54 protein-coding genes, 17 tRNA genes, 1 rRNA gene and 1 other annotated feature (1 of these 73 only partly in view) are annotated in these 57,537 nt (G+C 45.5%); of the genes, 55 read left to right on the top strand and 17 right to left on the bottom strand.

The annotated features are described in order from the left end of the window. The 18 genes from BK126_RS23515 to BK126_RS23600 form a co-directional block, all read left to right on the top strand. Window positions 1-227, top strand: a 23S ribosomal RNA gene (locus BK126_RS23515); the annotation flags it as partial. Between the two features lie 83 nt (window positions 228-310). Then, window positions 311-386: transfer RNA gene (locus BK126_RS23520), tRNA-Asn, on the top strand. Window position 387: 1 nt separating this feature from the next. Continuing rightward, window positions 388-479, top strand: a tRNA-Ser gene (locus BK126_RS23525). A gap of 16 nt (window positions 480-495) precedes the next feature. Continuing rightward, window positions 496-567, top strand: a tRNA-Glu gene (locus BK126_RS23530). Between the two features lie 23 nt (window positions 568-590). Then, window positions 591-663, top strand: a tRNA-Val gene (locus BK126_RS23535). 10 nt (window positions 664-673) lie between these two features. Continuing rightward, window positions 674-747: transfer RNA gene (locus BK126_RS23540), tRNA-Met, on the top strand. An 11-nt stretch (window positions 748-758) separates the two neighbouring features. After that, window positions 759-835: transfer RNA gene (locus BK126_RS23545), tRNA-Asp, on the top strand. Between the two features lie 23 nt (window positions 836-858). Then, window positions 859-934: transfer RNA gene (locus tag BK126_RS23550), tRNA-Phe, on the top strand. Between the two features lie 13 nt (window positions 935-947). Further along, window positions 948-1,023, top strand: a tRNA-Thr gene (locus BK126_RS23555). Between the two features lie 11 nt (window positions 1,024-1,034). Continuing rightward, window positions 1,035-1,120 (top strand) — tRNA-Tyr (locus BK126_RS23560). Window positions 1,121-1,127: 7 nt separating this feature from the next. After that, window positions 1,128-1,201, top strand: a tRNA-Trp gene (locus BK126_RS23565). A 21-nt stretch (window positions 1,202-1,222) separates the two neighbouring features. Next, a tRNA-His gene (locus tag BK126_RS23570) sits at window positions 1,223-1,298 on the top strand. A gap of 12 nt (window positions 1,299-1,310) precedes the next feature. After that, window positions 1,311-1,385 (top strand) — tRNA-Gln (locus BK126_RS23575). Between the two features lie 8 nt (window positions 1,386-1,393). Beyond that, window positions 1,394-1,468: transfer RNA gene (locus tag BK126_RS23580), tRNA-Gly, on the top strand. A 6-nt stretch (window positions 1,469-1,474) separates the two neighbouring features. Further along, a tRNA-Cys gene (locus BK126_RS23585) sits at window positions 1,475-1,548 on the top strand. Between the two features lie 8 nt (window positions 1,549-1,556). Beyond that, window positions 1,557-1,642 (top strand) — tRNA-Leu (locus BK126_RS23590). Between the two features lie 13 nt (window positions 1,643-1,655). Next, window positions 1,656-1,729, top strand: a tRNA-Arg gene (locus tag BK126_RS23595). Between the two features lie 14 nt (window positions 1,730-1,743). Continuing rightward, window positions 1,744-1,823, top strand: a tRNA-Leu gene (locus BK126_RS23600). A gap of 78 nt (window positions 1,824-1,901) precedes the next feature. On the opposite strand, the gene BK126_RS23605 is transcribed toward BK126_RS23600, so the two are convergent. The 3 genes from BK126_RS23605 to BK126_RS23615 form a co-directional block, all read right to left on the bottom strand. Then, entirely contained in the window at window positions 1,902-2,678 is a 777-nt protein-coding gene (locus tag BK126_RS23605) for an ABC transporter permease subunit (protein WP_256703021.1), read from the bottom strand. Between the two features lie 185 nt (window positions 2,679-2,863). Next, window positions 2,864-3,775, bottom strand: a complete 912-nt coding sequence (locus BK126_RS23610) for an ABC transporter permease subunit (RefSeq protein ID WP_076314970.1) — start codon at window positions 3,773-3,775, stop codon at window positions 2,864-2,866. 123 nt (window positions 3,776-3,898) lie between these two features. Then, window positions 3,899-6,193: a helix-turn-helix domain-containing protein gene (locus tag BK126_RS23615; protein WP_076314971.1), complete on the bottom strand. Its 2,295-nt coding sequence runs from the start codon at window positions 6,191-6,193 to the stop codon at window positions 3,899-3,901. Between the two features lie 85 nt (window positions 6,194-6,278). On the opposite strand from BK126_RS23615, the gene BK126_RS23620 reads away from it, so the two are divergent. The 11 genes from BK126_RS23620 to BK126_RS23670 all read left to right on the top strand — a co-directional run bounded on the left by BK126_RS23620 (window position 6,279) and on the right by BK126_RS23670 (window position 16,603). Further along, window positions 6,279-7,799 (top strand): extracellular solute-binding protein, encoded by a 1,521-nt coding sequence (locus BK126_RS23620; protein ID WP_256703022.1) that lies wholly within the window; start codon window positions 6,279-6,281, stop codon window positions 7,797-7,799. 230 nt (window positions 7,800-8,029) lie between these two features. Continuing rightward, complete coding sequence (locus BK126_RS23625) at window positions 8,030-9,568, top strand: extracellular solute-binding protein (RefSeq protein WP_076314972.1); 1,539 nt, start codon at window positions 8,030-8,032, stop codon at window positions 9,566-9,568. Window positions 9,569-9,687: 119 nt separating this feature from the next. Continuing rightward, complete coding sequence (locus BK126_RS23630; RefSeq protein WP_076314973.1) at window positions 9,688-10,635, top strand: ABC transporter permease; 948 nt, start codon at window positions 9,688-9,690, stop codon at window positions 10,633-10,635. A gap of 22 nt (window positions 10,636-10,657) precedes the next feature. After that, window positions 10,658-11,533 carry a carbohydrate ABC transporter permease gene (locus tag BK126_RS23635; protein WP_076314974.1) on the top strand — a complete coding sequence of 292 codons (876 nt, stop codon included), beginning with the start codon at window positions 10,658-10,660 and terminating at the stop codon, window positions 11,531-11,533. Between the two features lie 286 nt (window positions 11,534-11,819). Then, a complete protein-coding gene (locus BK126_RS23640; protein WP_076314975.1) occupies window positions 11,820-12,143 on the top strand; it encodes a hypothetical protein in 324 nt (107 codons plus the stop codon). 37 nt (window positions 12,144-12,180) lie between these two features. Continuing rightward, window positions 12,181-12,852 carry a PspA/IM30 family protein gene (locus tag BK126_RS23645; protein ID WP_076314976.1) on the top strand — a complete coding sequence of 224 codons (672 nt, stop codon included), beginning with the start codon at window positions 12,181-12,183 and terminating at the stop codon, window positions 12,850-12,852. 4 nt (window positions 12,853-12,856) lie between these two features. Then, window positions 12,857-13,315 (top strand): PspC domain-containing protein, encoded by a 459-nt coding sequence (locus BK126_RS23650; RefSeq protein ID WP_076314977.1) that lies wholly within the window; start codon window positions 12,857-12,859, stop codon window positions 13,313-13,315. A 1-nt stretch (window position 13,316) separates the two neighbouring features. Beyond that, on the top strand, window positions 13,317-14,012 hold the full coding sequence (locus tag BK126_RS23655) for a PspA/IM30 family protein (RefSeq protein WP_076314978.1): 696 nt from the start codon (window positions 13,317-13,319) through the stop codon (window positions 14,010-14,012). A gap of 200 nt (window positions 14,013-14,212) precedes the next feature. Next, on the top strand, window positions 14,213-14,860 hold the full coding sequence (liaF, locus tag BK126_RS23660) for a cell wall-active antibiotics response protein LiaF (RefSeq protein WP_076314979.1): 648 nt from the start codon (window positions 14,213-14,215) through the stop codon (window positions 14,858-14,860). Between the two features lie 26 nt (window positions 14,861-14,886). After that, window positions 14,887-15,939: a sensor histidine kinase gene (locus BK126_RS23665; protein WP_076314980.1), complete on the top strand. Its 1,053-nt coding sequence runs from the start codon at window positions 14,887-14,889 to the stop codon at window positions 15,937-15,939. Between the two features lie 19 nt (window positions 15,940-15,958). After that, the gene (locus BK126_RS23670) at window positions 15,959-16,603 is read left to right on the top strand and encodes a response regulator (RefSeq protein ID WP_047913634.1); all 645 of its coding nucleotides are present in this window, start codon (window positions 15,959-15,961) and stop codon (window positions 16,601-16,603) included. A 105-nt stretch (window positions 16,604-16,708) separates the two neighbouring features. Here the strand turns inward: BK126_RS23670 and BK126_RS23675 are convergent, their stop codons facing one another. Continuing rightward, window positions 16,709-17,041, bottom strand: coding sequence for a hypothetical protein (locus BK126_RS23675; RefSeq protein ID WP_076314981.1), 333 nt, complete (start codon window positions 17,039-17,041; stop codon window positions 16,709-16,711). Between the two features lie 306 nt (window positions 17,042-17,347). Between BK126_RS23675 and zwf (BK126_RS23680) the strand changes: the two genes are divergently transcribed. Together zwf (BK126_RS23680) and BK126_RS23685 are read left to right on the top strand one after the other, a co-directional pair. After that, window positions 17,348-18,910, top strand: coding sequence for a glucose-6-phosphate dehydrogenase (gene zwf / locus BK126_RS23680; RefSeq protein ID WP_076314982.1), 1,563 nt, complete (start codon window positions 17,348-17,350; stop codon window positions 18,908-18,910). A gap of 256 nt (window positions 18,911-19,166) precedes the next feature. Beyond that, on the top strand, window positions 19,167-20,747 hold the full coding sequence (locus BK126_RS23685) for a peptide chain release factor 3 (protein WP_076315158.1): 1,581 nt from the start codon (window positions 19,167-19,169) through the stop codon (window positions 20,745-20,747). Window positions 20,748-20,854: 107 nt separating this feature from the next. On the opposite strand, the gene sspI is transcribed toward BK126_RS23685, so the two are convergent. Beyond that, window positions 20,855-21,088: a small acid-soluble spore protein SspI gene (gene sspI, locus BK126_RS23690; RefSeq protein ID WP_047913513.1), complete on the bottom strand. Its 234-nt coding sequence runs from the start codon at window positions 21,086-21,088 to the stop codon at window positions 20,855-20,857. A 189-nt stretch (window positions 21,089-21,277) separates the two neighbouring features. Between sspI and BK126_RS23695 the strand changes: the two genes are divergently transcribed. The 5 genes from BK126_RS23695 (at window position 21,278) to BK126_RS23715 (ending at window position 25,591) form a co-directional block, all read left to right on the top strand. After that, entirely contained in the window at window positions 21,278-21,940 is a 663-nt protein-coding gene (locus BK126_RS23695; protein ID WP_076314983.1) for a potassium channel family protein, read from the top strand. A gap of 17 nt (window positions 21,941-21,957) precedes the next feature. Continuing rightward, the gene (locus BK126_RS23700; protein WP_076314984.1) at window positions 21,958-22,752 is read left to right on the top strand and encodes a TrmH family RNA methyltransferase; all 795 of its coding nucleotides are present in this window, start codon (window positions 21,958-21,960) and stop codon (window positions 22,750-22,752) included. A gap of 95 nt (window positions 22,753-22,847) precedes the next feature. Continuing rightward, complete coding sequence (locus BK126_RS23705) at window positions 22,848-23,366, top strand: NUDIX hydrolase (protein WP_076314985.1); 519 nt, start codon at window positions 22,848-22,850, stop codon at window positions 23,364-23,366. A gap of 204 nt (window positions 23,367-23,570) precedes the next feature. Further along, a complete protein-coding gene (locus tag BK126_RS23710; RefSeq protein WP_256703023.1) occupies window positions 23,571-24,458 on the top strand; it encodes a DUF1002 domain-containing protein in 888 nt (295 codons plus the stop codon). Window positions 24,459-24,670: 212 nt separating this feature from the next. Beyond that, the gene (locus tag BK126_RS23715) at window positions 24,671-25,591 is read left to right on the top strand and encodes a hypothetical protein (RefSeq protein WP_076314986.1); all 921 of its coding nucleotides are present in this window, start codon (window positions 24,671-24,673) and stop codon (window positions 25,589-25,591) included. 177 nt (window positions 25,592-25,768) lie between these two features. Here BK126_RS23715 and BK126_RS23720 read toward each other — a convergent pair whose 3' ends face one another. Beyond that, a complete protein-coding gene (locus tag BK126_RS23720) occupies window positions 25,769-26,095 on the bottom strand; it encodes a winged helix-turn-helix transcriptional regulator (RefSeq protein WP_076314987.1) in 327 nt (108 codons plus the stop codon). Between the two features lie 364 nt (window positions 26,096-26,459). Between BK126_RS23720 and zwf (BK126_RS23725) the strand changes: the two genes are divergently transcribed. The 3 genes from zwf (BK126_RS23725) (at window position 26,460) to yunB (ending at window position 29,964) form a co-directional block, all read left to right on the top strand. Next, window positions 26,460-27,914 (top strand): glucose-6-phosphate dehydrogenase, encoded by a 1,455-nt coding sequence (gene zwf / locus BK126_RS23725; RefSeq protein ID WP_076314988.1) that lies wholly within the window; start codon window positions 26,460-26,462, stop codon window positions 27,912-27,914. Between the two features lie 89 nt (window positions 27,915-28,003). Further along, window positions 28,004-28,897, top strand: coding sequence for a phosphogluconate dehydrogenase (NAD(+)-dependent, decarboxylating) (gene gnd / locus BK126_RS23730; protein ID WP_076314989.1), 894 nt, complete (start codon window positions 28,004-28,006; stop codon window positions 28,895-28,897). 221 nt (window positions 28,898-29,118) lie between these two features. Then, entirely contained in the window at window positions 29,119-29,964 is an 846-nt protein-coding gene (gene yunB / locus BK126_RS23735) for a sporulation protein YunB (RefSeq protein WP_076314990.1), read from the top strand. 69 nt (window positions 29,965-30,033) lie between these two features. On the opposite strand, the gene BK126_RS23740 is transcribed toward yunB, so the two are convergent. After that, entirely contained in the window at window positions 30,034-31,089 is a 1,056-nt protein-coding gene (locus BK126_RS23740; protein ID WP_256209885.1) for a M23 family metallopeptidase, read from the bottom strand. Between the two features lie 197 nt (window positions 31,090-31,286). Here BK126_RS23740 and lipA point away from each other — a divergent pair, with 197 nt between their 5' ends. Both lipA and BK126_RS23750 read left to right on the top strand, forming a co-directional pair. Further along, window positions 31,287-32,174 (top strand): lipoyl synthase, encoded by an 888-nt coding sequence (gene lipA / locus BK126_RS23745; RefSeq protein WP_076314991.1) that lies wholly within the window; start codon window positions 31,287-31,289, stop codon window positions 32,172-32,174. A gap of 54 nt (window positions 32,175-32,228) precedes the next feature. Continuing rightward, the gene (locus tag BK126_RS23750; RefSeq protein WP_076314992.1) at window positions 32,229-32,690 is read left to right on the top strand and encodes a YutD family protein; all 462 of its coding nucleotides are present in this window, start codon (window positions 32,229-32,231) and stop codon (window positions 32,688-32,690) included. A gap of 16 nt (window positions 32,691-32,706) precedes the next feature. Here the strand turns inward: BK126_RS23750 and BK126_RS23755 are convergent, their stop codons facing one another. Then, window positions 32,707-33,510 carry an NAD kinase gene (locus BK126_RS23755; protein WP_047913524.1) on the bottom strand — a complete coding sequence of 268 codons (804 nt, stop codon included), beginning with the start codon at window positions 33,508-33,510 and terminating at the stop codon, window positions 32,707-32,709. A gap of 85 nt (window positions 33,511-33,595) precedes the next feature. Beyond that, entirely contained in the window at window positions 33,596-34,834 is a 1,239-nt protein-coding gene (gene ylbJ, locus BK126_RS23760) for a sporulation integral membrane protein YlbJ (protein ID WP_076314993.1), read from the bottom strand. Between the two features lie 505 nt (window positions 34,835-35,339). Between ylbJ and BK126_RS23765 the strand changes: the two genes are divergently transcribed. Further along, complete coding sequence (locus BK126_RS23765; protein ID WP_076314994.1) at window positions 35,340-35,723, top strand: globin domain-containing protein; 384 nt, start codon at window positions 35,340-35,342, stop codon at window positions 35,721-35,723. Window positions 35,724-35,818: 95 nt separating this feature from the next. On the opposite strand, the gene BK126_RS23770 is transcribed toward BK126_RS23765, so the two are convergent. Next, entirely contained in the window at window positions 35,819-36,052 is a 234-nt protein-coding gene (locus tag BK126_RS23770) for a hypothetical protein (protein ID WP_076314995.1), read from the bottom strand. Then, on the bottom strand, window positions 36,049-36,246 hold the full coding sequence (locus tag BK126_RS23775) for a YycC family protein (RefSeq protein WP_076314996.1): 198 nt from the start codon (window positions 36,244-36,246) through the stop codon (window positions 36,049-36,051). The genes BK126_RS23770 and BK126_RS23775 overlap by 4 nt, the downstream gene beginning before the upstream one ends. Window positions 36,247-36,390: 144 nt before the next feature. On the opposite strand from BK126_RS23775, the gene BK126_RS23780 reads away from it, so the two are divergent. Both BK126_RS23780 and BK126_RS23785 read left to right on the top strand, forming a co-directional pair. Further along, window positions 36,391-38,190 carry a M3 family oligoendopeptidase gene (locus BK126_RS23780; protein WP_076314997.1) on the top strand — a complete coding sequence of 600 codons (1,800 nt, stop codon included), beginning with the start codon at window positions 36,391-36,393 and terminating at the stop codon, window positions 38,188-38,190. A 274-nt stretch (window positions 38,191-38,464) separates the two neighbouring features. Then, on the top strand, window positions 38,465-38,860 hold the full coding sequence (locus BK126_RS23785; protein WP_076314998.1) for an O-methyltransferase: 396 nt from the start codon (window positions 38,465-38,467) through the stop codon (window positions 38,858-38,860). A gap of 190 nt (window positions 38,861-39,050) precedes the next feature. Here BK126_RS23785 and BK126_RS23790 read toward each other — a convergent pair whose 3' ends face one another. Together BK126_RS23790 and BK126_RS23795 are read right to left on the bottom strand one after the other, a co-directional pair. After that, window positions 39,051-39,266 (bottom strand): alpha/beta-type small acid-soluble spore protein, encoded by a 216-nt coding sequence (locus BK126_RS23790; RefSeq protein ID WP_047913531.1) that lies wholly within the window; start codon window positions 39,264-39,266, stop codon window positions 39,051-39,053. Window positions 39,267-39,469: 203 nt separating this feature from the next. Then, entirely contained in the window at window positions 39,470-40,447 is a 978-nt protein-coding gene (locus BK126_RS23795; protein ID WP_076314999.1) for an aldose 1-epimerase, read from the bottom strand. A 236-nt stretch (window positions 40,448-40,683) separates the two neighbouring features. Then, window positions 40,684-40,913, top strand: a binding site (T-box leader). A 67-nt stretch (window positions 40,914-40,980) separates the two neighbouring features. Here BK126_RS23795 and trpS point away from each other — a divergent pair. Continuing rightward, a complete protein-coding gene (trpS, locus tag BK126_RS23800; RefSeq protein WP_076315000.1) occupies window positions 40,981-41,961 on the top strand; it encodes a tryptophan--tRNA ligase in 981 nt (326 codons plus the stop codon). Between the two features lie 36 nt (window positions 41,962-41,997). Here the strand turns inward: trpS and BK126_RS29540 are convergent, their stop codons facing one another. Next, complete coding sequence (locus tag BK126_RS29540) at window positions 41,998-42,168, bottom strand: hypothetical protein (RefSeq protein ID WP_177178821.1); 171 nt, start codon at window positions 42,166-42,168, stop codon at window positions 41,998-42,000. 131 nt (window positions 42,169-42,299) lie between these two features. Between BK126_RS29540 and BK126_RS23805 the strand changes: the two genes are divergently transcribed. Next, window positions 42,300-42,515 carry an alpha/beta-type small acid-soluble spore protein gene (locus tag BK126_RS23805; RefSeq protein ID WP_076315001.1) on the top strand — a complete coding sequence of 72 codons (216 nt, stop codon included), beginning with the start codon at window positions 42,300-42,302 and terminating at the stop codon, window positions 42,513-42,515. Window positions 42,516-42,670: 155 nt separating this feature from the next. On the opposite strand, the gene BK126_RS23810 is transcribed toward BK126_RS23805, so the two are convergent. After that, window positions 42,671-43,657, bottom strand: a complete 987-nt coding sequence (locus BK126_RS23810) for a metal-dependent hydrolase (RefSeq protein WP_076315002.1) — start codon at window positions 43,655-43,657, stop codon at window positions 42,671-42,673. A gap of 266 nt (window positions 43,658-43,923) precedes the next feature. Between BK126_RS23810 and cyoE the strand changes: the two genes are divergently transcribed. Both cyoE and BK126_RS23820 read left to right on the top strand, forming a co-directional pair. Next, window positions 43,924-44,856, top strand: coding sequence for a heme o synthase (gene cyoE / locus BK126_RS23815; protein WP_076315003.1), 933 nt, complete (start codon window positions 43,924-43,926; stop codon window positions 44,854-44,856). A 174-nt stretch (window positions 44,857-45,030) separates the two neighbouring features. Next, on the top strand, window positions 45,031-45,648 hold the full coding sequence (locus BK126_RS23820; protein ID WP_076315004.1) for an SCO family protein: 618 nt from the start codon (window positions 45,031-45,033) through the stop codon (window positions 45,646-45,648). 12 nt (window positions 45,649-45,660) lie between these two features. Here BK126_RS23820 and BK126_RS23825 read toward each other — a convergent pair whose 3' ends face one another. Together BK126_RS23825 and BK126_RS23830 are read right to left on the bottom strand one after the other, a co-directional pair. Further along, on the bottom strand, window positions 45,661-46,002 hold the full coding sequence (locus tag BK126_RS23825) for a toprim domain-containing protein (RefSeq protein ID WP_076315005.1): 342 nt from the start codon (window positions 46,000-46,002) through the stop codon (window positions 45,661-45,663). 140 nt (window positions 46,003-46,142) lie between these two features. Next, on the bottom strand, window positions 46,143-47,303 hold the full coding sequence (locus BK126_RS23830; protein ID WP_076315006.1) for an MFS transporter: 1,161 nt from the start codon (window positions 47,301-47,303) through the stop codon (window positions 46,143-46,145). A gap of 251 nt (window positions 47,304-47,554) precedes the next feature. Here BK126_RS23830 and BK126_RS23835 point away from each other — a divergent pair, with 251 nt between their 5' ends. The 7 genes from BK126_RS23835 to BK126_RS23865 form a co-directional block, all read left to right on the top strand. Beyond that, window positions 47,555-47,989 carry a hypothetical protein gene (locus BK126_RS23835; protein ID WP_076315007.1) on the top strand — a complete coding sequence of 145 codons (435 nt, stop codon included), beginning with the start codon at window positions 47,555-47,557 and terminating at the stop codon, window positions 47,987-47,989. Between the two features lie 49 nt (window positions 47,990-48,038). Continuing rightward, window positions 48,039-49,178: a transglutaminase domain-containing protein gene (locus BK126_RS23840; protein ID WP_076315008.1), complete on the top strand. Its 1,140-nt coding sequence runs from the start codon at window positions 48,039-48,041 to the stop codon at window positions 49,176-49,178. Window positions 49,179-49,226: 48 nt separating this feature from the next. Further along, the gene (locus BK126_RS23845) at window positions 49,227-51,281 is read left to right on the top strand and encodes a peptidoglycan D,D-transpeptidase FtsI family protein (RefSeq protein WP_076315009.1); all 2,055 of its coding nucleotides are present in this window, start codon (window positions 49,227-49,229) and stop codon (window positions 51,279-51,281) included. Window positions 51,282-51,438: 157 nt separating this feature from the next. Beyond that, the gene (locus BK126_RS23850) at window positions 51,439-53,475 is read left to right on the top strand and encodes a peptidoglycan D,D-transpeptidase FtsI family protein (RefSeq protein ID WP_076315010.1); all 2,037 of its coding nucleotides are present in this window, start codon (window positions 51,439-51,441) and stop codon (window positions 53,473-53,475) included. 152 nt (window positions 53,476-53,627) lie between these two features. Next, on the top strand, window positions 53,628-55,643 hold the full coding sequence (locus BK126_RS23855; RefSeq protein ID WP_076315011.1) for a peptidoglycan D,D-transpeptidase FtsI family protein: 2,016 nt from the start codon (window positions 53,628-53,630) through the stop codon (window positions 55,641-55,643). Window positions 55,644-55,956: 313 nt separating this feature from the next. Next, the gene (locus tag BK126_RS23860) at window positions 55,957-56,928 is read left to right on the top strand and encodes a metal ABC transporter solute-binding protein, Zn/Mn family (protein WP_081872709.1); all 972 of its coding nucleotides are present in this window, start codon (window positions 55,957-55,959) and stop codon (window positions 56,926-56,928) included. Window positions 56,929-56,982: 54 nt separating this feature from the next. After that, window positions 56,983-57,537 carry the 5' portion of a metal ABC transporter ATP-binding protein gene (locus tag BK126_RS23865; protein WP_076315012.1) on the top strand. It continues 252 nt past the right edge of the window, so 555 of the gene's 807 nt are visible here — the first part of the coding sequence; it begins with the start codon at window positions 56,983-56,985; its stop codon lies beyond the right edge, outside the window.

The raw sequence follows: 57,537 nt of genomic DNA on the forward strand, positions 1-57,537 counted from the left end.
ACCGGGATGGACGTACCGCTGGTGTACCAGTTGTTCCGCCAGGAGCACCGCTGGGTAGCTATGTACGGACGGGATAAGCGCTGAAAGCATCTAAGCGTGAAGCCCCCCTCAAGATGAGATTTCCCAACTAGTAAGACCCCTTGAAGACGACGAGGTAGATAGGCTGGGGGTGGAAGTGCAGCAATGCATGGAGCTGACCAGTACTAATCGGTCGAGGGCTTATCCAAAAAATACCCCAACAACGGGGAAAAGCAATAAATCGCACATTGTTTCGTATCTAGTTTTGAAGGAACAATCATATGTTCTTTATTCCCTGATAGCTCAGTTGGTAGAGCACTCGACTGTTAATCGAGTTGTCACAGGTTCGAGTCCTGTTCGGGGAGCCATGGAGAGGTGTCCGAGTTGGCCGAAGGAGCACGATTGGAAATCGTGTAGGCGCCAAAAGCGTCTCGAGGGTTCGAATCCCTCTCTCTCCGCCACTATTTTTATAAGCAAGGCCCGTTGGTCAAGGGGTTAAGACACCTCCCTTTCACGGAGGTAACAGGGGTTCGAATCCCCTACGGGTCATTTTCTTTAATTACTTACATAATGGAGACTTAGCTCAGCTGGGAGAGCATCTGCCTTACAAGCAGAGGGTCGGGGGTTCGATCCCCTCAGTCTCCATTCTTAATATCGCGGGGTGGAGCAGCTCGGTAGCTCGTCGGGCTCATAACCCGAAGGTCGCAGGTTCAAATCCTGCCCCCGCAATTGAATTACATGGAACTGTGGTGTAGAGGCCTAACATGCCTGCCTGTCACGCAGGAGATCGCGGGTTCGAATCCCGTCAGTTCCGCCATTTGAATTATTATGATATAATATGGCTCGGTAGCTCAGTCGGTAGAGCAGAGGACTGAAAATCCTCGTGTCGGCGGTTCGATTCCGTCCCGAGCCACCATTTAACACCTTGTGCCGGTGTAGCTCAACTGGTAGAGCAACTGACTTGTAATCAGTAGGTTGGGGGTTCAAGTCCTCTCGCCGGCACCACAGTTTCATATGGAGGATTAGCGAAGTGGCCAAACGCATCAGACTGTAAATCTGCTCCCGTAAGGGTTCGGTGGTTCGAATCCATCATCCTCCACCAGTTTCATAGGGGCATAGTTTAAAGGTAGAACAGCGGTCTCCAAAACCGTTAGTGTGGGTTCAATTCCTGCTGCCCCTGCCAAATTACCTTTTAATTTATATGGCGGTCGTGGCGAAGGGGTTAACGCACCGGATTGTGGCTCCGGCATTCGTGGGTTCAAGTCCCATCGATCGCCCCATTTATATTTTATTGGGGATTAGCCAAGCGGTAAGGCAACGGACTTTGACTCCGTCACGCATAGGTTCGAATCCTATATCCCCAGCCATTTTTTACGCGGACGTGGCTCAGCGGTAGAGCATCGCCTTGCCAAGGCGAGGGTCGCGGGTTCGATTCCCGTCGTCCGCTCCATAATAAGGCGCCATAGCCAAGTGGTAAGGCACAGCTCTGCAAAAGCTTTATCCCCAGTTCGAATCTGGGTGGCGCCTCCATTTCTTAAGCGGGAGTGGCGGAATCGGCAGACGCACAGGACTTAAAATCCTGCGGTAGGTGACTATCGTACCAGTTCAAGTCTGGTCTTCCGCATGTTAGATAATATGTGCCCTTAGCTCAGCTGGATAGAGCGTTTGACTACGAATCAAAAGGTCAGGAGTTCGAATCTCTTAGGGCACGCTTTAATTAAATAAGCCGGTGTGGCGGAATTGGCAGACGCGCGCGACTCAAAATCGTGAGGGAAACCGTGGGGGTTCGAGTCCCTTCACCGGCATCGTAAAAGAGGAACATTACAGTAGTAATGTTCCTCTTTTTTGTATTGGACAAACTGGATATCAAGGAAGATTGCCTGCTATATACGCGTAGATTGATAATGGCGTCGCAATCCTTCACCAAGCAGATTAAAGGTGACGATGGTGAACATCATGGCAAATGCTGGGTAAAAGACAAAACCAAATTGGCTTCGAAAAATTTCGTGACGGTGACTTGCAAGAAGAGCTGCCCAATTTAAGCCGGTTTGGACAAATTCGTTAGTATAATAGTCGACCTCTCTCCATTCATGTGAAAGAAAGATACTGATAATAGATAACTGTCCTATAAGAAGCATGACTTTGCCTAAATCAATGCAGAAATTAACGATCAACTCTAGTAACAGTGCAGGTATGTAATAGTTCTTCACTAGAGTTCTAGAGCTTAGTCCTAACGCAATCCCAGCTTCCATATAACTTTCCCTGGACAATTGATTAGCCTGTTGTTGAATTGTATAGGCAACACGGCCCGCTTCCACGACAGCAAGAATGAGAATGGACCATAACAGGCGGAGATCAGTAAAGAGAAGAAAAGGAATAGCTAGTAGTAAGGCTGTTGCAAAAACAGGTGGCAAGAAAGAAAAACATTGATTCAATGCGTTAATTACATGGTGAAAGAATCCTTTCTTTTTGCATGATAATAGTCCAAGTGGGATTGCGATTATATAGCGAATTAAAGTAATTATGATAACAATGAATATGGTTTCTTTGGCTGCAATCACAATCTTACTTAAATTATCGACTCCTTTTTTGTCAGTTCCGATCCAATTCTTCTCGGATGCTTCGAACGCAGGAAGTTCAAGCTTATTAAATGCATCCATACGGTATCTCTCCTGGCTCAAATTCTTATCTATAAATGGAAGGTGAGGGCCAATAAACATCACAAATAGAAGCAAGCCTAACAATATACTACCGATTAACAAGGGAATATTCTTTCGCAATCTGCTCACCTCAAACTCTAACTATCTATGTAACTTAAATATTAAATCTCATATTTTCTTATGTATTATTGACGATCGAAATATCGGCGAGCCGCAGCAGCGATCCATTGAACCAATAAAAATAGCAGCATGAAGTAAAGCACAATATAGATAATGACGCCAGGTTCATAATTGTTTCCGGTTCCAACTTGAGTATCGTAATCAAGAGCTTGGGATAAGCGGTACGCTGCCCCAGGGTAACTTCTATAGATTTCGACCATTAGCAGATTTGAAAGAATGAATACGAGCATCCCTGGAAGATGGGTTAAGATTGTAATAATACCATTAGCTAACATATGTTTACACAGTATGACCCACTCGCGAAGTCCCTTAGCCCTGGCTAATTTGATGTATAATTTATTTTCTTGTGAGGTTAAGGAAGCGGAGGTAAGTCGTGCAATCTGGACAATCGGATAGATGGATACTAGTAAGGAAGGGATGATAAAGCCCTGCCATCCATCGGTTGCAAAGAAACGAATAAAGGGAACATTTTTGATAATAAACCATTGGATAAGTAAAATAAGGAAAAAATCGGGGATGGCATTGATGATCCAGGTTGTCCAATTGCCGAGCAAGTTCAATCTGGTTTTGGAGAGACGGTAATCCATAACTCCTTTTAAAATCCCAAAGATCAAGCCAATTAACAATGCTGTCACAATCACCAGCAGGCTTCTGCCCATTGCTTTTAATGCCTCTGATTCTGAAGAATGGCCAGAATATCTCGATTCCCCCAAGCTTCCGTTCTCGATCGCTGTTTTGAAAAATTCACTAACATGGGCTGTATACTGACTTAGAGTAAGAGAGGGCTCCTCAGCTACGATCTTATAATCCTGAATACTTAGTTCAAGCTGACGAGGAATTAGAACAACAGAAACGATAAGACAGAAGGCAAGGATGCTTACAATCGAAGATTTTAGCATTTGATACTTAAGATTCATATCTACCTCCAATAGATTTCAAAGTATACATCTAGTAGTATCACAATTTACCTGTTTTTGTCTATATTAAGCATCTACTGTAAAGAATCTAGCACTAGTAGACGACTATCCGTCTCCTTAGCGCTAGATTGCTTTTCTGTCTTCACGATATTGTCCGGGTGTGACGCCCTCTAATTTTCGGAAAGAGCGAATGAAGTTTTGTGAATTGTTGTACCTTAGTTTGGTTGCGATGTCCTTGATGGACATATCGGACGTTGTCAGCCATTTTTTTGCCATACTAAAACGATAATTGGTCAAGTATTCGCTGAAAGAGCAGCCCGTTTCTTTACGAAAAACACTGCTGAGATAGTTGGCATTGTAGTGAAGTCGATGGGCGCATTCCTCTAACGTTAGATCTGTATCATAATAATTCTGTACAAGGTCAATGATCTTCTCAGAAATATGATGATATTGAGTATTTTGGCGATTACGGAATACACCAACGATAGGAAGAATGAGCTTGAACCAGAACCAATTACGGATCTCATCAACGGTGTCCAGCTTCAGAATATCTTCAAAGACAGAGCGCTTCTCATGATAGATATGATGTACGCTAATTCCAGACTCTTGCATCATCAGCAGAAGATTATTAAGCAGCCGAGTAATTGGTATTTGATATTCATGGGGAAGGAGCTCAAGGTCGAAGATACAGTTAAGCAGTTGATCAAAAGTGTCCCGAGCCTTTCGTTCATCGGCCAGCTTGATCGCCTCTATCAGCTCATTCTCCAGCTGTGCAGGATAAGACAGGTTCACGTAGTGCTTACCATCATTAAGATCCTGATATTGGATAACGATGCCTTTACCGAGCTTAATTCGGTGTCTGAGTGCTTCCAGCCCCTCCCGATATGCCATGGAAATACCATGAAAAGATTCCACAGGTAAGCTGATCCCGATGCTCACTGATAGATCAAGAACCTGATCAATATGGTTTTGAACATCCTCTGTTAAGGAGTAGAGATAAGCATTAAATACGGTATCATCCGTTTCTTCACCGCCAACCAGCAGAACGATCGTATGGTCTATTATGACTGGAGTGAGACGTTCTTTCTGTGAGACAAGCTCTTCCAGCATATTTTGCACGGCAAACAATAGCAGCTCAAGGTCTTTTTTCTCATATCGGGTTTGCTCTGTAAAATCAATCTGAATGGTCAGGACAGCCATCGTGCGCCATTCGTTCATTTGTTTGCCATAACCATACTGCTCGAGTTTGTGAAGGAGCTCATTTGATTTGAACTGGCCTGTGAATACTTTGGTTAGATAGAAGGTTCTAACCTGCTGGATGTGCTGATGCAGCTCCTTTTCAAGCCTTGACTTCGACTGGAATAAGTCCGACACTTCAGCCCCGATATGCTCAAATTCGTTACGATCTGGTCTAAGCCCTAGCTCATTCAGTAATCTACGGATAGGTGAATAAATGCGTCTTGATCCAAGAAAGGCCATTCCAACGGAAATAAGCAGCAGAGCCAGACACATCAGTAGAGTGTAGGTTCCAATTTGTGAAGATTTTTGAGTAAGACTCTGGATGGAGGTTGCCGATAAATAGGTCCAGTCATTAAGCTCGGAACGATAATAAGATACCGCATAATCTTGACCTGACAATTCGGTTGTAAACTGTCCTGACGGCTGCTCGAGCTTGCCTTCGGCATGGAGTCCGCTCTCAGATAAGGGCTTCCCGATCAGTTCCTGATCATAATGGAACAGGATACGTTCATTGGCATCTAAGATGATAATGTCTTCCGTTGAATCACCGTCCTTTTGAATAAAGTCCTTTAGCTCACAGGAGGGGATATTGGCGATCGCAAGACCGGATTTCTCAATTCCGGTGGCGGGCAGCTTTTTAACTAGGCTGATATTGTACTGGCAGTTGGCACCGTTCGCATTCTCCTCACTATAAAACCACTTCGACGGAGTAAGAGTCCAGCCTGAATTCTCCTTCATATTTTGGAGACCTTGAATCTCGTCGGCCAGGGGGTAATCATTGAAACGGTAGAGACCTGAGTTTTTGATCATCCAGTTTTGGTCGAAATTGATAAGTACAACATCATCGAGCTTGGTTTCAAAAGACTGCATGTTTCGGACTTCGGTGCGGAGATCATTATAGGTTTTGAAATCGGTTACAAAAAGTGGGCTTTGAAGAGCGTTTTTAAGCACACTGGAGCTGACTACCTGATTAAGAGTGTGGTTGACAGTCACAAGCTTTTGTTCTAAATTGGAATTAATTTGCAAAATAAGCTGCATCTTACTGCTGTTGACGTTCCGCTGTATCTCCTGAGTAGAGGTAACATAAGCAAATACACCGATGAAAATGACAGGAATCGTGCTCAGCAGGAGGACGAAGATCGTTATTTTGCTTAAAAAGCTCAAAGCGTTCCAGCGCATGGACATCACCTGTCTCGATTAGTAATTGAGGCTTCTTATTGATTATGCCTATAAATGGAAAATTCGGCAAGGGGGATGGGCGGTTATGATGGTTCTTTTTAAGCGAGTAGCATGGGGGAGACGCATAATTGCGGCCGGGGCAGGTCTATTGTCCATGATGATCGTTACCGCCTGTAATAGTGGTGCCCTTAAGGCAGAACTGCAAGTACCAGCAGAGGAGAAGCTTCCAATATCGATGATGGTCCCGCTTCATTTTCCCCATCCGCCGAGTGATGAAATCATGGATCGAATTGAGCAGCTTACTCATACGGAGCTGGAGATCAATTGGATCACAGACGGTATATACACAGATAAGCTGAACACGGCACTCACGACCAATTCCATGAAGAAAGTAACCTTTGTGAAGCATATTGATTATCCCTTTATCAAAAATGCGATACGAACGGATGCATTCTGGGAAATCGGCTCCTATATCGAAGAATTTCCGAATCTCCGATATCTGGATTCCGGTATACTTGAGCAGACGGCGGTGGATGGACGTATTTACGGATTATACACAGAGAGACCCTCTTCAAGACAAGGCGTCATCATTCGAGAAGATTGGCTTGATCGGCTAGGGCTCGAAACACCGAAAACATTAGACCAGCTGTACGAGGTTATGAGAGCGTTTACTTTTTCTGATCCGGACGGAAATGGCTTGCATGATACGATTGGATTAGCAGATCGCAACGACCTCACCTATGGGGCTTTCAAGACACTGTCTTCTTATTTTGGAACACCGAATAACTGGCTGGTTAAAGGAAACACTTTAATCCCTGAGTTTGAGACCCAGGCCTACATGGACACGATGAACTTCATGAAGAAGCTCGTTAAGGAGAAGCTGATCAATCAGGACTTTGCTGTCACTAGCAAGGATGTACAGAGAGATATGATCATTACAGGTAAAGCTGGTGTGTATATTGGAAGCATGACAGATGTGCAGCGTTTGTATGATGAGACTAAGGTACTGAATCCAGATGCAAGATTCACACTTTCGAATCGAATACAGGGACCGGCGGGATATAAAGTGTGGTCTATTCCAAATTATAACGGTGTTTTTTTATTTTCGAAGAAGGCCATAGAAACAGAGGCGGAGCTGAAAAAGATCCTAGGCTTTTTTGACAGAACGATGGATGAGGATGTTGCCAATTTGATGCGCTATGGTATTGAAGGCATACACTACACGGTTCAGGATGGAAAGGTGCTTCTGGATGAAGGAACGTCCATTCTGCGGGTTAACGAAGTAAATCCGTTGTACACATTAATGATTGCGGATCTCAGCAACCCCAATGTGATGCCAATTGCCAAGCAGGAAGCATTAACTGCATTAGCAGAGGAATTAAGCATGGATAATGAGAAATTCCTAGTTCAGGACCCGACGCTCCATCTGGAGTCCGATACGTATGCTGAAAAAAATGTGGAATTGGAAACATTGATATCCGATGCAACCTATCATTATATTTTGGGAAATCTTGATCAAGAAGGTTTCGCCCGCGAGATTGAGCGATGGAAGCAACTGGGCGGAGAGGATATTATTCAAGAATATACTGCTGCTTATTTCAAGTGAATAGAGGAATTTGCACCGTCCAATGGTGATTCGCAGGAATCACACACATTGGGCGTTTTTTTTTGATCTAGTAAAGCGGAAATAAAGATGATAATCAGGATAATCATTTGATTAGATGTCGCACGGAGTAAGGCGATATGGGCAAATGATTGTATTCGTACTCTGTTTTTAAAATGTAATGTGAGAGTGCAAGCAAGTTATCCATCAACTTAATGGAGGTCATGACAAATATGAAAAAAAGAACATTCGCCATGCTCAGTCTATTAACGTCATTCAGTATGGTCCTATCTGCCTGTGGGGACGGAGGAGAGAGCAGCTCAGGTAATTCCAGCGAACCTGGGGCGTCACAAGGCGGGGAGAAAGCATCCAGTCAACCGGCAGAGATTACGATTATGCTTCCTCTAAATACAGCCGAAACCCCACCGGATACGATTAAAAATGAAGTGGAGAAGCTGACAAATACGAAGCTGACGTATCAATTTTTTCCGGCGGACACATACGAAGAGAAATTAAATACCTCCTTTGCGACAGGCTCACTGCCGGATGTAACTTACTTGAAGAATCAGGCCACCTTCATTCAAATGAAGGAAGCCATTCGTGACGGACAGTTCTGGGAAATAGGACCTTACTTAAGCGAATTTGAAAACTTAAATAAACTGAAGCCGCTCATTCTTGAGAACACAAAGGTGGATGGAAAACTTTATTCACTATATATCGGTAGGCCACTAGCAAGGCAGGGACTCATCTATCGTAAGGATTGGGCAGATAAGCTGGGCATTGAAGCACCAACCAATGTGGATGAATTCTACACTATGTTGAAAGCGTTTAAAGAGCAGGATCCGGACGGAGATGGACAGGACAATACAATTGGACTGACGGACCGAAATGACCTGGTATATGGCGCATTCAAGACCGTTGCTTCCTGGTACAAGGTTCCGAATAACTGGGGGGAGAAGGACGGACAGCTCCAGCCGGATTTCACTTTTCCTGAGTATATGGAAACCCTCGATTTCTTCAAGAAGCTTCATCAAGAAGGGTTAATCAATCAGGATTTTGCGGCTACGAGTAAAACGGATCAGGTTAACTTGTTCACGAGCGGCAAGGCAGGAGCTTATGTCGGGGCAATGTCGGATATTAATTCCCTGCACAAGGATCTGATCAAGAATGCGCCGGATGCTGTACTGGATGTGGAGAGCATGATTGCTGGACCTACAGGAGAAGCGTCAACCTGGGCAATTCCTGGATATAACAATGTCATTCTGTTCCCAACTTCCGCGATCAAGGATGAAGCAGAGCTGAAGCAGGTGCTAGCCTTCTTTGACAAGATGATGACTCCTGAAGTGGCCAATCTGATGTACTGGGGGCAGGAGGGCGTACATTATACCGTTGAGGACGGTAAGGCCAAAGCGTCGGAGGATCAGGAAAAAACCGAACGTGAAGTGAAGGGTTACAAAGACAGTGTTATCGGGGAACCAGAAACCAATGGAATGTACGAAGGGTATCATGATCTGCCAGGCAGAATCCATGCAGAAGAGCTGACGGTAGCGAACGAGGAGATTGCCGTTCATGATCCTACTGCAGCGCTTGATTCTGAGACTTATACAACCAAAGGTGTTGAGCTGCAGACGATCATTACGGATGCGACTTACAAATATATTTATGGAACCTTAGATCAAGCAGGATTTGAAGCTGCTGTAGCGCAGTGGAAGAAGCAGGGCGGGGAGCAGATTATTCAAGAATTTAACGAAGCATACGCAGCCAAAAAGTAACGATACGGTTCTTTGAGTTAGTAGTTATCAAAGCCTAAGTAACACCAAAACATCCGAATAATGTTACATCCAGACGTTTCTAGTGCCGCCGGACATACCGGATAGAAAGGGAGAGAGCCATGCAGGAAATCGCCGTTCCATCTGCAACAACGCGTAAAAAGGAGAGCAGGCTGCGTAAAAGAATTTGGAAAAATAAATGGATTTACGTCATGCTGCTCCCAGGTATTCTCTATTTTATGATCTTTAAATATTTACCGATGTATGGACTTGTCATTTCATTCCAGGACTATAAGCCGTTCAAGGGGATACTTGGCAGCGAATGGGTAGGATTTGAGCACTTTGCCCGATTGTTCAATGAGCCGGATTTTCTAAACATACTCACGAATACACTCATCCTGTTCGGGTTAAATCTGCTCTTCTACTTTCCAGTGCCGATCATTCTTGCCCTTATGCTGAACGAGGTGAGGAACTCCTTCTTCAAGAAGACATTCCAAACCCTCGTGTATCTGCCGCATTTCATGTCCTGGGTTATTATCGTGTCGATTGGCTATGTCATGCTGACGATGGACGGCGGGATTGTGAATGAGCTGCTCGTATTTTTTGGCTTCGAGAAAATCAATTTCTTGCTCAGCACAGAGTGGTTCAGGCCAACGTATATCATTCAGGTAATCTGGCGTGAGGCAGGCTGGGGAACGATCGTTTACCTTGCTGCCATTGCCTCTGTTGACCCTCAGCTATATGAAGCGGCGAGAATGGACGGAGCGAATCGGCTGCGTCAAATATGGCATATCACCCTTCCTGCCATTCGCAGTGTCATCATTATTCTGCTCATTCTAAAGATCGGTGATGTGCTGGAGCTTGGCTTCGAGCATGTATATCTCCTGCTGAACTCGATGAACCGGGAGGTTGCAGAGATTATTGATACTTATGTCTATACTGCTGCGATGAAGCAGGGGCAATTCAGCTATAGTACAGCGATTGGCTTCTTTAAATCCTTTGTCGGATTGATTCTTGTCATGATTGCCAATAAGCTGGCCAAAAAAATGGGTGAAGAGGGCGTTTACTAATCTCGTCGGGAGGAGAGAGAAAATGGTTGAAGACAGAACGCTGGGCGGAAAAATGTTCTCGTATGTGAACTTTATTCTGCTTGCTGTCATAGCACTGGTTACTGTATTGCCATTTGTGCATGTGGTTGCTGGTTCATTCACGACAAGTGCTGAGATGGCAGCCAAGAAGTTTGTGCTCATCCCGACAGATTGGAGTCTGGATGCCTACAAGTTTATATTCTCAACAAATACGATCTTTCGAGCGATGCTGGTATCGATTGGGGTTACCGTCATTGGCACATTGTTCAGCATGCTGATTACATCATTGATGGCATATGGACTCTCCAGACGGGATCTGGATGGACGCAAGGTTATCATGTTTATGGTCGTTTTTACAATGCTGTTCAGCGGAGGCATGATTCCTACGTTTCTCGTTGTGAAGGAGCTTGGATTAATTGATACGTATGCGGCACTGATCCTGCCAAGCGCCATAAGTGCCTTTAATATGATCATTCTTAAAAATTTCTTTCAGAACATTCCGGAGGGCTTGGAGGAATCGGCGAAGATCGACGGATCGAATGATTTTGGAATTCTGTTCCGTATCGTGCTTCCGCTGTCCATGCCGGCCATTGCAACCATCTCACTGTTCTATGCGGTTACGTATTGGAATACCTATATGAGCGCCATCCTTTATTTAAATGAGAGTAAAATGTGGCCAATCCAGGTGTTGCTGCGTCAAATCGTGGTACTCGCAAGCGGTATGGACTACAGCTCAGAGCTGGATTCCTCCGTTCCACCGCCCGACCAGGCAGTGAAGATGGCGGTAATTGTGGTAGCAACACTGCCGATCCTGCTGGTTTATCCATTCTTGCAGAAGCATTTCGCGAAGGGTGCGATGCTGGGTTCAATTAAGGGCTGAGCCAGCTGTTCGAAATTTTGGTTATCAAAATGTGAGTCATTCCGCTCCTCTTCACCAGAGGGGCGGTTTTTGTATTGTATTTTATGCTTACGATAATGTCTGTACTTATAAGGTCTTGGCTCATCCCCGACCAGAGTCTAGGTTAAAAAACCGTCCCCGGTCCGTTTTGAAAAGAAGTAAATTCTCCTAAAATAAAGTCATAAGGAACACGAAGTAAAAACAAGAAACAAAACACGAAGCAAATCGTAAAGAAGAAAGACAAACAAGAAGGCGGTGATAACAACATATGAGATACAGTAAAGGTAAAAGCTTAGCGATCATCCTGATCGTCGTGGGAGCCTTGATGCTATTCGGAGGGTTTCTTCCCTTCCTTGGAGCAGTGACTAGAGAAATTATGGGTTATCTGGTTCCAATCGCGATGATCGCTCTTGGATACTACGGTGTCAAGAGAGGAAACACCTTAATCGGTTACATCATTCTAGTCATTGGTGTGCTGGTTCTGATCAGCAAGCTGGCATGGTTAATCGGACCCCTCATTGCAATCGGGTTGATCGTATTTGGGATTTACATGCTGAAGGACAAAAGCAATCACAGCAGCAGACGTTACTAATTAAATTTAACAGTTGGAAAGGGAGGTCAGATCAAGAATGGGCGTATTTCGTCGAATGCGGGATATCACCGCAGCCACCATTAATGAACATCTGGAACAAAGTCAAGATCCTGTCAAGCTGATCGATCAATTTCTAATGGATACACGAAATGAGATTGGAGAGGTTGAGAAGCTTCACCAGCAATATTCGAGACATACCAGACAATTAAAGCAGCAGGTAGATGAGGCTTCAGCCATGATTGCGAAGAGAGAAGAGCAGGCTCTGCTGGCACTCAAGGCAGAGGAAGATCATCTGGCCAAGCTGGCATTGCAGGAAAAAATGCTCTACGAAGAAAAGTACAAACAATATATCGAACTGTACGATCAAAGCAGAGATGCACTGACAGAGCTTGAGGAGCAGTTAGACCATCTGAAGACTGAATATCAAGCAGTGTACAGCAAGCGTCAATATTACTATGCAAGAATGCAGACGATACAGCTGCAGCAGCGTATGAATGAACGCTCTGGCCAATATGGCGGAAGACATGTTCCGGGAATGTTCAATCGTCTCGAGGACCGGGTGTCGGATCTTGAGTACGAGGCGAGAAGTCTTCGGGATCTGCGCCGCGGCGAGCAGACAAGAGAATCCAGCCAGTATTCCGTATCGGATCTCTTGGAACGAGAGATGGCGAAGCTCAAGAAGAAGCTGGAAAACGGAGGAAAGGAGTAATTAGATGAGTAAATTATATCGATCAAGACGCGACAAGATGGTAACCGGGCTACTCGGCGGGCTATCCGAAACACTCGGCATAGACTCCACACTAGCAAGACTGATATTCGTAGTCAGCATCTTTTTCACAGGCGGCGTAATGATCTTCCTCTACTTCATTGCTGCGCTTGTTATACCTAAGGAATATATACCACCTTATGACCCTTATGGTCCAGGGCCGGGTCCAGGTGCAGGTGGATATTATGGAAAAGGCAATGAATATGCGAACCAAGGCGGGTTTGCTTCTTATAGAGAACCGCAGAGAGACCGATTCAGCGGCAATCGTTATCAGAGTTCAAACGCTTATGAGCCCAAACAGGATGATCTCGACTCCATGATGGGTGATATTGAGAAAAAGGCATTAAAGAAAGAAGTAGAAGAGCTGCGCCAAAAACTATCGAAGTATGAGAAGGGAGATTTATAAAATGGGAGTATTTAAAAGAATTAAAGATATGACAAAAGCATCGGTGAATGAAGTTCTGGACAAAGTAGAAGATCCGATTGTAATGCTGAACCAATATATTCGTGATATGGAAGCAGAAATTCGTGAGGCAGAAGTTACTGTCGCGAAGCAAATGGCGAATGAGCGCCGGATGAAGCATCGTTTGGAAGAAGCGGAACGTCTTGGTGTACAGCGTGAATCGCAGGCTGAGGCAGCACTTGTTAACGGGCAGGAGGAAGTCGCACGCAAGCTTCTTGAAGAGAAGATCTACTATGATCAAAAGGCAGAGGAGTATAAGAACTTCCATGTGGAAGCAGAGACTCAAGCAAAAGAGCTTGTGCAGCAGCTTCATGACATGAAGGATGAGTTCTACAAAATGCGTAACAAACGCAATGAGCTAGTATCCCGTGCACAAATGGCCAAAGCCAAAAAGCAAATGAACCAAATCAACAGTGTTCACACGATCGAAAGCGGCAATGCATCTCTTGGATTCCATCGTATGGAAGAGAAAATTATGCAGCTTGAAGCGGAAGCAGATGTCATGCGTGCTCCATACCGAAGCAGCTACACGAATAATCCGGTAGAAACGGAGAAACAATTCAAAGTAAATGAGCAGCTGGAAGCATTGAAGAGCAAGCTGAACGGCAAAGCCTCTTCTGAAGATGCGCCTAAAGAATAAGCTATTCAAGTCAGCATGAAGTTATGATAGAATCAAGCAGTGGTTTAAACTAGGTTGAATAGAGCCATACGGGAGCGATATTGTTCCGTATGGCCTTTTTTAAGATCATAGGCCGGCTTTAATGGCAGTAGTGCGATTCGAATTTATCCAAATACATATCGGCCAGTGTGGTCGAAAATTGACATGAGGGGGTGCGACAGATGAGTAACAAAAAGCAGTTTTTTGCAATACTGGCGATAGGGATCGGTCTGCTGATGCTGCTTGGAGATTTTATCAGCTTCTTTACGATTGTCGCACTTCTCTTATTGATTTATGGTTACTTCAAATTCCAATCGGGCAATGCCAAAAAAGGACGCACATATCTGGGAGTCGGCGCAGCCATTCTCATTCTTGATAATTTGATCTTTGTTGTCGGTGTAACCCTGATTTCACTTGGCGTGTTCTATTGGAAGGGGCGTAAAGTCCAGCCGAGAGAAGGCTACATCATCAATCAAAATTTTATGTCCAATTTTGCTTGGGATGAGGAGCCATGGATGCTCAGAAACACATCGATCTGGCATGTCATCGGTGAAGTGGATGCTGACTTATCGCTGGCTATTCCGGAGACGAAGGAGACCGTTGTTTATCTGCAGGGAGTGATGGGAGATATTGATTTATCGATCCCAGAGGATTATGGTGTAGAGATCGAAGCATTTATACTACTAGGCAAGCAGCAGTTCGGGAATGATCAAAAAGGCGGAGCAATGAATCGGCTTGTTTATCGGACTCCGGGCTATGAGAACAGTGAATATAAAGTGAAGTTTGTCATTTCCTATTTAATTGGCGACCTAAACGTACGATTAACGTAATACTCAACAGGAGGGAGGACTCCCTTATGCAATCCAATAAAACAAAAAATATGGTCACGCGTAGTATGGGACAGAGCATATTGCTTGCACTGGTGCTAGGCTTGGTTACCTTTTATATATTTTACTCCTATGGATACTTAATGCCGTTTGATGAGTGGGATCATTGGTTTCAGGCTGGAGCCACCCTTGTATTACTGTTGATTGGACTCGGTGCGATTTATGGGTTCTTCCAAATGTACAGAACCAAGGTGCAACTAGAGAGACTGCGGGAAACCTTACTGCAATGGGAGAAAGGAAGCGTAACGAGGGCTGTGCCGGAGCTTGGTTATGATGAAGTCGGACGAATTGGAGAACAGTTGGGCCGGATCAGCAAGAAGTGGGAGGAGCAGGTCACCTCGCTTCAGCGCCTCTCCACGCATAATGCTCAGTTAGCTGAACAAGCAAGAGTGTCTGCCATTGTAGAAGAAAGGCAGCGTTTAGCCAGAGAGCTGCATGATGCTGTGTCCCAGCAGCTATTCGCCATATCCATGACAGCTACAGCGGTAGGACGTACGCTGGAGAAGGATTTTGACAGAGCACAGCGACAGGTGGCGTTGATCGAGGAAATGGCTTCTGTTGCCCAATCGGAGATGAGGGCATTGCTGCTGCATTTGCGTCCCGTATATCTGGAGGGCAAGCATCTTGAACAAGGACTTAAGGAACTTGTGAGAGAGCTTCAGTCCAAGGTGCCGATGGAAATTTCGCTTGAGATGGATGAAGGCATTCAGCTGGTAAAAGGGATAGAGAATCATCTATTTCGTATTATTCAGGAAGCCATGTCCAATGCCCTTCGGCATTCCAAGGCGGAAAGGATCGAGATTCGAATTCAACGCAAGGATAAAGCCATTCGGGTCATTATCCGGGATGATGGCGAGGGCTTTGAATTGGATGACAAGAAGCAGGCTTCGTACGGGTTGTCCAATATGCAGGAGCGTGTAAATGAAATTGGCGGCTCGATCGTATGGATTACGGCTCCAGGCAAAGGAACCCGAATCGAAATAACGGTGCCGGTCATGGAGGAAGAAAGCGAGGGAGCATAGTATTATGGAAGATGAAAGTATGGAAGTTGCCATTAAGGTTCTGCTGGTCGATGACCATGAGATGGTGCGGATTGGGCTGGCGGCTGTGCTGGATACCGAGGATGGGATCGAGGTTGTTGGTGAAGCAGGGAGCGGAGAGGAAGGCATTCGTCTTGCTCAGGAGTACCATCCCGATGTCGTTCTAATGGATCTGGTGATGGAAGGAATGGATGGGATTGAAACGACCAAGCAGCTGTTAAAGATGCAGCCAGAATGCAAGGTTATCGTACTTACCAGCTATCTGGATGATGAGAAGATGTATCCCGTCATTGAAGCTGGAGCATTTAGCTACTTACTTAAAACTTCACGCGCTTCCGAGATTGCGGATGCGATCCGCGCTGCTGCCCGCGGTCAGTCTGTTCTAGAGTCTCAGGTAGCCTCCAAGATGATGAACCGCTTCCGCCAGCCGCAAGAGCAGGCCAAGGCACATGAAGGCCTCACTGAACGTGAGATGGATGTTCTAAGACTGCTCGCACAAGGCAAATCGAATCAGGATATTGCGGACACATTGATTATCGGGATAAAAACGGTAAAGTTTCATGTGACGAACATTCTCGCGAAGCTGGGAGTCGATGATCGTACGCAAGCGGCGATTTACGCTTATAAGAATGGTCTGGCTGAGTGACAAGGACAATTCTCAAATTTGAATTTATATAACTGTGCAGCACAATGTAAGGCCCCGAGACTCTGGATAGATGAGCCGGGGCCTTCTATTACTTTATAGAAAGAATTAGATGAGGAAGAGCAAAGCGAGGAACGAGAGACCGAGAGCCCAATCGTAGCCATAGCCGCCGTAAGGATAGAAGCCTTTAACTACGGCCTGCTGCTTTAACTTTTTCTGTTTTTTCTTCGGCTGCTCTGCTTGTTTGCTCTCGAGTACACTCGATTTGTAAGCTCGGCAGGATCTATATTTGCCTTTGCGTTCATCGGCAAGAAAAATATGGGTTCCATTACAGCTGTGAAGTCTGCCGACAAACCGTCTTCCGTCTTTCATGACAGCACAGACCATTTTTCCACAATGCTGGCCTATGTTTTCCGGGGTTAACGGACGTACAGGATACATATCATTCACCTCGTTTGTAATTTAATAGAGAGAAAGAAAGTATTGCAGTGCTTAGACCTTCATTCTGTCTAACTTATAAGTATTCTCTTGAAGCTGAACAGGTATAGACCTTTAACCAAGCCCTGTATGATAGATGAGCAATTATTTGAAAAGCCGGTTATAAGAATAAGAGAATACCTATAATAGTAGGAGATGAGGATTTCAAGGCATAGCTTCGCAAGTTCAGTTGTGCTAAAATGTCAGCAACATCCAGGTAACACTATTTAGTTCAAAAAATAAAACTATTCGATAGGGAAAGAAGGAGCTATGGCGAACATTCAAAAGGTTGAAACAATGCAGGCATCGAGTGCGGTATTTTTCATTTTTGGAGCTACGGGCGATCTCGCCCGGCGCAAGCTTTTTCCTGCGATTTATAGTCTTTACCGGGAAGGTAAGCTGTCAGATCACTTTGCAGTTATTGGTCTGGCAAGACGTCAGCGGACGCGTGAGGAGTTCAGAGAAGATGTGCTGTCCTCAATAAAGGAGTTTTGTCGTTATAAGCCAAGCGATGGGAACCAAGAGGAATGGGCTGAGTTTGCACGGCATTTCGAATATAAGTCTTTAGATATTCATCATGTCGATGGGTTTCGTGAGCTTAATGCCTTCACAGAGGATGTGGAACATGAATTTTCCATTCCCGGTAATCGTCTGTTCTACCTCGCGCTGGCTCCTGAGCTGTTTGGAAGCGTGTCTTCCCATTTGAAAGAAGGGGGGCTGCTTGAAAGTACAGGCTGGCACAGGCTGGTCATTGAGAAGCCCTTCGGCTATGACTTGGGCTCGGCAGAGCAGCTGAATGAGCAAATTCGTGAAGTATTTCGCGAAGAAGAAATTTACCGGATCGATCATTATTTGGGCAAAGAAATGGTACAGAATATAGAGGTGATCCGTTTCGGCAATGCCTTTTTTGAGCCGTTATGGAATAACAAGCATATTTCCAATATTCAGATTACACTGGGTGAGACCGTCGGAGTTGAAGAGCGTGGAGGATACTATGACCAGGCCGGCGCCCTTCGTGATATGGGACAGAACCATATGTTGCAGATGCTCACAATGATTGCCATGGAGCCGCCAAGCCGGCTTGTGCCCGAGGATATCCGGGATGAGAAGGTGAAGGTGCTTCGTTCCTTACGTCCGTTTGCTTCAAGTGAGGATGTGAGCGCGAATGTCGTTCGTGGTCAATATACGGAAGGTGATGTGAAGGGGGTACATCTGCCCGGTTATCGCCAGGAGGATAAAGTAGATCCCAGTTCCAATACAGAAACGTATTTTGCGGCGAGGGTATTCGTCGATAACTTCCGATGGGCTGGAGTGCCCTTCTATATCCGAACCGGTAAGCGACTGCCTGTCAAAACGACAGAAGTGGTTGTGGAGTTCAAATCCATGCCGAACAATGTGTATCTTGGTCAAAAATATAAGCTCGAGCCGAACCTCCTTGTCATCCGTGTAAATCCGATGGAGGGTATTTATATCAAGATCAATGCCAAGAAGCCAGGCACAGATTCAGAGATTGAGCCGCTTGCCATGGATTTTTGCCAGAGCTGCATGATTGGAATTAACTCCCCGGAGGCTTATGAACGGCTCATTCATGATGCTGCAGAAGGAGACTCCACCTATTTTACAAGATGGGACGAAGTTGCAACGGCCTGGTCCTTCGTAGACCGTATTGCAGCGGTATGGCAAGAGCAGCCGGAGAGTCTGGCCTATTATCCTGCAGGCAGCTGGGGGCCGTCCGCAGCGGATAATCTGCTGGAGCAGGATGGACATCACTGGTGGCCGGTTAATGGACAGGATGAAGACAACGTGATCTGGATTAAGAACAATGAAGGATGAATAAACCGACTTCTTACATGAATCACATCGTGACATTTAATGGTGCAAAAGCAGAGGCCTCTCTCTAAATTAGGAGGACTCTGCTTTTTTAGGTGAGATAAAATATACAGGTAAAAATAAATAACAAATGTGGTACAATAGGAGAGTTGAGCCATTTAGACGGAAGGTCCTATGGCAAGATTACGACAGGCATGATGTTATACTTTGGAATATTACATTTTTGATGAATATATGAGTATGAGAGGGATTAATGAACATGAGCAAAACCACGAATATTTTGCAGGAGGAGGTCGACAAACGCCGGACGTTTGCGATCATCTCTCACCCGGATGCCGGGAAGACGACGTTGACTGAGAAGCTGCTGTTATTTGGGGGCGCCATTCGCCTGGCAGGTACAGTAAAGGCTCGGAAGGCAAGCAAGCATGCGACAAGTGACTGGATGGAAATTGAGAAGCAGCGGGGAATCTCTGTAACGTCCTCTGTGATGCAGTTTGATTATTTAGGTCATCGTATTAATATTCTGGATACACCGGGTCACCAGGACTTCAGTGAGGATACTTATCGCACACTGACTGCCGCAGATAGTGCCGTCATGTTGATTGACGTAGCGAAGGGTGTCGAGGCACAAACGATTAAATTGTTCCAGGTGTGTGCAAAGCGCGGAATACCGATCTTTACATTTATCAACAAGCTGGACCGTGAGGGACAAAGTCCGTTTGATCTAATGGAGGAGCTGGAGCGTGTTCTTGGTATCCGTTCGGTACCGATGAACTGGCCGATTGGTATGGGCCGGGAACTCTGCGGTGTATATGACCGGATGAAAAATCAGGTGGAGCTGTTCCAAGGTGATGATCATTCCAAGATTAATGTGCAAAAGGTCGACAGCTATGAGGATCCGGTGATTCGTGAGATGGCTGGTGAATTCTTGCATGACCAATTAAAGCAGGAGCTTGAGCTTCTCGATGTAGCGGGTGATCCGTTTGACCTGGAGAAGGTGCTGAAAGGGGAGCTTACCCCTGTATTTTTCGGTAGTGCAGTTAATAATTTTGGTGTTCAGACCTTCCTGGAGAACTTCCTGGAGCTGGCGCCGAAGCCGGAACCTCGCAAGAGCACGGAAGGTGTAGTTGAACCGACAAATGAGAAGTTCAGCGGCTATGTCTTCAAGATTCAGGCGAATATGAACCCGGCACACCGCGACCGTGTCGCATTCCTGAGAATTGTATCGGGTAAATTTGAACGAGGCATGAGCGTTAAGCATGTTCGTGTAGGCAAGGAGATTAAGCTCTCTCAGCCCCAGCAGTTTCTGGCTCAGGACCGGGACATTGTACAAGAGGCCTATCCAGGCGACATTATCGGTCTGTTCGATCCGGGAATTTTCCGAATTGGAGATTCCTTAAGCCAAGGCAGTGAAATTGTCTTTGACGAGCTTCCGACATTCTCACCGGAAATTTTCTCGAAGGTGACAGCAAAGAATGCCTTGAAGCACAAGCAGTATCAGAAAGGCATTGACCAGCTGACAGAGGAAGGGACGATTCAAGTGTTCCGTACAGCGAGCTTCGATGAGACGATTCTAGGAGTCGTTGGACAGCTTCAATTTGAAGTATTCGAGCATCGGATGAAGGCAGAGTATGGCGTTGAGGTACAGCTGCAGCGCATGCCGTATCAATTTGCCCGCTGGATTATTGACGACAAGATCGATCCAAGCAAATTCCGGATTAACTCTACCCTTGTGAAAGATAAGAAGGACAATTATGTGGTCCTCTTTGAGAATGAATATGCGATGAGAACGGCAATTGAGAAGAATCCGACAGCTAAATTCCTGGAGACTGCACCGTAAGGGTTGTAAGAGTTACAGGAATGCGGAGCACCACATACAAAAGAAATCCCTCCGTCCGATAATGGGCGGGGGATTTTTTGCAGTTCAAGGCTATGGATGGATCGATTCTAGGTTAAAGGAACGGGCTTAACCTTCTTCAGATGCTCTTGCAGTACCTGAATCAGTTCATCCTGCTTCCCTTTCGGCAAATCCTTCCAGATCATTTCAAACAGGGTTCCGAGTCCCGGCAGAGCTGCTTCGGGTCCATCAACGGATCCTTCAATCATCTCTCTGATATCCTTATCCGGCTTGCCATGTACCTTGTGAACGATCGCTTGGCGCAAATCCAGTACGATAGACATGTGTTTGTCCCTCCAAAAGTAGTCTTTTCCTGCCTATATACTGTTCCCTGAGCAGAGCGTATAAATTCAAGTTTTCCATTCATTGTGCTATACTACTTAGGATGAATTGGTTGAAAGCACTTATAATAATGAAGAACTACCTTATAGAATAATTCTCTAATACCTAAGATGATATGGAGGTACCCTATTATGGCCAAAAAACAATATGCCGTGATCGGCATGGGCCGCTTTGGATCGAGTGTTGCTTATGCACTTAGTGAAATGGGGTTTGACGTTCTGGCAATAGATCGGGACGAGCATAGAATACAAGACATATCCAATGTAGTGACACATGCGGTGTCAGCAGATTCCACGGATGAGGAGGCGCTCAGAGCGCTTGGCATTCGGAATTTTGATGTGGTGGTCGTTGCGATTGGTGAAGATATTCAGGCGAGCATATTAACGACGCTGATTCTGAAGGATATGGGTATCCAGTCTTTAATTGTGAAGGCTAAGTCGGAGCTTCATGGCAAGGTGTTGTCCAAGATTGGTGCGGATAAAGTCGTTTATCCGGAACGAGATATGGGAATGCGGGTCGCACATCATCTAGCGTCGCCAAATATTTTGGATTATATCGAGCTGTCAGAGGAATACAGTATTCTGGAAATGAAAGCATCGTCGAACATTATTGGACAAAATTTGTTACAGCTCAACATCCGTGCCCGTTATGGTTGTAATGTCATTGCTATCCGCAAAGGGACAGAGATGAATATTTCACCAGATGCAAGTGATCAAATACAGCCTGAGGATGTGCTTATTATTGTGGGTCACAAGGATGATCTGACCAAGCTAGAGCTTGCCTATTCAAGATAAAGAAGGATTGAAGACATATGGAAATCGTTTCGGTACATAATCCGAGAGTGAAGGAATGGGCGCAGCTGCTCGACAAGAAGTATCGAACCCGGCAGAATAAATACATGATTGAAGGCATTCATTTGGTTCAAGAGGCGTTAAGCTATGATGCTGATATCGAATGTATAGCTTATGATATGGACAAAGGAATACCGGGAGAGCTGACAGGCTATGCAGATTCACAAGGCCGTGTCGAATGGATACCGGTGTCTGCTGCAATCATTGAAAAGTGCACCGATACGGTGACACCGCAGCCGGTGTTTGCCATCGTTAGAAAAGATGCTGCCGGGTTGAGCGTATTCTTAGACAAAAAAGACAGCTTGATTATCGTGTTGGATCGGCTTCAGGATCCGGGCAATGTCGGTACAATTATCCGCAGTGCAGATGCAGCCGGGGCAGAGGGTGTGATCGTAGGGCGGGGGAGTGCAGATATATATAATCCCAAAACGATACGTTCCACGATGGGTTCATTTTTTCATTTGCCTGTCGTTGAAGCCGATCTGTCTGAAGTGCTACCAAGAGCCAAAGCAGAAGGAGTTACACTCGTCAGTACATCGCTGGCTGCGGAGAGCTCCTGCTATGATTATGATTTTAGAGGAGCAAAGTGGCTTGTCATTGGTAATGAAGGCAGCGGTGTCTCCGAGGAGGTAAGCCGTCTTGTGGATGATGCCATTATTATTCCAAGTCCCGGACAGGCAGAGTCACTGAATGCCGCAATGGCTGCTACCATACTTATGTTTGAAGCAATGAGGCAGCGGCATTACTCTGCATGATAACGGACTGGTGAATTAAATAGGACAGACATCGAGATGGCAGCGAAACCTTTGGTTTACAAAGGGGCGTTGCCATTTAATTTAGGAGAATACATATGAACTTGATAAGCCGTATTACAGATTATGACATTTTGGGTGAGCGTTCGGAACTTCTTCATTCCGTGTCCAGGTATGGGGCTAGAGGGGTGCTTGTCGATGAGAATTTCAATATTGCGATGATGCATATGACCAAACGGAGATTATATAAGCTGCCTGGCGGGGGAATCGAAGGGACAGAGACGCCGGAAGAAGCCTTTTTGCGTGAAGTAGAGGAAGAGACAGGCTATCGGGCAAAAATTACGCATCCGCTGGGCCGCATTGAAGAGCATAAGACCAAGAATCAGTTCCTGCAGTTATCCTACTGCTTCATTGCCAAATCAGTTGAGGAGAACACCGTGAAGCTAACAGCCAAGGAGAAGCAGCTCGGGTTGACGGTGATCTGGATGACAATGAATGAAGCTCTTACAGCAATGGACAGATCATTCAGGAATTGTCGGGAGTATTCGAGTAAATTTATGACTCTAAGAGATAAAACCATATTGGAGCAGGCTATTACCGTTCTAAGAGGCTTATAAAGGTTAAGAAAATATTAATATTCTGTTAAAAATTAAGGATCGAAACCATGGTATAATGCTCGCAAATCCATTTAAAGGGAGGTTAATTCAATTTCATCGCTTAAATGAGTTATGAAATTGATGGAGTGAGGGTCACAGGATAATGGTTAATTCATAATATGGAAATGTTTAAAATATTGGAAACGGCTATGGATGAGGAGAGACATGATGGTGAAATTGCGCAAACTGACGGCAATTCTATTAATACCTGCACTTATTTTGCTAAGTATGTATATGGCCCCCGCTGCTTCTGCGGATGCGGTAGAGGGGGATATTATTGTTATACTCGGGGAGGATTTGACTGCGGCACAGAAGGAACAAGTGCTAGCCGATCTGGATGCCCCTGCAGATGCGATGACAATTCAGGTGACAAATGAAGAAGAACATAAATATCTGGGTAGTCATATGTCTAAGGCACAAATCGGAAGCAAGGCGCTAAGTTCCGCTAAAATTGTAATCGGCAAGCCCGGAAGCGGCGTGTCAGCAACTTCCAATCACATTAACTGGGTAACCAACGATATGTACCTTAATGCGATGATCACAGCGGGTGTTAAGGATGCTCATGTTAGTATTACCGCACCATTTGATGTATCAGGTACAGCTGCACTGACAGGGATTATTAAAGCATATGAAACAACGACAGATACCCAAATCCCGGAGGAGCAGAAGCAGGTTGCTAACGAGGAGATCGTAAAGACCGCACAATTATCCGATTCCATCGGAGCGGAAGAAACGACGACGCTGATGACGAACATCAAAGAGGAACTCGCGCAAAATCAGCCTGAGACGAGAGAAGAAATGCAAACTATGATTGTTAATATTGCAAATAATCTTAATATCACGATTCCGGAAGCTCAGCTGAATGGATTAGTCGATCTGTTTATGAACATGAAGGATGCGAATATTAATTGGAATGCAGTAGGAGATCAGCTGGAGCAAGCCAAACAGCAGTTCACTGATTTTATAGAGTCAGAGCAGGGACAAGGCATTCTGGCAGCGATTAAAGACTTTTTTGTAGGACTGATCGAAATTATTAAAGGCTGGTTCTCCTAATTGAATAGAATATTGTAAGAGAGCACTGCTTTCAGCGGATGGCTGCGAATCATATGCAGGCATCCGAGGAAGGGTGCTTTTTTGTTATTCAGTAAAATATTTTAAAACATAGCAGCAGTTGAACTTGTTGATTACATATGGGAACTGAAAATTGACTTCCTGCTAATACCTGCCTCAAAATAAATCTCAGCTCGAAAGGAAGATCATAGGTTATGCGTAAAGTGATCACCAGATGTGTTATCGCTTCTGTCCTCCTCCTCACCTCTTGTTCAGATCATGCTGATAAGGAGAAGGAGACTGAGGATGCATATAATACACAGCAGATCCACAAGCCCGATAAGAAGCAGCAGGAACAGCTGGAGGACCATGTCGCAACGCCTAATCAGGATACCACTCGCGAGGAATTGACAAGCCAATCAATGCCAGAGCTGCCTCGTGCTCAGTTGACCAATAAGGTTGAACTGGAATATATCGAGTACGACAGAGATGTAGTGTCATATCAAGACTTAAACAAAAGACCTGAGCTTGAAGAATGGCAAACCGCTGAGATCCTGGAATGGTATAACCGTATAGTACCCGAAACACTGGAGCAGGCAGGTCAGCTAGAGCTAATACCAACTGTGCAAATGGCCATTCAATTACCACGGAATAAGGAAGTCAAGGTATTATATGCGATTACCTCTCCTGATAAGGTGTATCTGCAGCTGCGATCATCTGAAATAATAACGTACAGAACTGACGCAGAGGATATCAAGCTGCTTCTGGAGACACTAATATTGGATGGACCTTATAAGCCCATTGAAGGTATAGAATATCGGGTTCTAACCGAGGAGTATCTTGTGAATGACGATCCGGACAATCCGGAAATCAGTATATTTTATCGAGAATATAGAATGTATAAGGATTATAGAACTGGGGATACTCATTCGTTTAGTTTAGAACGAGTTGAAAATATAAGTGAAGCGAAAAGAGCAATGAAAGGATTCGGTGATCTCAAGCTTCCTCCTAACACGATTGTCAGTCCAAAGATATTGAAGCAATGGCAAGCCGAAGGATATTATCCTGTTCAGGAATATTCCGAGGAGTCTGAAAGAGGGCTGACTTATGATGATCTTCTTGAACGAGGCAAATAGCCGATGAGGTAAAGTAACGCGGCGTATTATCGAAAGTTTGATGGCCAGTTCCAAAAGTTTGACTGTACCGCTTCAATTCAGATAAAGATCTAAGAGGTAGATAGCAATTTAGGATAACCCCCGTAACTGCTTACGGGGGTTATTGCTGCATGGATCCGTCTTTGTCTGCGTTAAGGACTACAGCCACTTCTTCGCCCATTGTCCAATGGAGCTCAAAGCACGTGCAAGCTCTGTCCCTTTGCGGGTAAGTGAATATTCGGTACGGACAGGTCGATCAGCAATGACATTCCGAATGACAATGCCTTCTTCCTCGAGTTCTTTCATTCGTTCGTTCAGAACGCGTTTGCTTAAGTCGGGGATAACAGCATGTATTTCACTGAAACGCTTGGGCTCCTCCATTAAGGTGTGAACAATAGGCGCAACCCATTTCCGACCAATAATTTGATACGAACGCGAGACTTTCTCACACATCTGCATATGATTTGACGTCGATTGTTCATCCATTTCAAGGCCCCCTTATGCACTTGATTATTAAAAGTAACTTCTATTGTACATGGAGCTATTCCAGAAAGTGAAAAAACAGTTATTAGAATTATTTATAGAATACCATGGAAAGCGCTATCATAACAGAAAAATTTTATTGTTCACAGATTCGACATTTTTTGTTGACGAAAGGTGTCAGCTGGGTGTATGATAATCACGTTAATTCATTTGGTTACAAATAATAACCAACATCGAACGGAAATAGTAATTTCTTATAGGTAATACATGTGGTGTTGATTATGGAAATAAGTGCGTATTATCGTTGCGTAATTTTCACATGATAACTAGCGCACAATATAGGTAGAGACACGGGAGGCATATCAGAATGGATTCAATGACTTTTGTCCTGTTCGGGGCTACTGGCGACTTAGCCAAGAGAAAAATTTACCCAGCACTATACAACCTGTATGTTGATCAAAAAATGCCATCATCATTTTCTGTTATTGGTCTAGGAAGAAGAGAAGTGTCCGATGTGGATTTTCAGGCGAGAGTTGAAGCCTCACTTCATACATTCTCTCGCCGTTCTCCAGAGGATGCCGCTAAGGTACGTGATTTCCTAGGCGCTTTTCGTTATACATCGCTTAACAATACCAAGCTTGAAGATTACAAGAAGCTGCTTGAAGTGGTTGAAAAACGTGAGCAGGAGCTTGGCATTCCACAAAATCGGATGTTCTATTTGTCGGTTGCTCCAGAATTTTTTGAGCCCATTGCCGAAAATATCAAAGAGAGCGGGCTCGGTTCAGGCCGCGGCTGGAAACGGCTTATCATTGAGAAGCCATTCGGTCATGACTTGGCATCTGCAATACAGCTGAATGAGAAGCTGAACAGTACTTTTGCAGAGGAAGAGATTTACCGTATTGACCATTTCCTCGGTAAACCCATGGTTCAGAATCTTGAGGTACTAAGTGCAACGAATTCTGTCATGCATGCATTGTGGGGAAATCATTATATTTCAAATGTGCAAATTACCGCAAGTGAAACCGTAGGGGTCGAAGAGCGGGCAGAATACTATGACCATACTGGAGCCGTAAGAGATATGTTCCAAAATCATATGCTGCAGCTGCTCATGATGATCTCACTTCACCTGCCGAAGAAATCTTCTCCAGATGAGGTTCGTGCGAAGAAGAGAAATACGGCACAGTCTTTGATTCCGCTGGATGAAGAAGCACTTGATCGGCATATTGTAAGAGCGCAATACCAAGCAGGTGATTTACAAGGTAAACCCGTAGTTGGTTACCTGGAAGAGCCCGGTATTGAAGCAACTTCCAAGAACGACACGTATTTCGCAGCACGCTTGTTCCTGGATGATCCATTCTGGACAGGAGTTCCTTTCTATATCCGTACAGGTAAACGTCTGAGTGAAAAATCGACACGAATCGTAGTTGAGTTCAAGCAGCCGCTAAGTGCGGGAACGTCTAATGGTGAATCGGTATCTGCTAACTTGCTTACCATCGATATTGGACCGAAGGAAGGCATGCGCCTGACGCTGAATTCTAAGAGCCCAATGCATCATGATACGATTGAGCCGATGGAGCTTAGCTTCAATTCCTCGTATGACAACGTACCTGAAGCTTATGAGAACCTCATTTTTGATGCGCTTCGTGGTGATGCCACATTCTTCGCGCATTGGGATGAAGTAGAGCTGTCATGGAGATGGGTCGAGCCGATTCTTAAAGCCTTTGCTGCAAATGAAGTTCCACTTCACTATTATGCGGCGGGAACAGAAGGTCCAGCGGCAGCGGAAGAACTGCTTGCACAGGACGGAAATCGCTGGCATTAATCATTGTTCTAAAACGTTATCCGGCTGATATGCAGCCGATGACATAGATTGTTGGACAAAAAACAGAGAAGATCTAGGAGGCAACATACATGAAGGTAGGACTTATTGGATTAGGAAAAATGGGATTAAACCTGGGGAAAAACTTGATTGATCATAAGCATGAAGTCGTGGCTTACGACTTGAATGCAGGTGCTGTCGAAGAAATGAAGGGTTACGGTGCAGCAGGTGCTTCTTCTTACAAGGAAGTTATTGATCAGCTGGAATCACCGCGCATTCTGTGGATCATGGTTCCGCATGCTGTCGTGGATAGTGTTATTGCTGATCTTACTCCTCTGCTGGATAAAGGGGACATCGTCATTGAAGCAGGTAACTCACACTATAAAGAATCCATTGCCCGCTATGATCAGCTCAAAGCGCACGGCGTTCATTTCATGGACGTAGGTACTTCTGGCGGTATGGAAGGCGCAAGAAACGGCGCTTGTTACATGATCGGCGGAGACGAAGAAGCATGGAGCATCGTTGAGCCTCTGTTCAAAGATACCTCTGTAGAAAATGGCTATCTGTATGCTGGCAAAGCAGGCAGCGGTCACTTCCTGAAAATGGTCCATAACGGTATCGAGTACGGTATGATGGCTTCCATCGGGGAAGGCTTCGAAGTGCTTGAGAAGAGTGACTATGATTTTGACTACGAAAAAGTAGCGCGTGTATGGAACAATGGATCGGTTATCCGTTCCTGGCTGATGGAGCTTACAGAGCGTGCATTCTCCAAAGATTCGAACCTAGACGAAATCCGTGGAGTGATGCACTCATCCGGTGAAGGTAAATGGACGGTTGAAACGGCATTTGATCTGCAGGCAGCTACACCGGTTATCGCTCTGTCCCTTCTGATGCGTTACCGCTCCCTTGAGAACGATACGTTCACAGGTAAAGTCGTTGCTGCACTTCGTAACGAATTTGGCGGACATGCAGTAGAGAAGAAATAAGAATGTAGTTCACTTTGAATGGATAGGGATCTAAAGGGAAGAATGATCTCTGTTGATGTATCATATACACTACGAACTTATCCTGAGAAGGAATTTCGCTTTTGAGCGAGGTTCCTTCTCTTTTGTTTTTTATGACCAGGCTTACAGCTTGATCTTCTTTTTTGGAACCTGACTGCATAAGGATAAATGGACACACCTCTCTTGAGGGAGGAATGCGAAGCATGGCATTCAAACGAGGAAGATGGCGTACACAGCGTCAAAAAACCGGGGGTCAGCGTAAAAAGTGGATTTTGATTGTACTGTTGGTGATTGTCATTGTGACCATCCAGTCCATTAGTTATGTGGAACGGAATTTGAAGCCCCCTATTATGCATCTGGCAAAAATCAGAGTGAAGCAGCTTGGGACGGAGGCCATTAACAAAGCGATTACGAGTCAAATCTCTGCAGCGGGTCCTTCTAACGAGCTGATTGATTGGAAGACGGATGCGGAGGGGAAAATCAGCGGATTCATGCTGAACTATAACGAGCATATGCGGATAACCTCGAGCGCGTTGTCTGTCGTTCAGACCACACTTCAGGAAATGGAGACGATTGAGGATCACGTTCCTGTAGGGCAAGCGCTGGGCAGTCCACTGCTGTCCTCCTTCGGACCCAAAGTTCCGATTCGGATCGAGCCGCAAGGCGCAGTCAAGGTTGACCTCAATACAAGGCAGCAAAATGCCGGCATTAATATGATTCTGGTCGAGGTATACATTCATATTGTGGCAGAGGTTGCTGTTGTCGTCCCTCTGGATATGGAGCCGGAAGTGGTCGACACGGAAATTCCGATTTCGTATTTGTTAGTTGTAGGGGATGTACCCATGTATTATTACGACGGCGAGGGCAATCCAGTTGGAGAGAATGGAGCTAACGCGCCAAGTATTGCGATCCCATCCCTGCCAGGCGGAACAGTGCCTAATACGGGGGTAACCACTCCAGACGCAGGAACAACTGTCCCTAGTGAGGAGGAAGAGAGCGAGCTGTACATGGAGGAGCCAGACTTATCCTTGCCAACAGGTAACGAGTGAATTCATATCTAATGAAAGAACTCGCAGAACAGGAGTGAGTACTTTTACTCTTGGTTCTGCGAGTCGCTTTTATTTTTTGCTGTTCTTCTTGGCTTTACGTGCCCGATACTCGTCATTCTCCCATTGTCTGAGTGAAGGATAAGGGTCAAACGACCACTCAGTTAAGCCGCTGTCACGATAAATACCATAATGCAAATGAGGAGGGAATTTCCCCTGCGTACCCGGCTTGCCGTAACCTGAACTGCCCACCCATCCGATGGTTTGTCCTGGAGTGACCAGACTGCCCACATGAACCGATTTATCAAAGCCTGAGAGGTGTGCATAATAGTGATAATGGTTATCCAGGTCTCTTATTCCCACACGCCACCCTCCAAATGGATTCCAGCCTTTGATCTCAATGACCCCATAGCATGTACTTCGAACAGGATATCCATGAGGTGCAAACAGGTCTGTTCCTTCATGAATTCTTCGGCCGCCCCAGCTTCGGCTCGTTCCCCAGGTGCTGCGATAGGAGTAGGAATTGCCTATCGGCAAAGGAAAAGCATGCTGAGCAAGATCAAGCGTATCAAAATGCTTATAAATTCTCGCAAATTGCTGGATGCGCTGCACGGATCTCGAATTTTGATAATACTCCCACAGGGCAATACCTAGATCGTCTGAGGATAAACCATACTTGGATGTAATTCGGGCCATGCTGTAGAGGACATCATAGTCATTGTTGGGATCGGCGATATTGTCACCAGTACCATCTAAGCCATATCCGCCGAATACCTCGATGGATAATGGATTTCGATCTAAAGAATCTGGATTTAAGATACCGGACCAGAGCTGAGGTTCAAAAAACACCCCGGTCAGCCGCTCTTCATGAGCGCGGTCCTTCGGATGTGCCTTCGTCATCGTACGCTCGTACTGATCAATGGCCGCCAAGTAATACCATGGAACACCGCTGACTGCGCTGATTTGGTCATACAGAATTTTGCGTTCCTTATAGATCTCTTCTTTGGCTAGAGGTTTCGTCTCTTCACTTTTTGCATACACATCGGTTACTGACGAAGCAAAGAGGGAAGCGGATATTATCAGTGTGACGCCGAGGTTCAACCATTTTTTCTTCTGAATCCGTATCAAAAAAGCCAATCCTCCTTTCGTCATATTTTTCATTGTATTTAGGTTCACACATCAGCATCGTTTTTATCCGTCTTTACAGAAAAAAGCTGGAGTTTAAGTCCTACAAATTATTTCAATTTGGAGCTTATTCCCATAAATCCATGTTATAATGTGTTCCATGCGAAAATTCCAACTTGATATAGAAAGAAGGGTCTCTTTTGGCGAATAAAGTAAAAGAACCAAAACCCGATTGGATCAAAATCAAGCTGACGACGGGAGATAATTATCAAGAAATTAAAGATATGATGCGTTCAAAGACGCTGCATACGGTATGTGAAGAAGCACGTTGTCCGAATATTTACGAATGCTGGGCTAATCGAACAGCGACTTTTATGATACTGGGAGATATTTGTACAAGAGCCTGCCGATTCTGTGCGGTTAATACAGGGCTGCCTACAGAGCTGGATTTGAAAGAGCCGGAGCGAGTAGCGGAAGCAGCAGAACAAATGAACCTGAAGCATTGTGTTGTCACCAGTGTGGCCAGAGATGATCTTGCAGACGGAGGAGCTTCCATCTTTGCAGAGACCATTCATGCCATTCGCCGAAAACTGCCTTTTTGCAGTGTAGAGGTATTAATTCCGGATTTTCTCGGAAATGAAGAGGCTTTAAAGATCGTGATGGACGCTAAGCCCGACATCCTTAATCACAACATGGAAACGGTCGAGCGCTTGTCTGACAAAGTTCGGGCAAAGGCCAAGTACAAGCGATCCCTTCAGCTGCTTGAACGTGCCAAAAAAATGCAGCCTCAAATTCCAACGAAGTCCAGCATTATGCTCGGATTGGGGGAGACTTGGGAAGAAATACTGCAAACGATGGATGATTTGAGAAGCGTAGACTGTGATATTATGACGATCGGTCAGTATTTGCAGCCTTCGGACAAGCATCTGTATGTTGAAAGATACGTAACACCAGAAGAATTCTCCAAGCTTAAGGACGAAGGCCTCGCTCGCGGCTTCAGCCATGTTGAATCAGGGCCAATGGTCAGAAGTTCTTACCATGCACATGAACAAGTTAAGTCTGCCGCGAATGCTAATAATGTAGTATGATAAGAGCAGGCCTGAACCTATGGGCGGTTTGGATAGAAAGGAAGGAAGACGGTTTTGATTCAGATTAGCGGGAAAACTTACGAAGTATTACAGGACTATCGAAATGGTTGGAATCCGGAAGCCTTTCGTGACCGGTATAGTGAAGTCCTGGAACGCTATGATTACATCATTGGGGATTGGGGCTACAATCAACTCCGGCTCAAAGGCTTCTACCGAGATAACCATCCAAAAGCGAACAAGGATACATCGATAGCGGGAATGGTTGATTATATTAACGAGTACTGCAATTTTGGGTGTGCTTATTTTGTGCTACAGAAACTTAAGGAACCTAAAGAAAACAAAGAACACAAAGATAACAGCAGCAAAGAGCATAAAGAATCCAAGGCTGTGAAGGAAGCAAGAGAGTCCAAGGAAGCTGCAGAGCCTAAGGAAGCCAGCGAAATTAAGGAATCCAAGAATTCTAAAGAAACCAAGGACAAAGAGAATATGGAAAAAATAAAAAGCAGCTCCTTATAAGGAGTTGCTTTTTATTTTAGTCCAAAAATGCAGTTCGAACCCGATCCCAGAACGGATATGGACGATATCGGGCAAAGCTGACCTTCTGAGTAGAAACCTGACATTTCACAGAGATCAGATCGTCTACTGTTAAGTTCACATGGTCAATGGTCAGCAGCAGACGTTGAGATTTGCGAGAGAAGATGTCGCAATGATGATGCTTCGGTAGAACGATTGGCGAGCCTAATGTACGGTAGACCCGATTATTAATGGATGCAATCTCTGCAATCTGCATCGCTTCAATGGTCGGATGAACCATGGCGCCGCCGAGGGCCTTATTGTACGCCGTACTTCCCGATGGAGTGGATACACAAATCCCGTCACCACGGAACATTTCAAATGTGACATCGTTAATATCGACCTGGGCAACCACGGTGCCGTCTACACCTTTTAACGTGAATTCATTAAGGGCGATCATAGAACTCACACCGGACTTGCGGCGAATCTCCAGATCAATGAGCGGATACTCGACGATACGAGGGGAACGGGCAGCATCCTTATTTCCTTCAGCCATAAGCTGTATGAGATCCTCAAGCTCGTCTGCTTTCCAATCTGCATAGAAGCCCAGATGGCCGGTATGAACGCCGACGAATGCGATATCAGGAATCCGGTCTGTGAAGGTGTGAAATGCTTGCAGCATGGTTCCATCTCCACCGATCGATATCACAATTTCCGGTGATTTGGCATCGAGAGTAAACCCATGCTCCTTGGCCAATTTATGAAACTGCTGGGCTAAATCAATGGATAAAGAGTCTCCTCTGTCCTGAACATAATATCTCAAGATGAAAGCTCCTTTGTCATCAGTATAACTCGATGATATCCAATTTCAGGAGAGAAAACAATCAATATGCGTAAAGTTCTAGACATTACCTGAATCTTGAAGCGAGCCGTTGGAGGAGGATGCAGACTAAGGTCAGCACAAACAAGAAGAATATTATTACTAAGGTGAGTGCAATTTGATAAGGGACAGCCTGGAAGATGGCCGATGGGTATGGAAGGGAATGAAAGTGATCAGGCCACAGCATGAAGGATGATGTACTCTGATCAGGCATGACCAATTCCCAGCAGAGAAAGACAATCATCCCGGATAGCAATGCATGGACAAGTCGTGCCATCAAGAAAGGTGCATATCGTAATGGAGTTGGGTTAAGGATACTGACAACCTGCGCATGAACGGAGAGTCCTCCCCAAGATAATACACAGGCAGCAGCAGCCACTTTATACATTAAAGGTATGTCTGCAAGTGTTCCTGCATAGCGAGCACCGAGTGTAACTTCGAATAACCCGCCTACCAGCGCTTGAGAAATCTCTGGCGGCAGCCCGAGAGTCTTAAGCATCAGCTCCACTGTATGATACATGCCGGCCATCAGCCCTGCTTGAGTGAAGACCTCTAGTATAACGCAAAAAAAGACAACCAGGCCACCGACGACGGTAATTAGCTGCAAAGATGATTGTATCGCCTGCCTAAGCAATTCCCCCATCGTTCTACCGTCCTCGATGCGTGCCTCATGCATTGCCTCAAAGGCAGCACGGAGTCGATGGGATTTCACATCAGATGGATCTGATTCAGCAGTCGAGTGCGAATCTTTTTTTCCGTGAAACCGCATTAGCAAGCCTACGATCAGTCCAGCTCCATAATGTGCAATAGCCAGCATAAGTGCCACGGCGGGAAGCTGAAAAAAACCGACGGATACGGCTCCGATCAGGAAGATGGGATCAGATGTTGTCGTAAAGGCTACCAGACGTTCGCCCTCATCCCGGGTAATCTGCTTCTTCTCCCACAGCTTGGCCGTCAATTTGGCTCCAATCGGATATCCTGAAGCATAGCTGATCGCAGCAACAAATCCTCCGGTACCGGGGATACGAAATACAGGTCTCATGAGTGGATGCAGGAGTGCGCCTGTAAAATGAACGATGCCAAGCCCGAGCAGCAGCTCAGAAATGACAAAGAACGGAAATAAGGAAGGAAAGAGAACGTCCCACCAGATGGAGAGACCGCGAACCCCTGCATTCCACACCGCTGTCGGATAAATCATCATGAATATGCATATAATGAAAAGGGCAAATACGATGCTTAGTGGAATAACTAGACGTTTCATGAGCATTAGTTCCTCCCGTAACTTCCGTTTCTCATCAACTGAGTCTAGTTAATATATGATCGTTATTGGACAAACAGGACAAAAAAATAAAGTAAGCGTTTCCAAATTAGCTGTAATTTAAAGTATTCTATGATAATATATATTTATTATAAGAAATAAGACTAAAGTCCTTTTTCAAATGTCGGATTTTCAACTTTTTTGAGGATGGAGTGATGTCATGATGGGAATTATAGCCGGTGTACTCGTCTGCGCTATCGTGTATGTGATGCGTGAAGCTCACACCCATCCGGGTGAAGAAGATTGGCGCAGCTATTAACTGAAGGGATGCGTCAAACAACGCTGCTAAGAGTTACTCGATGGTGTAATCTTTATAAGACAAGAGACCTATGAATGAAGAGGCTCTTGTCTTTTTTTGTCTCTAGGGCTAGGTAAATGAGGGATTGTATTTAGTTATGCGGAGCGAAATGATAAAATAGCTTCAAGCTGATTATAGAAAGAAGGCGCAATCGTTATGGATCCTAACAAAACGCTATATGAAAATCTAGGCGGGGAAAAGGGAGTTCGGGCTTTGGTGGAAGCATTTTATCCCAAGGTGCAGCAGAATGAACTGTTATCCCCTTTATTCCCTGAAGATATCGATCCTGTTATGGAAAAGCAATATATGTTCTTAAGTCAATTCTTTGGAGGTCCGTCTCTGTATTCAGACGCTTTTGGTCATCCGATGATGAGGGCAAGGCATCTTCCTTTTCCTGTTACGGAAGAACGAGCTCAGGCTTGGCTGTCCTGTATGGCAGCAGCTCTGCAGGAGCAGGATTTGCCCGATTCTGTAAGGGAGTTTACTCTGAAACGTCTCTCAGGTCCGGCTTATCATTTCATTAATACCCCGTCACCATAAACAGGGATCAAAAAAAACGCCAATCTCGGCGTTTTTTTGATGATACCAGCAGGCTTTTGTGAGTACTTAGCCATATAATTGCAACGAAGCGAACATTATTTACGAAGCGGCTGATCAGCCAGAAAATAATCCTGGTCATTATCGAGCAGTGTGACCCGATTATTGCAGCAAGGGAAGACGAGAAGTTTCTTTTTGCCTTCGCGAATGCGAATCAGTTCTTTAGGTTTAAGCGGGAGCAGCACATTCTCTTGATCGCAGAAAGGACAGTACTGGACATAAATATCCCCCATCACGATATCATAAGGCCAGGTGTTCTCAAATGGAATCATGAAGTCGTCGTATCCTTCTCGTTGTTGGGAGAAGATCCTGCTTGATTCTGCTCCTGCTTGGCTTCCTCTTTGGACAGCTCAGCCAGCTTCTGCATAAGAATGTGCTGAGGCATATGCATCAGCTGCTCGATGGGAATTCCTAGCTTCTTGGACAATGTGACTGCGGTATCGGCTGATATTTGTAAAGGTCTCATCAAGTTCCCTCCGGTAATAAACAATTTAATCAAAGTAGGTTAATCTAAATTCTGATATAGTATTAGTTATACACCTTGAATTAACGTACTTCAAACATGTTTTGTGTATTTTATTTTAATTTTTGAGAATGAGGTGGAGAAATAGTGAGTAATACACTTGCGCAAACCTGGGATTTGGAATCCGTTTTTAGCGGCGGCTCATCCTCAGCATCTTTTGCTACTTATTTGAAGCAGCTGGATCAGGATATCACTGTTTTGGACAAGGCAATTAAAGAATATCAAGTGCCGAAGGCTATAGAGGATACATATGCTTTGGATTCTTTGCTTGACCAGCTTCAAGATGCAGCGGCGAGATTATATGAAGGCTCTTCATTTACCGCTTGTCTTGGAGCTCAGAATCAGGATGACAAGAAGGCCGTACAGCTAAGCGGTAAGATTGCTGCCTTATCCGCAAGACTGGCCGGTGTTCAGACGATGTTTGACAGCCTTTTTGAAAGAACGCCTGATGCCGTGTGGTCGGCATGGATGGAACGCCCTGAAATTCAGCCAATTTCGTTTGTGCTAAATGAGAGCAGATTAAAGGCCAAGGAAAAGATGTCTCCTGAATTAGAGAATCTTGCGCTGGATCTTGCCGTTGATGGTTACCACGGCTGGGGAGAATTCTATGATACGATTGTAAGCAAAGTTCGGGTTCCATTTGAAGAGAATGGAGAAACCGTATATCTATCTGCTGGCCAAGCAGCTAACAAATTGCATGACCCAGACCGGAATGTGCGGGAGAAGCTGCTGCAGGACTGGGAGAAGGCGTGGAGCGATGCGGCAGATTACTGTGCGGATACGCTGAATCACCTGGCTGGATTCCGTCTCAAGTTGTATGAAAGACGCGGCTGGGATTCAGTACTGAAGGAGCCTTTGAGCATCAACCGCATGTCTCAGGACACACTCGATGCGATGTGGAACGTGATTACACGGGCTAAACCGACACTAGTGAAGTTTCTGGAACGCAAGGCGCAGCTCCTGGGGGTCGAGAAGCTGTCTTGGGCAGATGTGGATGCTCCGATAAGCTCCGCTACTGAGAAGATATCGTATGATGCTGCTGCTGCGAATATTGTGAATCAGTTCCGCAAATTCAGCCCAAGGATGGCAGAGTTTGCTCAGCATGCCTTTGATCATCAGTGGATAGAGGCAGAGGACAGACCAGGCAAGCGGCCAGGGGGCTTCTGTACAGGACTTCCTGTGAGCAAGGAAACCCGCATTTTTATGACTTATGCAGGCACAGCCTCCAATGTTTCCACTTTGGCTCATGAGCTGGGGCATGGGTACCATCAGCATGTGATGGACGATATGGAGATCTTGAATCAAAATTATGCCATGAACGTTGCAGAGACAGCGTCAACCTTTGCAGAACTCATCGTGTCCGATGCACTGATCAAAGAGGCGAAGGATGAAGAGGCTCAAATAGCATTGCTTGAAGAGAAGATACAGAATTCAATTGCTTTCTTCATGAATATTCATGCCCGCTTCTTGTTCGAAACTCGCTTTTACGAGAAACGTAAAGAAGGACTTCTTAGCAGCAGCGATTTGTCCGAACTGATGGAGGAAGCTCAGCGCGAAGCGTATTGTGACGCACTGGGGACGTATCACCCTACTTTTTGGGCATCCAAATTACATTTCTACATTACCGATGTGCCATTTTATAATTTTCCTTATACTTTTGGATACATGTTCAGTATGGGGATTTACGCACAAGCGCAAAAAGAAGGCAGTGATTTTGCTGAGAAGTATGACGCGTTGCTGCGGGATACGGGCCGCATGACGGTAGAAGAGCTTGCTGAGAAGCATCTGGGTACAGATGTAACTAAACCTGCTTTCTGGCAAGGTGCTGCTGATCTCTGTATTGCTGATATTGAGCAATTTTTACGTATGACACAGCATCGAGTGTAATAGAAGTTTGAAGAAGTTCAAGTTATTACTTATGAGTAGGACCTCGACAATTTATGTTGAGGTCTTTTTTCTATATTTCGATGAAAAACCATAAATTATATGTCGAATATTGAAGATGTACGAACTGCATATTACCAGATTTGTTAGGTATAAACGCAAAAATTAGTATATTATTCCTAATTTAATATCCATTTGTTGTATTAAGGAAAATATTGTCATATACTGAGTCACAAGCCCTATATAAAATAGGTCTAATATGCTAAGGAGGTAACATATGATCTCACTAGATCAACTATCACTGCCTAGACAGCTGGATATGGTATTTAAGGAGCTTGATGAAGAGCTGAAAGGAATGGATTCTGGAATTGTATTTGTGCAAATACGGAATAATGTGATTGGTAAATTCGGTATTAAGCATTATCCGGTTCAGTTGCGCAGCGAGATCCATCCTGCGACCGGATTGACGGAGATGCAGCGCGTTTCTTTTCGACAGATGGCCCTCGAAACCTTGAAGCTGAAGAGACACTGGACACATGGAGAAATTACCTATGATTTTGGAGTTCGACAAGGAATGATTGTAGTAGACGCCACGCTCGAGTCCAATTACAATTTAGCAAGCTTGATGATTCGCTATCCACGAAATACATATCAAGAGAAGACTTCTGGTTAATGCAGGAAGTGTCAGAAGAACGAATAGATTAGACCCAGCAGAAACTTGAATTACAACGAAACAAAGCGGCCCTCTGGTTAGAAGACCGCTTTGTCTATCTGCCATAGATCTCTTCTTACACGAACAACACTTTTCAGTGCATAATCATGTCAGAACAGCTTAGGCTAGATTTATGAGGAAAATTGCATCATTATTGACGACCAGCCAATTGCTGTTCAGCCAATTGAACAAGACGTTTTGTGATGTAACCTCCAAGAGAACCAGTCTCACGGGAAGTGTAGTTACCGTAGTAACCATCTTGTGGAATAGTTACACCAAGCTCTTGTGCAGCTTCCATCTTCAATTGTTGAAGAGCTGCAGTTGCTTGAGGAACGACAAGGTTGTTAGAAGATCTTCCATTTGCCATGTGTTGTCACCTCCTTTGTGCTTTGTGAGTTTAGTATGGTTTCAAAGAGATAAAATATACTCAAAATAGGATAAGGTAACAAGTGGAAAATTCGAGTACTCTCAACAGCAGCCACAAGAGTGATGAGGAACTAGGATTTAGATCGTTCAACAACAAAAAAGCAGCTGAAGCATATGTCAGCTGCTAGTGCGTATTCAGATCATTTATTTTGCGTGTTCAGGCTGTATTATCTCAATTGCGGTATGAAGTGAGACTGACTCTCCAGGCTCCATATGAATCAAGCCAGTGAATTCTGTATCCTTGTTCAGATTAGGTGCGTCGGGAAGCCAGGTGTAGGGCTCAATACATAAATAATCACTGGCTTCGCCTTTGGTGAACAATACCCAATGCTTAAAGGAATCCTTGCTGGCTGTATATTTAATCGTATATCCATCATTACGCTGCAGAACAGCAGTATCCTGCTCCATATTTGATCTGTAGATGGTGTCCAGATTTTGTCCTGCAAGACTGATGCCTTCAGGAAGCTCTGCCTGAGCATCTAAACTGGCTAATTCACCTGTGGGCAGCTGTTCTTCATTCAGCGTATATATGCCTGTAACAGGTAAAGATATATTCCAACGTTCCGGTTCACCATCAAGCAGGAACCAGGTATGGTAGCCCATTCCAAAAGGAATAGCATGGCTGCCAAGATGAGTAATACGAAGCTGCTGTGTCAGGAGGGAGCCCTGTAAACGAAATGTCATCTCGAGCTTGAGCGGTACAGGAAAATGCTCCATCCACAGCTCATCTTCTTGAGTCTTGAATTCAGTTGTGACGGTGCATCCTTCTTCGTCTTCTTCAATATCACTGACGCACCACGGCTGTGTGCGGTGTAATCCATGAATATGATTGGAATGGTTGGAGTTTTGGGCGAATTGGTATTCGTGGCCCGCATACTCAAAGTGACCTCGGCAGATACGCCCTGGAGGAATCAGCATCGGAACGCCAAAATGGTAAGGTTTCTGAAGATAGAAAGCGAGATCCTGTTCATCTGGTCTTCGAACAACTTCTCGATTCTGAGCTCGATCATAGATGGATATAATATTGTTACCGAGGCGGGGCAGCAGGGTGACTTCAAGATCACGGCTGTTTAAGGTGTATGTATCATAGCCGTTCCAAAGTCCTTTGGTCACTTGTTTCATTTTATTTACTCCTTTTCCCACAAAAAATCAAAATACAACTTAAGTACAATTCGTAAGAACAAACTTAAGACTATCATATCAGATAATCAAGCCGGGCTGTGAAAAAGGATCTGTCATTTCCCAATGAAAATAATGTAATCTTTGGGAAATGGAAAGTCACGATTGACAATCAGAGCAATAGATGCTTATGATATAGCAAAGCTCAATTGTAAGATGACGAGCGCCAGATCATACAAATTAAAGCGATGATGAGGATAAGTAAGCTTAGCATTAGCAAGTACAGAAAGCCGGTGGTGGATGCGAACCGGTATTGCATGCTTTGTCTGAATGGACCTCAGAGCTCCCGGGCACAACGAGAAGTAATGTTCTTCTTTAGTATGCCGGACGATGGTTTCCGCGTTAAGGAAAATAAAAGGCTGATGAATTTCAGTGAATTAGGGTGGCACCACGGTCTCACGTCCCTTTTATGGGATGTGGGGCCTTTTTGTGTTTCTCATGAACCAAATTAGGATTTGTTTAGGAGGAAAAAGAAAATGAAAACTGTTTTTTCAGGTATTCAACCCAGCGGCAAATTAACACTGGGCAACTACATCGGCGCCATGAAAAATTTTGTAAAGCTGCAGGACGAATATCATTGTCATTTTGTTGTCGTTGACCTGCATGCGATCACGGTTGCACAAGATCCTGCCGCATTGCGAGAGCAATCCAAGGATGTTGCAGCCCTCTATCTTGCAGCAGGCATTGATCCGAAAAAAGCCAATGTGTTCCTTCAGTCCCACGTACCCCAGCATGCAGAGCTCGGATGGATGCTAACCACGCTGACCGCAATGGGTGAGCTTGAGCGTATGACGCAGTTTAAGGATAAGTCTCAAGGTAAAGAATCAGTAGGTGCAGGATTGTTTGTATATCCTTCATTAATGGCTGCAGATATTTTGCTGTACAATGCGGATCTGGTGCCCGTAGGTGAGGATCAGAAACAGCATCTTGAGCTTACAAGAGATCTGGCACATCGTTTTAACCATCGTTATGGTGAATTCTTTACCATTCCTGAGGTCTATACACCAAAGGTAGGAGCACGTGTCATGTCACTGGATGATGCCTCCAAGAAGATGAGCAAGAGTAATCCTAACCCAGGCAGCTATATTTCCCTCCTGGACACACCGGCAGAGATCCGTAAAAAAATCAGCCGTGCGACAACAGACTCTGATAGTGTCGTCCGTTTTGATCCGGAGAACAAACCGGAAGTCAGCAACTTAATGAGCATTTACAGCGAATGCTCAGGCCTCTCATTGCAAGATGTAGAGAAAAGATTCGAAGGACAGATGTACGGCGGCTTTAAGAAAGAGTTGGCCGAAGTCGTGCTGTCCGTTATCGAACCGATGCAAGAGAGATACCGTGAGGTTCGCGAATCAGATGAGCTGATGAACATTTTGAACGCTTCCGCGGAACGGGCTCGCGAGGAAGCATCCAAAACACTGGATGAAGTCAAAAAAAGAATGGGATTCGTACTTTAACAAAAAGAGCAAAGAAGGGCTTGTGATCTCGAAAGATCATGCTCTTCTTTTTTTTGCCTTTATAACAAAGCCCCATCCAATATTAGCAACGGACAAGACAGCGAACAGCAGAGCAAACCACAGGGAATGGCTGAGAGATACGGCAGTTGCCATAAGCAGAAGCATCGAAGAGATCGCGAACCAAGCGGACAAACCTTTACTCATCATTTTGTAAAATACCTCCAGATCAAAGTTTTTTGTAAAAAAGAGAATAGCGTCAGATAGTAAGAGACATAATATTTTTGCAAGCTTGCACAGCACATAATAACAGCATGAGAAGCGAAAGGAGATTACACATTATGGCATCTCGTTCTAACAATCTGGTAGTTCCACAAGCAACAGCAGCTCTTCAACAGCTTAAAATGGAAGCGGCTCAAGAACTGGGTGTAACCATTCCGGCTGACGGCTACTATGGTAACTACACTTCCCGTGAAACCGGTTCACTTGGTGGATACATCACAAAACGTCTTGTGCAATTAGCTGAACAACAACTGTCTGGCCGCAGCGGCATGTAACATAGACAGATATAATTTGAGGTCATAAGCCTAGAGCGGCGCAAGCCGTTTTAGGCTTTTTGTGTGTTAATCCCTTTGTGCTGATTTTGCCTGAATAAACCGCTTTCCGTCAAGAACAAAAAACGGCCTTCACAGGCCGTTTCATGTCAATCGTACTAAATATTCGAGCTGATGGAGAGCTTCTTCTCCATTTTGTCTTCACTGAGCCAGCCGACGTAAGAGCTGATCGGCTCATAGTTTTTGTCCAAGACGACACAGGCGACAAAAGGATATTGCTTGCGATGCCGGTATCTGACATCCCCCCAACGGACAAAGTATCCGAAGCTCAGCTCTTCCACCTCTGCGACGGCAAAGGACGTGAAGTAGAGGAAGGCTTGAATATCAGGATGTTCTTTGGATTTAGCGACTGCCGGGTGGTCTGAAGAAACGGCGTGCTTTTTCCAAGTGAGCTCATTTCCGTCCAGCTTTCCGATTTCGTAGCTCCCATCCACATGGGCTTTAACGACATGCCAGCGGTTCAAATGGATTGTCGGGATGACATAATATTTGTCGCTGGATTTGGAAGCAGGGTCCATCCGTCTGACATGAGCCTTTCTGGCGAAGTGAACCCAAGTGCGCCAAATATAATAAAACGCTAAAAATATATACAGCACAGTGAAAATCTCAGCAGGGTGGAATACCCCGAAGGCCCACAGCAGGATGGCTGCGATATGGGTACCGAATAAAACCGGATCGAAGATGTGAATGATATTCCATGAGATCCACTTCTCCGTAATCGGCCGCAGCGCTTGTGTGCCGTAGGTGTTGAAGACATCTGTGAATACATGGACGCATACGGCGATTCCGGTCCAGAGAGCGACATGCCCGATTGGAACATCCCTGAATAGAAGTGCAATGGCGGCAGTAATCAGCACAGTCCATATAGCAAGAAAAGGAAGCGAATGTGTAATGCCGCGATGGTTACGTATATAAACGGCATTGTTTTTCATACGAAGCGCCGTGTCGATATCAGGTGCTTGTGAACCAACGACGGTTCCGATCATAACGGCAAAGGCAAGCTCAGGATTAGCCGCAACTACCGGATCGACGTAGCTGAGTCCGGCAAGTCCTATGCCCATAACAAAATGTGTAGCGGTATCCATCTAAGGTATTCTCCTTTGTTATTGGTATAAACGATAGCTGTAATACTTGTTTTTCCTAAAAATGATCTGTTCAATTAGTAGATGCCCTATTCACACATCCTGTATTCGATGAAGTAAGATAAGCCATAAATTTAGATAAATTTGTCATATCCTATTCATATTTGCAAGATGAATGTCAAAGACTTTCTTTTTTTGTTGTGATAAAATTTAGTGCGGAGGCCATAATTCCCCTCCATATGACGCAAAGCAAGGAGGATTATAGAAGCGTGAGTAATCGATATCGAGCCTCTTCCGATACGGCAGCGCTCTCAACCCGGCAAACACCGCCGCAAGAGTCTGTCACTTGGAGAGACTTCGTTACATTGGCTAAACCCGGCATCCTCCGGAGCAATCTTATTGCCGCTTTTGGCGGATATTGGCTTGCTTCTCAATGGGACATTGACTACCTCAAAATGATAATAACCATGCTCGGAACGGTTCTCGTTATGGCTTCAGCCTGTGTGTTCAATAACTACTTTGATCGTGAGCTGGATAAAAAAATGGAACGCACACGGGATCGCGCACTTCCTACCGGGAAGCTTACTCCGCAGCTCGTGCTCGCTTATGCATTCATCCTGGGCATTGCCGGACTAGCCCTATTGTTTGCTTTTTCCGGCTGGCTGGCAGGTGTACTCGGCATATTTGGGATGCTCATATACGTAATTGTATATACGCTGTGGCTTAAGCGCTCCTCAACCTGGAGTACTTCCATGGGAGGCTTCTCTGGAGCAGTGCCGCCTGTCATTGGATATGTTGCTGTGACGGGGACAGTAGACATGGGTGCGATTCTGCTCGGTGCCATGCTGTTTTTGTGGCAGCCGCCACATTTCTGGTCTCTTGCCATTCGCCGTTTGGAGGATTACAAGAATGCCGGCTATCCGCTGCTTCCGGTAGTAAAAGGAGTCCATCGTACCAAAATACAGATGCTTCCTTATTTGATTCTTCTGGTTCCCGTGCCGATATTAATGTATGTCTATGGATATACAGGCATCATTTTTGCGAGCGTATCCTTAGTACTGTCATTAATATGGCTGTTCCTCGGCGTTCAAGGCTTCTGGGCCAGAGACACCGATGCATGGGCCAAGAAGATGTTTTTCTTCTCCATCAATTATTTAACCATTAGCTTTATTCTAATGATTATCGATACCGTACGCCAATAGATTCATTGCTGAGCCCGGTATGAACAGTAATTACACTTTCAGTGAAGAATTTAATCAATGAGCATATAGGAGTCCCTGTCAAGCGTACCGTTGAAAGGACTCCTTCTTTTGTAAAGTTGGCTTCAAATTTATTACATGCTTTGGGGATAATGTAAGATGAGGAGAGAGAATATTATGGCATTGCTTAGAAAATACATATGGACCTGGATATTGCTGCTGATTGCTGCAGCGATGGCTGGTTATCTAATCTATAATGCGCTTGATCTGGGGGAAGAAGCATTTCCGGTGGCAGGGGAAGTAACGGACTTTAGTATGGAAAATGTAGATGGGAGCAACGTTTCACTTGCGGATACAGAGGGGAAGGTACGGCTATTTTATTTCTATTTTACAAGCTGTCCGGACGTATGCCCGGTAACGACATTCTCCATGTCGCAAGTGCAGGATTTGTTGAAGGAAGACGGTACTTTTGGCAGGGACGCGTCCTTTGTCTCCATCTCATTTGATCCGGAGGTGGACACGAGAGAGAAGATCAAGGAATTCGCTGATCGCTTCAAGGCAGATTACTCAGGCTGGTATTTCTTGAGAGGGGATGCCGAACAGACGAAGCAGCTGGCAAGAGACTCTTTCAAGATTATTATCGAAGGAGACAAGGCAGATAACTTCGTCCATGCCAATTATATCGGTCTTGTGGATAAGGATAACAATCTTCGGAAGGTGTATAACGCATCAGATATGGAGGCGGCAGCTCCGGATGTTATCGCAAGAGATGTCAGGACACTGGTAAATGAGTAGAGCTTCCTTCGACTAGAATACCTCTGGATAAATAATAAAAGCCTCAAGGCCCGCTTTCTCCAGCTGTGCGACCAGATACTCATCAGGTGTACCCTCGACACCCGCATAACCTCTTCTCGTATATATTTGCTCTGCATCGGGAAAGGTGTCGCGCAGCATGGCCCTTATTCGTTTGCCTGAACTATCATTGTCCATGAACAGATACACTTCATCATCCTGAACGCGCTTGCGAAGCGTCTCCAGCTTCTCACTGTTGAGCGTACCGAAAGTGCATAGGATGGATATTTCGGGATCGAGCAGCCTGCGGAGCTTGCTGCGGTCGTTCTTACCTTCAACAATGACATGAATCGGCATCGTATGCTTCACCTCTAGTATGTTAAATATCGAAATTCCCCGGGAAATGTTTGTTTATATTTTAGCGCAATTTTGGAATTTGATGCAAAAAAGGTCTGCCGTAACGGCAGGCCTCTTTATGTATGCTTCCCATCGGATCCTTAAACATGCTTGGCTTCCGGATGGGACAGAGTAGACGCTTTAAACTTGTTAGGGAATGGAAGGAGGAGCAGTCCAAGCATTAGCACAATAAATGCAAGAAAGTACGGTGATACGTCCATACGAATTTGTCCTGCAGCGATCGGTCCGACGAAGGAGCCGAGTGAAGTGGCTATCGACTGGATAGAGAACACTCTGCCAAGCCGCACACCTTGACTAAGCTGAACAAGCATGGAAGCCAGTGCAGGAAAGATAATTCCTTTGGAAGTACCCAGAATAAACAGAATCAGCCACAACGGAATTTGGGGTGCAGCGGCCATAAGAAAGAAGCTGAACGCCATGAGCAAAACACCGCTTGCCAGCCTCAGGGTTGGTGAATAGCGATTGAGAAAGAGCATACTCAGCGTCCCGAGAGCACCAAGACTGATGATCGAAAATAACAGACCCGTAGATAGGATGGAGGCCGACCCGCTGCCTCTAAGCGGCAGTTCAAAGAAAAGAATGCCTTGAGCACATGCGACAACCAGCGGGAGTACGAAAAAACGCCATGAAATCGGAAAGAAGCGACGATTCGGGCTGTCTTCTGTCGGTGCAGGTGGTGAATTTGCTGCACTCGTTTTTACAGCCGGGAGTGTGAAGTATGCCATAATTCCGGTAATGATCAGCAGGATACCGAGACTCTGGAAGGTGCCTGAGAAGCCGATACCTGCGACGATAAATGCTCCTGCAGCCGGAGAGACAACAGAAGCTAAAGTGTGAACCACGCCATGCCCAGACATATATTTGCCCTGTGTGATGGGATCCGATGACAGCTGGGCAAGAAGAGTCATACAGGCTGGAGACAGAAAAGCAAGCACAAAGCCGCTGATGGCCCGGAGGGCAAGCAGCTGCCAAGGCGTAACGACTTGGGATTGCAGGAGCAGTACGATTCCAGCTGCAGTTAAACTGAAGATGATATACCGCCGGCTTCCGTGCTTGTCAATCTGGGTGCCTGCAATGAGATTACCAGGCAGATGGGTAAGCGAGTAGATCCCCATCATCCAGCCTATAAATGTAGGTACGGCTCCAAGTGAGAGCGCAAAGGGTGTAAGTATCGGATATTGAGCATGCAAATCAAAAAAGGCGAGAAAAAGAAAAAGATAGAGCCATACGGCCGTTTTCAAACGAACTGCACCTCCTTTTTCGAGTCGAACAAGCATAACCACACATGATATACTTGTACGCTGGACAAACGGGTCTTATACCGTTTTTTTCCACAAGCTCGCGCTTATATGACAGGGATATCGGTAATCATGTATAATATTCGGGAGATTGAACCAAGAGCAAGGCAGGAGTAACCTCGATGAAGACACAATCTTAAATTGACCGATAAAGTGGTACAGAACTAGAGTGTGAAAAAAAGGTGGTCAAGTGGATGGATATTGAAATATGGAAAGAGTTTATTTCGCAAAATTGGCTTGTTATCGTGATTGCGCTGATTCTGTTGTTCGTCGTTATTAATGTGCTGAGGACTATGCTCAAATGGGCCATTGTCGTCGTGATTGTTGCGGCACTTATCATCTATAGCGGTGTTTCATTTGAACAGATTAGAACAGTCGTCACTGATGTTGGTGCCAGCACGATGGATACGCTTCGAACAGAGGCCGCGGAGCTCATGCAGAAGGAAGCGGAAAAAGCGGAGTATACAGTGAATCCGGACGGTACCTTCACCATAACAAGTCCGAATGTTGAAGTGAGCGGCAAGCAGGGCGAGGATAAGGTTAAAGTGTCTGTCCGCGGCATATCGCTCGGGGAGTGGAGTGTTAACGATACGGTTCAATTGTTTATGGAAACCGCTCAGAATCAATAGCTGCGTTTTTAGTTTTAGAGCTTTAGATAGGCAAGAAAGCAGGTGAATTATGATTGATGCTTGGATAGGGAGCGTGAAGGAGGGGAACCTCATTACGCTTGTTCTAATGATGATTATCCTTATATCGCTGTTGCAGGGCTTTATCCGGGGAGCTTCTCGTTCGGCAGGCACACTGGTGAACCTGATTACAGAGGGTGTGTTCACCATCGTCGGAATCGCAGGTGCTTTCCTGCTATCCTTGAAGCTGTCTCCTGCGGTACAGTCATGGCTATCGGGCTACAGTGAGGCGATGCCGGATCGCGATTTAAACACATGGGAGCAAATATATTACACCGTCATTACGGCACTGGCTGATTTTCCGCTGCTGCGGTTTGCTGTGCTGTTCGTTATCAGTTACAGCATCATTCGTTCCATTCTAAGTCTGATCGGCGGGTTCATCAGAGGAATTCCATCCGGTGAAGCTCGCCGCAATCCAGGCTTTCTCAGCCGATTAATGGGGGCGGGCTTCGGTGCTGTCGTTGGAGCAGCAAGATGCGTATTGGTTATTGCACTGCTGTTCATTGTAGTCAGTCTGTATCCTAGCAGTTCTTTCAGCAATTATGTAGAGTCATCACCGATGTATCAGCAAGGAGCGAAATCCGTAATAGAGCCCATATCCGGGACTCTGATTAAGGACAAGCTTCCGGTTATCAGCCAGGCTGCTCAGAAGGAATTTAACGGCATGATGCAGCGCAGATATGAGGTCATTGACCGCAATATTCCTGAGGATATCGAAGGAGCTGCGGCTAAGATTGTGGAGGGTGCTGCTACAGATGAGCAGAAGGCAAGAGAGCTCTATCAATGGGTAGGAACCCGAGTTGAGTACGATTATGGAAAAGTCGAGGATTACGAGCAGCGCGGCATATGGAATGAGCAGACGCCTCAAGATACCTTCGATACGATGATGGGGGTATGTATTGACTACGCGAGGCTCTATGCGGTAATGGCTCGTTCACAGGATCTCGAGGTGAGAGTCGTTACAGGCCTTGGTTACAACGGTCAAGGCGGCTATGGGGCTCATGCCTGGAATGAAGTATACCTGAGTGAACAGGATACTTGGGTCCCTCTTGATCCGACATGGGCAAGCAGCGGTGACTGGTTCAATCCGCCTCATTTTTATGACACCCATATCAAAGATCAGACTGTCTAAATAGGCTGCCGGGTATATTTCGGAATAGCAGGAAAGGGTAGTAGCATAATGAACAAAGAGGAGATGGCTTCGTATCTTGGTCAGCAAACAAACCATGAGAAAAGTTTCAGCTTTCGCTTAAATGTGTTTTTTCTTGCGACATTTCTTATTTTTACCGTATTGATTGTAAGATTGGCCTATTTGCAGCTGGTGCAGGGACCGACAATGCAGAAGGAAGAAGCCAATATTGCAACAAAAAGCGTGTCGATTGCGCCCATTCGCGGAACGATCTTCGATTCGACAGGCGAGAACAAAATTGCTTATTCTTCATCCACTCAATCCTTGTACATGAGCTTGGACAAGAATTATAGTCTTGAAGAGAACAAGGCTGAGCTAAGCAGTATCATTTCCGAGCTTAAAGCGGTATTTGATGAATATGGCGATCCAGAAACGACTATGACTGCACAGGGAATTGAAGAAGCGCTTGATATTACGTATCGACAAAATTACGGATATACGCCTAGGCGAATCAAAACCGATTTGACAAACGAGGAGATTGCCTATTTCTTGTCTCATAAAGAGGATTTCCCGGGTGTTGAAGTGGTAGAAGAGAATATTCGCCATTATGACAAGGACACGGTTGCAGTACAGACCGTTGGGTACATGAAGCCCTTCCGTTCGGTGATTGATCCAGAGTATGGCATTGATTTCTATATTCAAGCCAAGGAAGAGGAGGACCCGGCGCTCCAATATCTTGATAATGAAGAGGTCGGATATGATGGAGTGGAGCTGATGTTCCAGGAGGAGCTTCGCGGCACGAAAGGACTGAAGACCTTCCCGGTGGACTCGCAGAATCGGATCTCGGGTGAATCGACATTGACCCCGCCTGACAAGGGTAATAATGTGTGGCTGTCGATTAACAAAGATGTGCAGATGGCAACCGAACAGGCCATAATGGATCAGCTGGAATATTTGCAGACAACTAGCAATCCTGCCGTCTATGCACCCAACGCCAAAACCGGCTTTGCCGTTGCCATGGAAGTAGATACGGGGCAGATTGTTGCGATGGCAAGCATGCCTGACTACGACTCTAATGTGTGGTCAGAGGGCAGTAAAACCCAGGAAGAAATTAATAAGATATCACCGTTCTCCTCCAATGGAGCCATTCGTGAAGTGTATCAATCGTATGGAAGCCAGGAGGAGAGCTATAAGCATCCTTCTTCTACCGTGCTGCTCGGTTCTGTTATTAAGCCGCTGTCGGTATTGATTGGATTGAATGAAGGACTGTTTACCACCTCGACGATCTATAACGATACGGGAGCAGGCAAGTTCGGGAAGAAGGGATATGAATCAACGGTACGTAATTCGAGTGGTCACGTATATGGTCAAATCGACCCCGCCTCTGCCATCGAACATTCGTCCAATGCCTTTATGATTGAGATGGTAGCCAATAAGCTGTTTGATAAATACAACACCGGTGGTGTGGAAGTATGGGACAGCTATATGAAGCAGTTTGGGCTTGGTGTCAGTACGGAAAGCGGTCTGCCTGGTGAGCAGGATGGGTTGCGCGAGTATATCCATGAGCAGGAAACCACCGGTACACAATCAGCTTTGGCTTACGCTTCATTTGGTCAGCAGGGTAAGTATACAACACTGCAGCTGGCTCAATATACGGTTATGCTGGCGAATGAAGGGAAACGATTAAAGCCCCAAATTGCCAGCAAGATAACTGATGAGGATGGGAATGTCGTCAAGGAGTTCGGAGCAGAAATCTTGAACACCGTCGAGATGGATGATGCTTACTGGGACGAAATCAAACAAGGGATGAACAGTAATGTTCAAGGCTTTGATAACTTCCCTTATGATTATGCTCGTAAGACAGGAACCTCCCAACAGAATGTAGGTGGAGTAGATGTTGAAAACGGCGTGTTCATTACCTTCGCTCCTCGTGACAATCCGAAGCTGGCGATTGCTGTCGTTATACCGGAAGGGAAATTTGGCTCCAACAGTGCTGCGCCGGTAGCAAGGAAGATTTATGATGCCTATGACAAATACATTGGACTGGACGGTACGCCTAAGGGAAATGAGGCAGCCGAACAGGATGAAGAGCAGAGCACTAATTAATATTTAATGGGATGAAACAGTATGTCTTGAAAGGTTCATATAAGGCATACTGTTTCTTTGTCGTTTAATGACGAAACTGTAACCAGCAAAGAGGAAATTTATTGTCCGATTATGGTAGAATGGAATACAGCAAAAGAAACACAAAGCGAGGTATCGTATGGCACAGCAGCAAAATCATGAAAAGGAAGAACTTTCGAACAAACGCCGGTTCAGTTTTCGATTGAACTTTTTCTTTTTTAGCTCTTTTATTATCTTTTCTATTATTATTATAAGATTGGCTGTACTGCAGTTTGTGGAGGGGCCCGTGCTTGCTCAGCAGGAGAGCAGCAGTGTAACGAAGAGTATTCCATTACTTCCTGTCCGCGGAACGATCTATGATGCGACCGGAGAAACCAAGCTTGCCTATTCGGAGCCGATTCAATCCTTGTACATCACCTTGTACAAGAATTACAGCCAGCAGGAAGGCGGCCCAGAGAATCCGAATCGTCCAGAGGCCGAGGCTATGGCGGAGAAGCTGGCGGAAGTGTTTGCTGAGTATGGGGAAGCAGACCGTGAGCCAATGTCTAAAGATGATATCATTAACGCCATGGATCTGGAGAATACTCAAGCTTATGGTTACACACCTAGACTCATCAAGAGTGATCTATCGGAGAAAGAGATTGCTTACTTCATGCAGCACAAGAAGGATTTTCCAGGTGTGAGTGTAATAGAGGAAACGGTCCGCAAATATGATGAGGATTCCGTCGCTGTACAAGCGATCGGCTATCTCAAGACGTTCAAAACGTCCAAGACATTAGCGGAATATGATGCTATTGATAAGGAGAATAGCAGCCAAACGGATCCAGGGCTTGTCTATTCTGAGCTTGAGTATGTGGGTGTAGATGGTTTGGAACGACAGTATCAGGATGAGCTGCGCGGTAAGGCCGGATACAGCCAGATTCCAATTAATCCGCTTAACCTGCCGGAGGAGGGAACGGTGATTCAGCCTCCACAGAAGGGCCATAATCTGATCTCGTCCATCCATAAGGACATTCAGGTTGCGACTGAAGAGGCAATTATGGATCAACTGGACTGGCTGCACAGTAACCCGGTCTCTGGTAAGCTCCATCCCAACGCCAAGACAGGCTTTGCTGTCGCCATGGAAGTCGAGACAGGGAATATAGTCGCGATGGCCAGTATGCCGGACTATGATCCGAATAAGCCTTGGGATTATGACAAGGTCAAATACATTTACCGGAATGGTACGGTAGAGTCCTTCCCGCCGGATGATACGGGAAGACATCCCGAGTCGACGGTATTGTTGGGTTCAACGGTGAAGCCGCTAAGTGTGTTAATTGGATTGAAGGAAGGCTTCTTCTCCCCTAATGGAACCGTTTATCAGGATAGAGGGATCGCCTATTTTGGACGGGATGATTCAAGTGTAAGGAACTCCCAGAATCATGTATACGGACCGCTGTCGGCTGCCACTGCGATTGAGCATTCCTCCAATGCTTTTATGGTTGACTTAATCGGAGAAAAGTTATGGAACAAATATGGCAGTGAAGGGGTTAACGTCTGGGATGAGTATATGAAGGAGTTTGGTCTTGGCGTAGAAACAGGTGTGGATTTACCTAAAGAATACGAAGGCTTCCTTGAGTACACGAATGAGGCAGAAACATCATTAGCAAGACTTGCGTATGCTTCATTTGGTCAGCAAGGTAAATATACAACCATGCAGCTTGCTCAGTATGCAACGATGCTGGCTAACAAAGGAAAGCGAATGGAACCCCATTTGGTGAAGGAAATTCGTGATTCGGAAGGTAATGTCGTCGAGAAGATTGAGCCAAAAGTTCTTAACGAAGTTGAGTTCAGTGATACTCTTTGGGAAACCATTCACCGTGGAATGAATACGGATGTGTCGAGGGCATTCTCTGGATTCCCATACGACTTTGCTCGTAAGACGGGAACGTCCGAGCAGGATCTTTATTATAATGGAACGCGTAATCGGGTAGATAACGGTGTGTTTATCGCATTTGCCCCGCGTGAGAATCCGAAGCTGGCCGTTGCGGTCGTCGTACCGGAAGGTGGATTCGGCTCAAGCAGTGCTGCTCCAATTGCTCGTAAAATCTTTGATGCCTATGATCAGGCCTATGGACTCGATGGTGTTCCGAAAGGAAAACCAAAGAATACGGAAGGCGATACAACAGAACAATAAGACTGACAGGCTGCCGAGAGTAAGAAAAATCTCGGCAGCTTTTTTTGCTTGTATATGGAATAAATTAGTATAATTAGAGTTATGAATCCAATATAACGAAGGGATTCAACATTCAACATAAGTTGGTCTGACAATGGGGGAGGACTCATCTAATGAACCGTTACGAGCAGGAACAGGAAAGGCTGCTTAAGGCGAATAAAAGAAGCTTTCGTCTTAATCTCACCTTTTTTGCTGCCTTTCTGCTGTTTTGTGTACTGATCGTACGCCTGGCCTTTCTACAGTTTGTCGAAGGTGCTGAACTGACGGCGCTTGAGCATGGGGAGAACCGGAAGGCGGTGCCGATGATGCCTGTACGAGGGACGATTTTTGATGCAACCCATACGCCGCTTGCTTATTCGGAGCCTTCGCACTCGTTATATCTCACCCTCTATAAAAATTACGGGAACGCAGACGGCATCCCCTCAGCAAGCCGGATCGAAATGAACCTGCTGGCGCAGGAAATTGCAGCGGTGTTTAAACAGCATGGTCATGCGGATGCGGAGGAGATCACTGCCGGGGATATTGTCAATAAGCTGGATTTGAACTACTCCAAAGCCGGAGGATATGTACCTCGTTTGATCAAAAGTAATCTATCTTCGGAAGAAGTGGCTTATTTTCTCCAGCATAAAGAACGGTTTAAGGGTATCGATATCGTTGAAGAAACGGTGCGGAGATATCATAAGGATTCCCTGGCGGTACAGACGGTGGGTTACTTGTATAAATTCAAGGGAGCTAAGGTAGAGCCGCTGTACGAGCAGATGGATCACCGAAATGCTGAGATGGCTGTTCAGCAGCCAGGACTGTTTTATCAGGAGAATGAACATGTCGGGTTTGGTGGTTTGGAGCTTCAGTATCAGGAAGAGCTTCGAGGTGAATCCGGATATTGGCTCATTCCGGTGGATCCTCGTAACATGCCGATCGGACCGGCAGAGCTCGTACCGCCGAAGAAGGGCCATCATTTGTACACCACACTGCATAAGGATGTGCAAAAGGCAACGGAGCAGGCGATTCTGGATCAGATTAAGGCCCTTCGTTCAAGCGGCAAGAGCGAGTCGAAGAATGCATCAACCGGCTATGCGGTAGCGATGGAGGTGGATACAGGACATGTAATCGCCATGGCCAGTATGCCGGATTACGATACTAATGTATGGGAACAGGGCGGTGTATCTCCGGAAATCTATGACCAGATTCGCCATATTTATCAGAATGGTACAATCCGATCCTTCTTCCCTTCGGATAAAACAAACACGCCGGAGTCGGTCGTTCTTCTCGGTTCTACTGTAAAGCCGCTCAGCGTTCTAATCGGCCTGAAAGAAGGGCTGATCAGCCCTTCTACAACGTATAATGACCTCGGTTCAGCCGAATTTGGCCGGGACGGATCAAGAGTCTCGAACTCAGGCGGTGCTGTCATGGGAAGACTGACGGTACAAGATGCAATACGCCGTTCCTCGAACGCCTTCATGGTTGATTTGATCGGTGAAGGGCTGTACCGCAGATATGGCAGTAAGGGAGTCGACATTTGGGATGAATACATGAAGGAATTTGGACTTGGAGTAGCAACAGGCGTGGACTTGCCCAATGAATTTCGCGGCCGGATTGAGTATAGACAGGAGGGACAGACAGCACTATCATCACTGGCGTTTGCTTCCTTCGGTCAGCAGGGCAAATATACGACAATGCAGCTTGCACAATATGCGTCAATGCTGGCTAATAAGGGGAAACGGATGGAGCCTCATCTTGTGAAGGAAATAAGGGATTCGGAAGGCAATGTTGTGAAGAAAATCGAGCCCAAGGTGCTGAATGAAGCTAAATTTGATGACAGCTACTGGAGCATTATTCATCGCGGAATGGATACGAATGTGGGTGCTGCCTTTAATGGCTTTCCATACGATTATGCGAGGAAAACGGGGACTTCACAGCAGATGATCTATCCTGGCAACGGCCAAGAACCCATCAACGTGGATAATGGGGTGTTTATCGCTTTTGCTCCTCGCGAGAATCCCAAGCTCGCGGTTGCAGTGGTCATTCCCCAAGGCGGATTTGGAGCAAGCAGTGCTGCCCCTGTCGCCCGCAAAATATTTGATGCGTATGACAAATACTACGGACTGGACGGTACGCCAGCATCATAGCAATAAGACCACAAATGTAATTTGAACTAAACATGAGCGACCATTATGCCTCATGTTTACTAGCTGCTTCAGTGTTTATTACTGCATTAACATAAAGAGGAGTCCAAGCAGGAGAAAATTTCTCTTGCTTTTTTTTGTGGAGTCTAATAATATTTGCACTAAGGAAACATTATTGTACTGGTTTAATAAAAGAGTGTATGTACAAAATTATTTTACTTAAGTAAATAACTTGGCCTAATGCTAAGTTGCTCGTCTAACTATGTCTAACCATTGTCTAACCACACAAAAAATGGGTGAAGGGGAAATGAGAGAAATGAGGAGATTTACAGGTAGAACAGGAAGTAAGCTGCACAAAATGATGATCAGCGTGGCTGTTGTGAGCTCGATGCTCGTATTGGCCGCATGCGGAAATGCTTCGGATGAGGGAAGCTCGGCATCAGCGGATGATAAGCTCCAGATTACAACCACGACAGGGATGATTGCGGATGCAGCCCGCGAGGTTGGCGGCGATCTCGTAGAAGTGACAGGACTTATGGGTCCAGGGGTTGACCCGCATTTATACAAGGCTTCACAGGGAGATATTCAGAAGCTGGAATCCGCCGACGTCATTCTGTATAACGGTTTGCATCTGGAAGGGAAAATGTCAGATATCTTGATTAATATTGGCAAGTCGAAGCCTGTGGTTCAGGTAACCAAGGACATTCCAGAAAGTGAGCTGTTGATGGTGCCTTATGGGGACAGCGAGGAAGCAGATCCGCATATCTGGTTTGATGTTGAGAAATGGATTCAGGTTACAGATACGATCCGCAATGCAATGATTGAAGAAGATCCGGACAACACAGACACATACAACCAACAGGCGGATGCTTATATTGAAGAGCTGAAAGCACTGCATGAAGAGGTAAAGACACAAATTGCTTCCATTCCAGAACAATCCAGAGTACTTGTTACCGCTCATGATGCATTCGGATATTTTGGCGAAGCATATGACATTGAGGTAGCAGGACTTCAGGGAATCAGCACATCGGCTGAAGCGGGTGCGAGCGATGTCAGCGAGCTGAGAGATTTTCTGGTCGAGAACAAGATCAAAGCCGTATTTGTAGAGTCCAGTATTTCGCCTAAAGCAATGGAAGCGATCGTAGCCGGAGCAGAAGAGAAGGGACATACCGTTTCGATCGGCGGGGAGCTGTTCTCCGATGCAATGGGTCCTGAAGGAACAGAAGAAGGAACGTACATTGGTATGGTAAAGCACAATACGAAGACGATTGTAGATGCACTAAAATAAATAGGAAAGCCTAGTTATAATGGGCCGAAGGCCATTGGAAGGAGTGGAGTGGGGATGAGCTCACTATCGTATGAACAATCAGGAGGAGATCATTCTCAAGGCAGCGAGCAAATTCCGTTTTCGGTACGGAACCTGGCCGTTGCTTATCATAAAAAACCGGTTCTGAGGGATGTAACCTTCAGCGTGCCGGATGGTAAGCTGATTGGTATTCTGGGTCCCAATGGAGCCGGTAAATCTACGCTGATCAAGGCAGCGCTGGGCCTTGTTCCTACAATTAGCGGCGATGTCCGCATATACGGCAAGCCGTATAAGGAGCAGCGCAAACGAATTGGATATGTTCCTCAGCGTGAGTCTGTGGATTGGGATTTCCCAACGAATGCCCTGGATGTCGTCTTAATGGGGCAGTATGGACAGCTGGGCTGGTTTAAGAGACCGGGCAAGAAAGAAAAAGAGCTTGCGTATGAATGCTTGAGCAAGGTAGGAATGGCTGACTACAGCAATCGTCAGATCAGCCAGCTCTCGGGAGGTCAGCAGCAGCGTGTCTTCCTGGCGAGAGCACTTGCGCAGAATGCAGATATTTATTTTATGGATGAGCCGTTTGCAGGCGTT

The organism is Paenibacillus sp. FSL H7-0326, assembly GCF_001955535.1.
In the GTDB taxonomy this organism is placed as follows: Bacteria; Bacillota; Bacilli; order Paenibacillales; family Paenibacillaceae; genus Paenibacillus; species Paenibacillus shunpengii.

Coding starts and splice junctions, on each gene's coding strand:
- BK126_RS23605 (WP_256703021.1), bottom strand. CDS start 2,678: ATGGATGCATTTAATAAGCTTGAACTTCCTGCGTTCGAAGCATCCGAG.
- BK126_RS23610 (WP_076314970.1), bottom strand. CDS start 3,775: ATGAATCTTAAGTATCAAATGCTAAAATCTTCGATTGTAAGCATCCTT.
- BK126_RS23615 (WP_076314971.1), bottom strand. CDS start 6,193: ATGCGCTGGAACGCTTTGAGCTTTTTAAGCAAAATAACGATCTTCGTC.
- BK126_RS23620 (WP_256703022.1), top strand. CDS start 6,279: ATGATGGTTCTTTTTAAGCGAGTAGCATGGGGGAGACGCATAATTGCG.
- BK126_RS23625 (WP_076314972.1), top strand. CDS start 8,030: ATGAAAAAAAGAACATTCGCCATGCTCAGTCTATTAACGTCATTCAGT.
- BK126_RS23630 (WP_076314973.1), top strand. CDS start 9,688: ATGCAGGAAATCGCCGTTCCATCTGCAACAACGCGTAAAAAGGAGAGC.
- BK126_RS23635 (WP_076314974.1), top strand. CDS start 10,658: ATGGTTGAAGACAGAACGCTGGGCGGAAAAATGTTCTCGTATGTGAAC.
- BK126_RS23640 (WP_076314975.1), top strand. CDS start 11,820: ATGAGATACAGTAAAGGTAAAAGCTTAGCGATCATCCTGATCGTCGTG.
- BK126_RS23645 (WP_076314976.1), top strand. CDS start 12,181: ATGGGCGTATTTCGTCGAATGCGGGATATCACCGCAGCCACCATTAAT.
- BK126_RS23650 (WP_076314977.1), top strand. CDS start 12,857: ATGAGTAAATTATATCGATCAAGACGCGACAAGATGGTAACCGGGCTA.
- BK126_RS23655 (WP_076314978.1), top strand. CDS start 13,317: ATGGGAGTATTTAAAAGAATTAAAGATATGACAAAAGCATCGGTGAAT.
- liaF (WP_076314979.1), top strand. CDS start 14,213: ATGAGTAACAAAAAGCAGTTTTTTGCAATACTGGCGATAGGGATCGGT.
- BK126_RS23665 (WP_076314980.1), top strand. CDS start 14,887: ATGCAATCCAATAAAACAAAAAATATGGTCACGCGTAGTATGGGACAG.
- BK126_RS23670 (WP_047913634.1), top strand. CDS start 15,959: ATGGAAGTTGCCATTAAGGTTCTGCTGGTCGATGACCATGAGATGGTG.
- BK126_RS23675 (WP_076314981.1), bottom strand. CDS start 17,041: ATGTATCCTGTACGTCCGTTAACCCCGGAAAACATAGGCCAGCATTGT.
- zwf (WP_076314982.1), top strand. CDS start 17,348: ATGGCGAACATTCAAAAGGTTGAAACAATGCAGGCATCGAGTGCGGTA.
- BK126_RS23685 (WP_076315158.1), top strand. CDS start 19,167: ATGAGCAAAACCACGAATATTTTGCAGGAGGAGGTCGACAAACGCCGG.
- sspI (WP_047913513.1), bottom strand. CDS start 21,088: ATGTCTATCGTACTGGATTTGCGCCAAGCGATCGTTCACAAGGTACAT.
- BK126_RS23695 (WP_076314983.1), top strand. CDS start 21,278: ATGGCCAAAAAACAATATGCCGTGATCGGCATGGGCCGCTTTGGATCG.
- BK126_RS23700 (WP_076314984.1), top strand. CDS start 21,958: ATGGAAATCGTTTCGGTACATAATCCGAGAGTGAAGGAATGGGCGCAG.
- BK126_RS23705 (WP_076314985.1), top strand. CDS start 22,848: ATGAACTTGATAAGCCGTATTACAGATTATGACATTTTGGGTGAGCGT.
- BK126_RS23710 (WP_256703023.1), top strand. CDS start 23,571: ATGATGGTGAAATTGCGCAAACTGACGGCAATTCTATTAATACCTGCA.
- BK126_RS23715 (WP_076314986.1), top strand. CDS start 24,671: ATGCGTAAAGTGATCACCAGATGTGTTATCGCTTCTGTCCTCCTCCTC.
- BK126_RS23720 (WP_076314987.1), bottom strand. CDS start 26,095: ATGGATGAACAATCGACGTCAAATCATATGCAGATGTGTGAGAAAGTC.
- zwf (WP_076314988.1), top strand. CDS start 26,460: ATGGATTCAATGACTTTTGTCCTGTTCGGGGCTACTGGCGACTTAGCC.
- gnd (WP_076314989.1), top strand. CDS start 28,004: ATGAAGGTAGGACTTATTGGATTAGGAAAAATGGGATTAAACCTGGGG.
- yunB (WP_076314990.1), top strand. CDS start 29,119: ATGGCATTCAAACGAGGAAGATGGCGTACACAGCGTCAAAAAACCGGG.
- ylbJ (WP_076314993.1), bottom strand. CDS start 34,834: ATGCTCATGAAACGTCTAGTTATTCCACTAAGCATCGTATTTGCCCTT.
- BK126_RS23765 (WP_076314994.1), top strand. CDS start 35,340: ATGGATCCTAACAAAACGCTATATGAAAATCTAGGCGGGGAAAAGGGA.
- BK126_RS23770 (WP_076314995.1), bottom strand. CDS start 36,052: ATGATTCCATTTGAGAACACCTGGCCTTATGATATCGTGATGGGGGAT.
- BK126_RS23775 (WP_076314996.1), bottom strand. CDS start 36,246: ATGAGACCTTTACAAATATCAGCCGATACCGCAGTCACATTGTCCAAG.
- BK126_RS23785 (WP_076314998.1), top strand. CDS start 38,465: ATGATCTCACTAGATCAACTATCACTGCCTAGACAGCTGGATATGGTA.
- BK126_RS23790 (WP_047913531.1), bottom strand. CDS start 39,266: ATGGCAAATGGAAGATCTTCTAACAACCTTGTCGTTCCTCAAGCAACT.
- BK126_RS23795 (WP_076314999.1), bottom strand. CDS start 40,447: ATGAAACAAGTGACCAAAGGACTTTGGAACGGCTATGATACATACACC.
- trpS (WP_076315000.1), top strand. CDS start 40,981: ATGAAAACTGTTTTTTCAGGTATTCAACCCAGCGGCAAATTAACACTG.
- BK126_RS29540 (WP_177178821.1), bottom strand. CDS start 42,168: ATGATGAGTAAAGGTTTGTCCGCTTGGTTCGCGATCTCTTCGATGCTT.
- BK126_RS23805 (WP_076315001.1), top strand. CDS start 42,300: ATGGCATCTCGTTCTAACAATCTGGTAGTTCCACAAGCAACAGCAGCT.
- BK126_RS23810 (WP_076315002.1), bottom strand. CDS start 43,657: ATGGATACCGCTACACATTTTGTTATGGGCATAGGACTTGCCGGACTC.
- BK126_RS23820 (WP_076315004.1), top strand. CDS start 45,031: ATGGCATTGCTTAGAAAATACATATGGACCTGGATATTGCTGCTGATT.
- BK126_RS23825 (WP_076315005.1), bottom strand. CDS start 46,002: ATGCCGATTCATGTCATTGTTGAAGGTAAGAACGACCGCAGCAAGCTC.
- BK126_RS23835 (WP_076315007.1), top strand. CDS start 47,555: ATGGATATTGAAATATGGAAAGAGTTTATTTCGCAAAATTGGCTTGTT.
- BK126_RS23840 (WP_076315008.1), top strand. CDS start 48,039: ATGATTGATGCTTGGATAGGGAGCGTGAAGGAGGGGAACCTCATTACG.
- BK126_RS23845 (WP_076315009.1), top strand. CDS start 49,227: ATGAACAAAGAGGAGATGGCTTCGTATCTTGGTCAGCAAACAAACCAT.
- BK126_RS23850 (WP_076315010.1), top strand. CDS start 51,439: ATGGCACAGCAGCAAAATCATGAAAAGGAAGAACTTTCGAACAAACGC.
- BK126_RS23855 (WP_076315011.1), top strand. CDS start 53,628: ATGAACCGTTACGAGCAGGAACAGGAAAGGCTGCTTAAGGCGAATAAA.
- BK126_RS23860 (WP_081872709.1), top strand. CDS start 55,957: ATGAGGAGATTTACAGGTAGAACAGGAAGTAAGCTGCACAAAATGATG.